At 65.1% G+C, this 44765-nt stretch carries 37 protein-coding genes, 3 tRNA genes and 2 pseudogenes; 26 read left to right on the top strand and 16 right to left on the bottom strand.

Annotation, left to right across the window (positions count from 1 at the left end; all coding sequences use genetic code 11):
* The 7 genes and pseudogenes from NL2_RS21470 to NL2_RS18785 all read left to right on the top strand — a co-directional run.
* Positions 1–399 (top strand): annotated as a pseudogene (locus tag NL2_RS21470) (DNA primase); the annotation flags it as partial.
* A gap of 47 nt (positions 400–446) precedes the next feature.
* Positions 447–2444, top strand: coding sequence for an RNA polymerase sigma factor RpoD (rpoD, locus tag NL2_RS18810; protein WP_068077635.1), 1998 nt, complete (start codon positions 447–449; stop codon positions 2442–2444).
* A gap of 254 nt (positions 2445–2698) precedes the next feature.
* Positions 2699–3151, top strand: a complete 453-nt coding sequence (rpiB, locus tag NL2_RS18805) for a ribose 5-phosphate isomerase B (RefSeq protein WP_068077633.1) — start codon at positions 2699–2701, stop codon at positions 3149–3151.
* A complete protein-coding gene (gene glyA / locus NL2_RS18800; protein ID WP_068077631.1) occupies positions 3148–4455 on the top strand; it encodes a serine hydroxymethyltransferase in 1308 nt (435 codons plus the stop codon). The genes rpiB and glyA overlap by 4 nt, the downstream gene beginning before the upstream one ends.
* Before the next feature lie 4 nt (positions 4456–4459).
* Positions 4460–4666: a hypothetical protein gene (locus NL2_RS18795; protein WP_068077628.1), complete on the top strand. Its 207-nt coding sequence runs from the start codon at positions 4460–4462 to the stop codon at positions 4664–4666.
* Between the two features lie 3 nt (positions 4667–4669).
* Complete coding sequence (gene nrdR / locus NL2_RS18790; RefSeq protein ID WP_068077626.1) at positions 4670–5131, top strand: transcriptional regulator NrdR; 462 nt, start codon at positions 4670–4672, stop codon at positions 5129–5131.
* A complete protein-coding gene (locus NL2_RS18785; RefSeq protein ID WP_068077624.1) occupies positions 5128–5889 on the top strand; it encodes an RNA methyltransferase in 762 nt (253 codons plus the stop codon). The genes nrdR and NL2_RS18785 overlap by 4 nt, the downstream gene beginning before the upstream one ends.
* Positions 5890–5917: 28 nt before the next feature.
* Here NL2_RS18785 and NL2_RS18780 read toward each other — a convergent pair whose 3' ends face one another.
* Entirely contained in the window at positions 5918–6235 is a 318-nt protein-coding gene (locus NL2_RS18780; RefSeq protein ID WP_068077622.1) for a chorismate mutase, read from the bottom strand.
* 231 nt (positions 6236–6466) lie between these two features.
* On the opposite strand from NL2_RS18780, the gene rpsD reads away from it, so the two are divergent.
* Both rpsD and NL2_RS18770 read left to right on the top strand, forming a co-directional pair.
* A complete protein-coding gene (gene rpsD, locus NL2_RS18775) occupies positions 6467–7081 on the top strand; it encodes a 30S ribosomal protein S4 (RefSeq protein ID WP_068077620.1) in 615 nt (204 codons plus the stop codon).
* 184 nt (positions 7082–7265) lie between these two features.
* Positions 7266–7475, top strand: coding sequence for a hypothetical protein (locus NL2_RS18770; protein WP_068077658.1), 210 nt, complete (start codon positions 7266–7268; stop codon positions 7473–7475).
* Between the two features lie 20 nt (positions 7476–7495).
* Here NL2_RS18770 and NL2_RS18765 read toward each other — a convergent pair whose 3' ends face one another.
* Both NL2_RS18765 and tgt read right to left on the bottom strand, forming a co-directional pair.
* On the bottom strand, positions 7496–9487 hold the full coding sequence (locus NL2_RS18765) for an alpha/beta hydrolase family protein (protein WP_157083259.1): 1992 nt from the start codon (positions 9485–9487) through the stop codon (positions 7496–7498).
* A 91-nt stretch (positions 9488–9578) separates the two neighbouring features.
* Positions 9579–10703 (bottom strand): tRNA guanosine(34) transglycosylase Tgt, encoded by a 1125-nt coding sequence (tgt, locus tag NL2_RS18760; protein WP_068077617.1) that lies wholly within the window; start codon positions 10701–10703, stop codon positions 9579–9581.
* 68 nt (positions 10704–10771) lie between these two features.
* Here tgt and NL2_RS18755 point away from each other — a divergent pair, with 68 nt between their 5' ends.
* Both NL2_RS18755 and NL2_RS18750 read left to right on the top strand, forming a co-directional pair.
* Positions 10772–11578, top strand: coding sequence for a TSUP family transporter (locus tag NL2_RS18755; RefSeq protein WP_245647761.1), 807 nt, complete (start codon positions 10772–10774; stop codon positions 11576–11578).
* A 97-nt stretch (positions 11579–11675) separates the two neighbouring features.
* Positions 11676–12134, top strand: coding sequence for a hypothetical protein (locus tag NL2_RS18750; protein ID WP_068077615.1), 459 nt, complete (start codon positions 11676–11678; stop codon positions 12132–12134).
* Here the strand turns inward: NL2_RS18750 and queA are convergent.
* From queA to NL2_RS18725, 5 genes are all read right to left on the bottom strand, one after another.
* On the bottom strand, positions 12131–13168 hold the full coding sequence (queA, locus tag NL2_RS18745; protein WP_068077613.1) for a tRNA preQ1(34) S-adenosylmethionine ribosyltransferase-isomerase QueA: 1038 nt from the start codon (positions 13166–13168) through the stop codon (positions 12131–12133). The genes NL2_RS18750 and queA overlap by 4 nt on opposite strands.
* Before the next feature lie 27 nt (positions 13169–13195).
* The gene (locus NL2_RS18740; protein ID WP_369405477.1) at positions 13196–14062 is read right to left on the bottom strand and encodes a peptidylprolyl isomerase; all 867 of its coding nucleotides are present in this window, start codon (positions 14060–14062) and stop codon (positions 13196–13198) included.
* 116 nt (positions 14063–14178) lie between these two features.
* The gene (gene coaD, locus NL2_RS18735) at positions 14179–14691 is read right to left on the bottom strand and encodes a pantetheine-phosphate adenylyltransferase (RefSeq protein ID WP_068077611.1); all 513 of its coding nucleotides are present in this window, start codon (positions 14689–14691) and stop codon (positions 14179–14181) included.
* A 30-nt stretch (positions 14692–14721) separates the two neighbouring features.
* Positions 14722–15615 carry a polyprenyl synthetase family protein gene (locus tag NL2_RS18730; protein ID WP_439646910.1) on the bottom strand — a complete coding sequence of 298 codons (894 nt, stop codon included), beginning with the start codon at positions 15613–15615 and terminating at the stop codon, positions 14722–14724.
* A gap of 50 nt (positions 15616–15665) precedes the next feature.
* Positions 15666–15923, bottom strand: a complete 258-nt coding sequence (locus tag NL2_RS18725) for an exodeoxyribonuclease VII small subunit (protein WP_068077648.1) — start codon at positions 15921–15923, stop codon at positions 15666–15668.
* Positions 15924–15996: 73 nt separating this feature from the next.
* Here NL2_RS18725 and NL2_RS18720 point away from each other — a divergent pair, with 73 nt between their 5' ends.
* The 3 genes from NL2_RS18720 to NL2_RS18710 are packed head-to-tail and all read left to right on the top strand — an operon-like array spanning position 15997 to position 19101.
* Complete coding sequence (locus tag NL2_RS18720) at positions 15997–16395, top strand: DUF2177 family protein (RefSeq protein ID WP_068077646.1); 399 nt, start codon at positions 15997–15999, stop codon at positions 16393–16395.
* A gap of 32 nt (positions 16396–16427) precedes the next feature.
* Positions 16428–18677: a phosphoribosylformylglycinamidine synthase subunit PurL gene (gene purL / locus NL2_RS18715; RefSeq protein ID WP_068077609.1), complete on the top strand. Its 2250-nt coding sequence runs from the start codon at positions 16428–16430 to the stop codon at positions 18675–18677.
* Positions 18670–19101 (top strand): DUF3052 domain-containing protein, encoded by a 432-nt coding sequence (locus tag NL2_RS18710; RefSeq protein WP_245647760.1) that lies wholly within the window; start codon positions 18670–18672, stop codon positions 19099–19101. The genes purL and NL2_RS18710 overlap by 8 nt, the downstream gene beginning before the upstream one ends.
* A gap of 15 nt (positions 19102–19116) precedes the next feature.
* Here NL2_RS18710 and NL2_RS18705 read toward each other — a convergent pair whose 3' ends face one another.
* Together NL2_RS18705 and serB are read right to left on the bottom strand one after the other, a co-directional pair.
* Positions 19117–19962, bottom strand: coding sequence for a Coq4 family protein (locus tag NL2_RS18705; protein ID WP_084356213.1), 846 nt, complete (start codon positions 19960–19962; stop codon positions 19117–19119).
* A 42-nt stretch (positions 19963–20004) separates the two neighbouring features.
* Entirely contained in the window at positions 20005–20889 is an 885-nt protein-coding gene (serB, locus tag NL2_RS18700) for a phosphoserine phosphatase SerB (protein ID WP_068077642.1), read from the bottom strand.
* Between serB and miaA the strand changes: the two genes are divergently transcribed.
* The 5 genes from miaA (at position 20882) to NL2_RS18675 (ending at position 25968) form a co-directional block, all read left to right on the top strand.
* Complete coding sequence (miaA, locus tag NL2_RS18695; RefSeq protein ID WP_068077639.1) at positions 20882–21856, top strand: tRNA (adenosine(37)-N6)-dimethylallyltransferase MiaA; 975 nt, start codon at positions 20882–20884, stop codon at positions 21854–21856. The two genes, serB and miaA, sit on opposite strands and share 8 nt — an antisense overlap.
* 211 nt (positions 21857–22067) lie before the next feature.
* Positions 22068–23816, top strand: coding sequence for an acetolactate synthase 3 large subunit (locus NL2_RS18690; protein ID WP_068077637.1), 1749 nt, complete (start codon positions 22068–22070; stop codon positions 23814–23816).
* Positions 23817–23858: 42 nt separating this feature from the next.
* Positions 23859–24374: an acetolactate synthase small subunit gene (gene ilvN / locus NL2_RS18685; RefSeq protein WP_068077605.1), complete on the top strand. Its 516-nt coding sequence runs from the start codon at positions 23859–23861 to the stop codon at positions 24372–24374.
* 59 nt (positions 24375–24433) lie between these two features.
* Positions 24434–25453, top strand: a complete 1020-nt coding sequence (ilvC, locus tag NL2_RS18680; protein WP_068077603.1) for a ketol-acid reductoisomerase — start codon at positions 24434–24436, stop codon at positions 25451–25453.
* A 242-nt stretch (positions 25454–25695) separates the two neighbouring features.
* The gene (locus NL2_RS18675; RefSeq protein WP_068077601.1) at positions 25696–25968 is read left to right on the top strand and encodes an I78 family peptidase inhibitor; all 273 of its coding nucleotides are present in this window, start codon (positions 25696–25698) and stop codon (positions 25966–25968) included.
* A gap of 16 nt (positions 25969–25984) precedes the next feature.
* Here the strand turns inward: NL2_RS18675 and NL2_RS18670 are convergent, their stop codons facing one another.
* Entirely contained in the window at positions 25985–27124 is a 1140-nt protein-coding gene (locus tag NL2_RS18670; RefSeq protein WP_068077599.1) for an epoxide hydrolase family protein, read from the bottom strand.
* 277 nt (positions 27125–27401) lie between these two features.
* Here NL2_RS18670 and leuA point away from each other — a divergent pair, with 277 nt between their 5' ends.
* From leuA to NL2_RS18655, 3 genes are all read left to right on the top strand, one after another.
* Positions 27402–29075: a 2-isopropylmalate synthase gene (leuA, locus tag NL2_RS18665; protein WP_068077597.1), complete on the top strand. Its 1674-nt coding sequence runs from the start codon at positions 27402–27404 to the stop codon at positions 29073–29075.
* A gap of 122 nt (positions 29076–29197) precedes the next feature.
* Entirely contained in the window at positions 29198–30247 is a 1050-nt protein-coding gene (locus tag NL2_RS18660) for an amidohydrolase family protein (RefSeq protein WP_068077595.1), read from the top strand.
* Between the two features lie 60 nt (positions 30248–30307).
* On the top strand, positions 30308–31288 hold the full coding sequence (locus tag NL2_RS18655) for an NAD(P)H-dependent flavin oxidoreductase (RefSeq protein ID WP_068077593.1): 981 nt from the start codon (positions 30308–30310) through the stop codon (positions 31286–31288).
* A gap of 206 nt (positions 31289–31494) precedes the next feature.
* Here NL2_RS18655 and NL2_RS21685 read toward each other — a convergent pair.
* The 3 genes and pseudogenes from NL2_RS21685 to NL2_RS18645 all read right to left on the bottom strand — a co-directional run.
* Positions 31495–31809, bottom strand: a pseudogene (locus NL2_RS21685) (AHH domain-containing protein); the annotation flags it as partial.
* A complete protein-coding gene (locus NL2_RS21295) occupies positions 31800–32558 on the bottom strand; it encodes a hypothetical protein (protein WP_068077591.1) in 759 nt (252 codons plus the stop codon). The pseudogene NL2_RS21685 and the gene NL2_RS21295, both read right to left, overlap by 10 nt.
* 86 nt (positions 32559–32644) lie before the next feature.
* Complete coding sequence (locus NL2_RS18645; protein WP_068077589.1) at positions 32645–33124, bottom strand: flavodoxin family protein; 480 nt, start codon at positions 33122–33124, stop codon at positions 32645–32647.
* Positions 33125–33290: 166 nt separating this feature from the next.
* On the opposite strand from NL2_RS18645, the gene recJ reads away from it, so the two are divergent.
* The 4 genes from recJ (at position 33291) to NL2_RS21290 (ending at position 35579) form a co-directional block, all read left to right on the top strand.
* Positions 33291–35075, top strand: coding sequence for a single-stranded-DNA-specific exonuclease RecJ (gene recJ / locus NL2_RS18640; RefSeq protein ID WP_068077587.1), 1785 nt, complete (start codon positions 33291–33293; stop codon positions 35073–35075).
* Between the two features lie 71 nt (positions 35076–35146).
* Positions 35147–35221 (top strand) — tRNA-Glu (locus tag NL2_RS18635).
* Between the two features lie 50 nt (positions 35222–35271).
* Positions 35272–35346 (top strand) — tRNA-Glu (locus NL2_RS18630).
* Between the two features lie 91 nt (positions 35347–35437).
* Positions 35438–35579 (top strand) — tRNA-OTHER (locus NL2_RS21290).
* A 102-nt stretch (positions 35580–35681) separates the two neighbouring features.
* Here the strand turns inward: NL2_RS21290 and NL2_RS18625 are convergent.
* Both NL2_RS18625 and NL2_RS18620 read right to left on the bottom strand, forming a co-directional pair.
* Complete coding sequence (locus NL2_RS18625) at positions 35682–38864, bottom strand: hypothetical protein (protein WP_068077585.1); 3183 nt, start codon at positions 38862–38864, stop codon at positions 35682–35684.
* A gap of 8 nt (positions 38865–38872) precedes the next feature.
* Complete coding sequence (locus NL2_RS18620; protein ID WP_157083258.1) at positions 38873–44581, bottom strand: hypothetical protein; 5709 nt, start codon at positions 44579–44581, stop codon at positions 38873–38875.
* Between the last annotated feature and the right edge of the window lie 184 nt (positions 44582–44765).

Below are 44765 nucleotides of genomic sequence, written 5' to 3'. Positions count from 1 at the left end.
CTGGTGCCCGCCGATCCGATGCTGGGCGCGACGATCGACGTGCTGGTCGAACTGGCCGATCGCACCGACGCGCTTGAAAGTGCGAGCGTGCGTACCATATTGGCTGAACGGCGACTGCGACAGCCGGCGGCGGCGGACTATGCCGGGATGCGATTCGCGTTCCTGCCCGGTCCGGACAGTGCAGAAGGCCTCACCAGTGCGGCCGACGACCTGGCCGAAGCGGTGTCGTTGCTGGTCGAGCGACCGGCCATCGAGGCCGCGCTGGGCGAGGCGACGCGCCGCTTCGAGAAGGAACTGTCGGACGATGCTTTTGCCCATCAGCAAAGGCTTCGCGAACGAAAGCTGGCCTTCGAGGCCCGCTTGAGGCAAATGGCGAGCGCCAGGTCCGGGATGGATTAACTCCGGGCCGAATCTGGGCGCGCTTGGAACAGGTGATACAAGGTTAAATGACCGACAAGACGGACGGCGATGCGCCACTGATCGATCTGAACGATGCTTCCGTCAAGAAGCTCATCGCGCGCGCCAAGCGTCGCGGGATCATCACCTATGACGAATTGAACGAGGCGCTGCCGCAGGACCAGATGTCGTCCGAGCAGATCGAGGACATCATGGCCGCGATCTCGGAGATGGGCGTCAACATCGTCGAAAGCGATGAAGACGCGGGCGAGCAGGAAGAGCCGCAGCCCGACGAGGCGGATGAAGCCGATCCGGTCGATGAGCGTCCCGACCTCGTCAAGAAGAAGGAAACCATCGAGCGCACCGACGATCCGGTGCGGATGTACTTGCGTGAGATGGGCGCGGTCGAACTGCTCAGCCGCGAGGGCGAAATCGCCATCGCCAAGCGGATCGAAGCCGGGCGCGACACGATGATCATGGGCCTGTGCGAAAGTCCGATCACGTTCCACGCCATCATCCAGTGGTCGCAGGCGCTCAACGCCGGCGAGATGCAGCTGCGCGAGATCCTCGATCTCGACGCGATGCTGTCGAAGGAACCCGCGCCCGAGGCTTTGTCCGAGGACGGCGAGGAAGCCGACGGCGAAATCACCGAAGCCACCGCCGGCCCTTCGTTCAAGGAAGAGGAAGAGCCCGAGGAAGAATCCGCCGATGCCGAGGACGAGGATGAGGACGGCGTCGAACGCCGCGCCCGCCGTCCTGCCGAGGAAGAGGAAGAGGACAACACCCTCAGCCTGGCACAGATGGAAGCCCAGCTGAAGCCGGGTGCGCTCGAAAAGTTCGCGCTGATCACCGACCTGTTCCGCAAGTTCGAGAAGATCCAGGGCGATCGGCTCAACGCGCTGGGGCTCGGCAACGATTTTCCCAACGCCAAGGAAAAGCAGTATCACGCGCTGCGCGAGGAACTGACCGCGCAAGTCGAAAGCGTGCAGTTCCACGCGACCAAGATCGAATACCTGGTCGACAACCTGTACGCCTTCAACCGCCGCCTGACCGCGCTGGGCGGCCAGATCCTGCGTCTGGCAGAGCGTCACAAGGTGCCGCGCAAGGATTTCCTCGACCACTACGTCGGGCACGAGATGGACGATGCGTGGCTGGCCGAAATGGCCGGGCGCGACAAGAAATGGGCCGCGTTCGCCACCGTCGAAGCCGCGCCAGTCGAGCGGATCCGCGCCGAAATCGCCGACATCGCGGCGGCCACCGGCATGTCGCTGGGTGAGTTCCGCCGCCTCGTCAACATGGTCCAGAAGGGTGAGCGCGAGGCGCGCATCGCCAAGAAGGAAATGGTCGAGGCGAACCTGCGTCTGGTGATCTCGATCGCCAAGAAATACACCAACCGCGGCCTGCAGTTCCTGGACCTCATCCAGGAAGGCAACATTGGCTTGATGAAGGCGGTCGACAAGTTCGAGTACCGCCGCGGCTACAAGTTCAGCACTTACGCCACGTGGTGGATCCGGCAGGCGATCACCCGCAGCATCGCCGATCAGGCGCGCACCATCCGCATCCCGGTGCACATGATCGAGACGATCAACAAGCTGGTGCGGACCAGCCGCCAGTTCCTGCACGAGCAGGGCCGCGAGCCCACGCCCGAGGAAATGGCCGAGCGGCTGTCGATGCCGCTCGAAAAGGTCCGCAAGGTGATGAAGATCGCCAAGGAGCCGATCAGCCTCGAAACGCCGATCGGCGACGAGGAGGATTCGCACTTGGGCGATTTCATCGAGGACAAGAACGCGATCATCCCGGTCGACGCGGCGATCCAGGCCAACCTCAAGGAAACGGTCACCCGCGTCCTCGCCAGCCTGACCCCGCGCGAGGAACGCGTGCTGCGCATGCGCTTCGGCATCGGCATGAACACCGATCACACGCTGGAAGAAGTCGGCCAGCAGTTCTCAGTCACCCGCGAACGCATCCGCCAGATCGAAGCCAAGGCGCTGCGCAAGCTCAAGCACCCGAGCCGGTCACGCAAGATGCGGTCGTTTCTGGATCAGTAATTGCTTGCCCTCTCCCCGAACGGGGAGAGGATACGAAGGCTTGGCGCAACGCGCCTAGCCGGAGTTGGAGAGGGGCATGCGCCCCCCTCGACGGCAAAATCCCCTCTCCAAGCTTCGCTAGCTCCTGACGGAGCAAGCTTTCGCTATCCTCTCCCCGAGCGGGGAGAGGGCTGTGGATGGTCCGGATTTGCGGTGGCTTCGGCCCGCACCAGCTTCTATGGGGGCGGTCAACCGAGTCCTCTGCCGAGTACGCCATGCGCATCGCCATCGCTTCCGACCATGCCGCCTTCGATCTGAAGGGCGAACTTGCCCTGTGGCTGGGCCAGCTGGGGCACACCGTGTCCGACCTCGGCCCGCACAGCGCCGACCGGGTCGATTATCCCGATTTCGGCTACAAGCTGGCCGACGCCGTCGCGTCCGGCGATGCGGAGCGCGGGATCGCGCTGTGCGGATCGGGCATCGGCATCTCGATCGCGGTCAACCGCAACCCCGCGCTGCGCTGCGCGCTGGTGTCCGAACCGCTGTCCGCCGCATTGGCGCGCGAACACAACGATGCCAACGCCATCGCGATGGGCGCGCGGCTGACCGGCATCGACATGGCCAAGGCCTGCGTCGAGGCGTTCCTGGCCACCCCTTTCGGCGGCGGGCGCCATGCCGGCCGCGTGGACAAGCTATCCCATCCCCCCATCGTCGAGGTAACCCGATGACCACTGCCGTTGCTCCGGAAATCCGCTCGTCGGGCTTCTTCACCGCCCACCTCGCGCAGACCGATCCCGCCATCGCCAAGGCGATCCGCGACGAACTGCATCGCCAGCAGACCAAGATCGAGCTGATCGCGAGCGAAAACATCACGTCGCTGGCCGTGCTGGAGGCCACCGGATCGGTGTTCACCAACAAGTACGCCGAAGGCTATCCGGGCAAGCGCTATTACGGCGGCTGCGAATATGCCGACGTGGTCGAGACGCTGGCGATCGAGCGGGCCAAGCAGCTGTTCGGCTGCGGCTTTGCCAACGTACAGCCCAATTCGGGCAGCCAGATGAACCAGGCGGTGTTCCTGGCGCTGCTCAACCCCGGCGACAGCTTCATGGGGCTCGATCTCAATTCGGGCGGGCACCTGACCCACGGATCGCCGGTCAACATGAGCGGCAAGTGGTTCAAGCCGATCCCGTATGGCGTGCGGCCCGATGACCACCTGATCGATATGGACGAGGTCGCCCGGCTGGCGCGCGAGCACAAGCCCAAGCTGATCATCGCGGGCGGCACCGCGTATTCGCGCATCTGGGACTTCCCCCGCTTCCGCGAGATCGCCGACGAGATCGGCGCGTGGCTGATGGTCGATATGTCGCACTTTTCCGGCCTCGTCGCGGGCGGCGCGCACCCCAGCCCGTTCCCGCATGCCCACGTGGTCACCACCACCACGCACAAAAGCCTGCGCGGCCCCCGCTCGGGCGTGATCCTCACCGATGACGAGGCACTGGCCAAGAAGTTCAACACCGCCGTGTTCCCCGGGATGCAGGGCGGCCCGCTGGTCCACGTGATCGCCGCCAAGGCGGTCGCGTTCGGCGAGGCACTGCAGCCCGAATTCAAGGCCTATGCCCGCCAGATCGTGGACAATGCCCGCGCGCTGGCCGCCAGCCTGCAGGAATCGGGGCTGTCGATCGTGTCGGGCGGCACCGACAACCACCTGATGCTGGTCGATCTCACCGCCAGGGATGTCACCGGCAAGGCCGCCGAAAAGGGCCTCGATCGCGCCTGGCTGACCTGCAACAAGAACGGCATTCCGTTCGACAAGCGTTCGCCGTTCGTCACCTCGGGCGTGCGGCTGGGGACGCCGGCGGGCACCACGCGCGGCTTCGGCGTGGCCGAATTCCGCAAGATCGGCCAGCTGATCGCCGAAGTGGTCGACGGCCTGTCCCGCAACGGCGATGAAGGCGACGGCCAGGCCGAACAGCGCGTGCGCGACCGCGTCGAGGAACTGTGCAGCCGCTTCCCGATTTACCCGGAGATGTGATTCCATGAACGACAACAACGATCTCGCCACCCGCGCGAAGGACGAAATTTCGGGCATGGCCAAGCAGGGCATGGATCATCCTTCAACCAAGCCGGTGCTGATCGGCACCGCCGTCGGCGCGGTCGCGGGCGCACTGCTGCCGGTCGTCTCGATCCCGCTGGGCATGCTCGCGGGCGCGGGCATCGCGTTCTACAACCGCCTGAAGCGGTGAACGATGCGCTGCCCGTTCTGTGCGCACGACGATAGCCAGGTAAAGGACAGCCGGCCGAGCGAGGACAACACCTCGATCCGGCGGCGGCGCCAGTGCGAAAGCTGTGGCGCACGTTTCACCACGTTCGAACGCGTGCAGCTGCGCGAGATCACCGTGGTCAAGAAGGACGAGAAGCGCGAAAGCTTCGACCGGTCCAAGATCGAGGCCAGCGTCGCCATCGCCTGCCGCAAGCGCGGGATCGCGCAGGAACGGCTCGACCAGCTGGTGTCGGGCATCCAGCGCCAGGTGGAAACCATGGGCGAACCCGAAGTGCCCGCGCAGGCGATCGGCGAGATGGTCATGGAAGGCCTGCGCCAGCTCGACAGCGTCGCCTACATCCGCTTTGCCAGCGTCTATCGCGATTTCACCGAAGCCCGCGATTTCGAGGAATTCGCCAGCTCGGTCCGCGACGTGGGGGTGAGTTGAGCCTGCCATCTGAAACCAAAGCCCCCGTCATCGTGCTCGTCCGCCCGCAACTGGGCGAGAATATCGGCAAGGCGGCGCGGGCGATGCTCAACTTCGGGCTGACCGAGCTGCGGCTGGTGTCCCCGCGTGACGGGTGGCCCAATCCTTCGGCTGGCCCCGCGGCGGCGGGGGCAGACGCGGTGCTCCAGCACGCACAGGTGTTCGAGACGGTGGCGGACGCGGTGGCCGATTGCGCGCATGTCCACGCCACCACGGTGCGCAAGCGCGATGTGGTCAAGCCGGTGCTCACGCCCGAGCAGGCCGCCGTTGCCATCGTGCAGGCCAGCGGCCGCAGCGCGATCCTGTTCGGGCCGGAGCGATCGGGGCTGGAGACGGACGACGTGGCGCTGGCGCGCACGATCATCACGGTGCCGGTCAACCCGGACTTCGCCTCAATCAACCTGGCGCAGGCGGTGATCCTGTGCGCTTACGAATGGTCCAAGCATCAGGCCGCGTCCGGCGACACGTCGCTCAGGCTGGCGCAGCCGACGGTGGAGGACCACCTCCCGCCTGCCCCGCAGGAGGAGTTCGAGGGCATGTTCGCGCAGCTGACCGCGATGCTGGAGCCGCGCGGGTATTTCGAGCCTTACAGCCGGGCGGTGGCCACGCGGCGCACCTTGCGCACGATGCTGACCAAGCCGGGCTGGAACCATCTGGAAGTGCGCACGATGCGCGGCGTGCTCACCACGCTGGGGCGCACCCCGCGCCCGAAGGATTGATGAAGCCGGGCCGGTTGCGGCCTGCGGTTCAGTTCGTCTGGTGGATCCGCGCGCGCGCCTGGCGCTCATAGGCGACCGAGGCGTCGAACAGACGGTCCCAGAAATCGCCGACCAGCCCCACAGGCACGCCGCGATCGAATGCCTGCTGGCGCGCGGTGGCGATGGTCGACTTGCGGCGCAGTTCTTCGGCCTGTTCGGCACGGTCCTGCTCGATGCGGGCGGCGGCGCGGGTATAGGCAAAACGACGCGACAGGTTCTCGATCAGCGCGCGATCGATGGCATCGACGGCTGCGAAAACTTCCGCAAGCGTCGTGCAGGCATCGGGGTCGGGCGTCATGTCGTTCATGAGTCAGGTCTATGTGCGCAGAATCACTGCTTGTCTGTGCGGTGTGTCACTTATCCCGAATAGCACGCCCGGCCTTGACAAAGCGTTACGGGTCTGGTCTTGGCCCCCCTTCGCAATTGGCCCCGCACCCCGGTGAAGCGGCGGCCGCGTCAGACAACAGGTCTGGCGGTGCGGTTCCGGGTTAAATGAGCGGGCGATGGTCGCCTGCTACAGCCAGGTTGGAGAAGCGCCTTGTCGAAGCGCAAAGCATCTAAGTACAAAATCGATCGCCGTCTTGGCGAAAACATCTGGGGCCGGCCCAAGAGCTCGGTCAACCGCCGCTCGTACGGCCCCGGCCAGCACGGCCAGCGTCGCAAGAGCAAGGTGTCGGACTTCGGCATCCAGCTGCGCGCCAAGCAGAAGCTGCGCGGCTATTACGGCGATGTGACCGAAAAGCAGTTCAAGCGCACCTACATGGAAGCCGCCAAGATGAAGGGTGATACCGGTCAGAACCTGATCGGCCTGCTCGAACAGCGGCTGGACATGGTGGTTTATCGCGCCAAGTTCTCGCCGACCATCTTCTCGGCGCGCCAGATCGTTTCGCACGGCCACATCCGGGTGAACGGCGTGAAGTGCAACATCGCCTCGCGCCGCATCCGCCCCGGTGACATCGTCAGCCTTGGCACCAAGGCCAAGGACATGGCCCTGATCGCCGAAGCGCAGACGCTGCCCGAGCGCGAGATTCCCGATTACGTCGCGCCCGACGGCAACGACAAGATCACCTTCGTGCGCGTGCCCACGCTCGACGAAGTGCCTTATCCGGTGAAGATGGAACCGAACCTGGTCGTCGAATTCTATTCGCGCTGATCGGTTTTTCCGAACGCCGTACAAATTGAGCAGAAATTGGAAAAGGCGGGACGAAAATCCCGCCTTTTTCGTGTTTTACCGCGCCATGCTGCAATCGGCCGCACGCCGGGCCCGGTCCGGCAAAATATTTCGGCCAGTGACGTCGCGCACGGGAACGCAAGCGCATCGGTGCGATTATCCGGTCATGCAGATGTTCCGCTTTGTCACCGCGCATCGCCGCGGCAAATGGTACCCCGAACTGCTGTTGGCACAGCGGCAGGCAACCGCCATCGGCGCCGGGTTTTTCGAGGCGCGCAGCGGCGCGTTCTACCAGTATCCCGGCACGCGGCTGGAAACCCGGGCCGACGAGGACTTCCCCCATCCCCACGCCCCGCAGCAGGAAATCGCGGCCTGAACTAACCTGGAGTCAGTTCCCTACATCCCCAGCGCCTTGCGCAGAAACGCATCGGTCGCGGCCAGCAGGCGGGCGCGCGCGGCGGCATTGTCCAGCTGGTGATTCAACCCCGGAAACTCCACCAGTTCGACCGACTTTCCGGCGGACCGCAGCTTGTCCGCCATCGATCGTGACTGCCCGATGTTCACGTTGGTGTCGCGATCGCCGTGGAACATCAGCACCGGCGCAACGAACGCAGCGGCATGGCGCGCCGGAGACCCTTCGGCGATGTGCGGACCGGTGCCGACGAACCCGCTCACGAAATTGTAGTCGGTATATTCGTGATGGTCGGTGCGCAGCTGTTCCAGGTCGGTCACCGGCGCGATGGCGACGATGCCCTTGAACAGCCCCGGGTCGAGCACGCCCGATTGCAGCGCGGCATAGCCGCCGTACGACCAGCCGACGATCGCGAGCTTGCCCGGAGCGGCAATGCCCTGTGCCTGCAGCCACCGGCCCGCCGCATCGACATCACCCACCGCCGTGCGCCACGACTGGAAGCCGTTCTTCTGGAACCAGTCGTTGCCATAGCCGGCCGACCCCCGGAAATTGGGCTGGAGCACGGCAAACCCGCGCGCCACGAAATACTGCGACAGCCAGTCGAAGCCCCACTCGTCACGCGCGCCGGGCCCGCCGTGCGGCATGACGATGGCCGGCAGGTTCTTGCCCGTGCTGCCGGGCGGCAGCGTCAGGTAGCCCGGGACCATCGTTCCGTCGGCGGCCGGATAGCTGATCGCGTGCATTTCGCCCAGCGCCTGCCCGACCAGCTGCGGTCGTTCCGGCAGTACCGCCTCAAGGTGGTGGCTCGCCTTGTCGTAAATATAGTACTGGCCGGGCTGCACGTCGCTCGATGCGCGCAGCAGCAAGCGCGCCTCATCCGCGCTGGCATCGACGATGCCCACCGCCGGCTTGCCGGGCAGCGCGGCCTGCAGCGCGCGCGACAGCGACTTGAGTTCCGGATCGAAGAATTCGACCTGCCGGAACTCGGTGGCATAGCTGGCACCGACGACACGCCGACTGCGGCCAATGGTGACCAGATCGTCCACATCGACATCGGGGCGGGACAGCACCAGCTCGCGTGCGTTCGTTCCGTCGAGCTTGACCCGATACAGCGCAGCACGGCCCTCCAGCGGCTCAAACCCATAGACCGCGTCGATCCGGCTATCGACCGCCACGGGATTGAAGCCCATGGTCGTCCCGCCGGGATTGAAGGCCAGCCGGCCCAGCGGCTGCCAATCGCGCGAGGCGGGCTTGCGATACGAATAGTCGATGAATGTGCGGTCGTATCCGTTCCCGTTGCTGGGCATCGTGCCCATGATCCGCACGTTGCCCTGACCATCGCTGATGTATTCGGCGGCGTCGCGGCGCGCCAGTTCCACTGTATGCCGCGACAATGTCGCAACATCGACCGACTCCACGCCGAGCCCCGCATCCTTCTGGTAGATCAGCTTGCCCATTTCCGCTTCGGGAACGAATTCGCGGGTCATCAACACCGTACCCGGCTTGCCGGTGCCGCTGAAATCGATCACCGACCCGCCGTTCCAGTTGAACCCCAACGCCTGGCTTCCGGCGTTTTTCGACATCAGCTTCATGTCGCTGCCATCGCTGTTGACGCTGAACAGGCGGGTATAGACGGTGTTGTCGCCCGCGATCTGCTGCGCGATGCTGACCCTGCAAACCAGCCTGGTGTCGGTGGACCAGCCGCAATCGTGCAGGTTCTCGCCTTCGCCGGTGATACCCAGCACAGGCTTGGGCGCACCGCCTGCAACCAGATCGGCAATGACCAAGGCTTCGCCCCGCGGGCTGGCCGGCGCGATGATCGCGATATGGCTGCCGTCGGGCGACAGGCTGATGCCGAGGATGGCTTCGCGCGCGCCGAACTTTTCGGCCAGGGTTTGCGCATCGTCGGCGCGGGCAACCGTTGTCAAAGTCAGCGCAGCCGTCGCGACACCCAATACCAAACTTGCTTTCAACATGCCCATCCCCACTGCTATTACATTGAAGGGTAACCTCTTTTTTCGCTCATGGCGAGAGGCCGAGGGTTATGCAGCCGCAATGGATAGAATGTTACGGTGCAAGATAATCGCGCCGGAAATCGCGCGCGAACGTGGCGAAGCGGTCTTCGGCGATCGCGTCGCGCATCGCCGCCATCAGTTGCTGGTAGAACCACAGGTTGTGCTCGGTCAGCAGCATCGCGCCGAGCATTTCCTTCGACTTGGTCAGGTGATGCAGATAGGCGCGCGAATAGTGACCGCACGCCGGGCAGCCGCAGCGATCGTCGAGCGGGGCGGTGTCTTCGGCGAACCGCGCGTTGCGCAAGTTCAGCGGGCCGTGCCAGGTGAACGCCTGCCCGTTGCGGCCCGACCGGGTGGGCAGCACGCAATCGAACATGTCGACCCCGCGCTCCACCGCGCCGACCAGATCATCCGGCTTGCCCACGCCCATCAGATAGCGCGGCGCACTGGCGGGTAGCTGGTCGGGTGCGAAATCGAGCGTCGCGAACATCGCCTCCTGCCCCTCGCCCACCGCCAGCCCGCCGATCGCGTAGCCATCGAAGCCGATGGCGGAGAGGGCATCGGCGCTTTCGCGGCGCAGTCCTTCGTCGAGTGCGCCTTGCTGGATGCCGAACAGCGCGGCGGCGGCGGCATGGTCGCCTCCGGCATCGAACGCATGGCGGCTGCGCTGGGCCCAGCGCATGCTCATCGCCATCGACTTGGCGATGGCATCGCGCGGCTGGTCGGCGCGCGGGCATTCGTCGAACGCCATGACGATGTCGGAGCCGAGCAACCGCTGGATTTCCATCGAGCGTTCGGGGCTGAGCAGGTGGCGCGATCCGTCGAGATGGCTGGCGAAGGTCACCCCGTCCTCGGTGATCTTGCGCAAGCTCGACAGGCTCATCACCTGGTAGCCGCCGCTGTCGGTCAGGATCGGGCGGTCCCAGTTCATGAAGCGGTGCAGCCCGCCGAGCCGGGCGACGCGTTCGGCCCCCGGGCGCAGCATCAGGTGATAGGTGTTGCCCAGGATGATGTCGGCCCCGGTCGCGCGCACGCTTTCGGGCTTCATCGCCTTGACCGTGGCGGCGGTGCCCACCGGCATGAACGCGGGCGTGCGGATGGTGCCGCGCTGCATGGCGATGGTGCCGGTGCGCGCCTTGCCGCTGGTGGCGTGGATCGAAAAGGCGAAGCGTGTCATGGCCGCGCTGCGCCTAGGCGCAAACCGGGCGGCGCGCAAATGCTGCTGCGGGGCAGCGGGCAAGGGGGTTGAAGATCGCGCTTGCCGTGGCCGGGGCGGAACGGCAGGGCGATCCCCGCATGATCGAACCCTGGCTCTACCCGGCGTTGACCGCCACTGCGGTGCTGACCGGGTTCGTCGATGCCATCGCCGGTGGTGGCGGGCTGATCATGCTGCCCGCGCTGTTGTATGCCGGGTTGCCGCCGCATGTCGTGCTGGGCACCAACAAGGTCCAGTCGGCCTGCGGCACCGCCGTGGCGGCGTGGAACTATCGCCGCAAGGGTCTGGTGGACATCAGGCCCAACCTGACCACCGTGGCCGTGGTGTTTGCCGGGGCGACGATCGGCGCCATGGTGATCTCGCGCGTCGATGCGGGTGCGCTACGACTGGTGGTGCCGCTGCTGCTGATGTCGGTGGCGCTCTACACGATCCTGTCGCCGCGCATGGAAGACCACGCCAGCGACCCGCACCTGTCGCCGCGCGGCTATGCCCCCGTCGGCGGCGCGATCGGGTTCTACGACGGGTTCTTCGGCCCCGGCACCGGCCAGTTCTTCGTCGCCTCGCTGGTCGGTCTGCGCGGCCTGGGGCTGACCCGCGCGACGGGCCTCACCAAGCTGTTCAACGTGACCAGCAACATCGCCAGCGTGATCGTGTTCGCGGCGGGCGGAAAGATCCTGTGGCTGCTCGGCCTGTGCATGGCCGCTGGCGCGATGCTGGGCGGTTGGCTCGGTTCGCACAGCGCCGCGCGGTTCGGCGCCAGGCTGATCCGGCCGCTGCTGGTGAGCGCCAGTCTCGCGCTGACCGCGCGATTGGTCTGGGGCTGGTTCGCGGGGTGAGGAGGATCGCCGGGTTGGACAGCATGTCTGTGCCCGGATAACGTCATGCGGTGGGCGGCGTGATCGTATCGTCGCCCCTGCCGAAAGGAAACGGCCCTTGAATCGCCTTCGTGCTGCCTTCGCAACGCTTGCCGCGCTGTTCGCGAGTGCTTCCCCCGCCTTCGCAGCCAAGCCTGCGGGACCGGCGCCGGTGGCCTATCCCGACGCGCTGCGCTGCGCGACATTCGACGGGTTCATGGCGGTGATGCTGGCGGGCGAGCATGAGGAGCACCTCAAGGAGCCTGCCACGGTCTATTATTCCACCGCCGGAGACTTGTGGCTGACCCAGGCGAGCAAGGCCAATCCGGGCGGCGAAAAGGCCACGAACAAGGACTTCCAGACCGCCACCGACGTGCTGGTGAAGGCGTTCGCCGCCGCTGCCAAGACCGATGGCGACAAGGCGTTCAAGGCGATCTACGCGCAATACGCCCCCGCCTGCGACGCGCTGGAGCAAGTGGCCTGGGGCGGACCCGAGGGCCTCTCGGCCAAGTCGTCTGCCGCGAATGGCGAGAATTAATCGCTGTCGGGGAACAGCAGGCTGGTGTCGCCATAGCTGTAGAAGCGGTATTTGTTGAGGATGGCATGGGCATACGCGCCCTGCATCCGCTCGATCCCCATCAGCGAGCAGACCAGCATGAACAGCGTCGAACGCGGCAGGTGAAAGTTGGTCAGCAGCCCGTCGATCGCCCGGAAATGATAGCCGGGCGTGATGAAGATCGAGGTGTCGCCCTCGAACGGCAGGATCCGCCCGCGCGCGTCCGCCGCGCTTTCGAGCAGGCGCAGCGAGGTCGTGCCCACCGCGATGATCCGCCCGCCCCGTTCGCGCACGGCGTTGAGCCGCGCGGCAGCCGCCGGCCCGATGCGCCCCCATTCGGCGTGCATCTTGTGCTGGGCGGTATCCTCGACCTTGACCGGCAGGAACGTGCCCGCCCCGACATGCAGCGTCAGCGCCTCGAACCCGATCCCGGCCTTCTCCAGCGCGCCGAGCATGGCCGGGGTGAAATGCAGCGCCGCAGTCGGCGCCGCGACCGCGCCGTCGCGCGTGGCGAAGATCGTCTGGTAATCGATCTGGTCGGCCGCATCCGCTGATCGCTTCGAAGCGATGTACGGCGGAAGCGGCATCTTGCCGGCGCGATCGAGCAGAATCTCGACCGGCTCGTCGCCCAGAAAACACAGCGTCCAGCTGCCGTCCTCGTGCCGCGCCTCGGCCGTGGCGGTCACGCCTGCGCCGAAATCGACCGTGTCGCCCTCGTGCAGCCGCTTGCCGTTGCGCACGAACGCCTGCCAGCGCCGCAAGTCGATCCGCTTGTGCAGCGTGGCGCCGATCCGCGCCCAGCCGCGCCGGCCTTCCAGCTGTGCAGGGATGACGCGGGTGTCGTTGAACACCAGTACATCGCCCTTGCGCAGCAGTTGCGGAAGATCGCGGACGGTGAAGTCGTGGAACCCGCCAGTGCCGGGCACGACCAGCATCCGTGCCGAATCGCGCGGCCGCACCGGACGCAGCGCGATGCGTTTCGGCGGCAGCTCGAAATCGAAAAGTTCGACCTGCATCGCGGCGGCCCTAGTCCCTGTCCGCGATCAGCTGGATGGCGAATTGGACAAGTCGGCCGCTGTGACCGGTGCGGTGGCGGGCATCGGCGCGGCGATCGCACCGGGTGCCGGGCGCGGCTTGTTGTCGCTGGCGATGGAGGCCTGGGCGATCTTGGTCGGGTCCTGCGGCGGCTCGCCGCGATGGATCGCATCGACATAGTCCATCCCGGCGATCACGCGGCCGAACACGGTGTATTTGTGATCGAGCGCGAACCGCGGGTAGAACACGATGAAGAACTGGCTGTTGGCCGAATCCGGCGCTTCGGTGCGCGCCATCGACACAGTGCCGCGCAAATGCGGAACCGAATTGAATTCGGCCTGCAGGTCGGGCAGCTTGGACCCGCCCTGCCCGGTGCCGGTGGGATCGCCGGTCTGCGCCATGAAGCCGTCGATCACGCGGTGGAAGATGACGCCGTCATAAAAACCCTGGCGGGCCAGCAGCTTGATCCGTTCGACATGGTGCGGCGCCCATTGCGGCATCAGCCGGATGGCGACGCGGCCACCGTTGGACAGGTCGAGCACCAGGATATTGTCGGGATCTTCGGCCAGCGAAGCGTTCACGGCATACTGGATCGGCGCGGAGGGTGCGGCGGGCTTCACATCGGCCTCCGCTTCGGCTTTCGCCTTCTTGCCGTGCTTGGGCTTTTCAGGCTTGGGCGCAGGCGCAGCTTCGGTTGCCGCTTCAGCCGCAGGCGAGGGAGCCGCTTCAGGCGCGGGCAATGGCGTCGCTTCGGGCGGAACCGGGGCGGGCGAAACGGGCGCTGGCGGTGCGCCGGCCGCGCTCTGCGCAACGGCCGGGACGGCGGCGATCAGCGAGAGGCCGAGCGAGAGCGAGACGAAAAGGCGCAAAACCATGGAAATGACTGTCTCCGACTGTACTGCGCGCCGATAGGGCCCGGTCGCTGTCCATGCAATGAACGATTGGGAATGATGGGGCGCAGGCGCTCCCCATCGGCCCGCTCGCCAGGCGTTCAGTAATCCCCGAGCCGGCCGCGCAGTTCGACCCGCGCGACGACGTCGTCGCGCACCGCCGGGGTGACGAAATCGCCGATCTCGCCACCGAACAGCGCGATTTCCTTGACCAGCCGCGATGCGATCGGCTGCAGGCAGACGTCGGCCATCAGGAAGATCGTTTCGATCCTGGCGTTCAGCTGCTGGTTCATGCCGGCCATCTGGTATTCGTATTCGAAATCGGCGACCGCCCGCAGCCCGCGCACAATGACCGTCGCGCCCTGTTTTTCGGCAAAGTGCATCAGCAGCGCGTTGAAGCCGACGACCGAGACATTGGCGATGCCCTGGCTGGCCATCTCGCGCTCCACCATCGCCATGCGTTCGTCCGGCGTGAACATCGGGTCTTTCGACGGGTTGGTGGTGACGCCGATGATCAGCTGGTCGACCAGCTTCGATCCGCGACGGATGATGTCGAGATGGCCCAGCGTGATCGGATCGAACGTGCCGGGATAGACTCCGATGCGTGCCGCCATCTCGAAAATACTCCCCCTTGGTGCGCGACTCTAGTGGTCGCGTGCCACGATAAACCGGGCCAGTGCCCGGAGCAGATCCGCTTCCGGGCCATAGCTTGCCAGATGGCCGACCGCCTGTTCGACCAGCATCCGCGCCTGATCGCGGGCGCGATCGGCGCCGAGCAGCGACAGGAACGTTTCCTTGCCCGCATCGGCATCCTTGCGCAAAGCCTTGCCCGCCGCTTCCTCGCTGCCTTCGGCGTCGAGCAGGTCGTCGGCAATCTGGAACGCGAGACCGATGTCGCGCGCATATCCGCGCAACGGGATGCGCATTTCGACCGGCAGGTGGGCCAGGATCCCGCCCATCTCGACCGCCGCCGCGAGGAGTGCGCCGGTTTTCAGTTGCTGCAGCCGGGTCACCGTGGGAAGGTCGAAGCTGGATGTTTCGGCGACGATGTCCATCATCTGGCCGCCGGCCATGCCTTGCGCGCCCGCCGCCGTCGCCAGCGTGCGCAGCAGTTCGACGCGCACGAACGGATCGCCGCTGGTTTCCGGATCGGCCAGCACTTCGAACGCGAACGCATGCAGCGCATCGCCCGCCAGCACCGCCGTCGCCTCGTCCCACTGGCAGTGGACCGTGGGCTTGCCATGGCGCAGCGCATCGTCGTCCATGCACGGCAGATCATCGTGGATCAGCGAATAGACGTGGATCGCCTCGATCGCGGTCGCGGCGCGGATCGCCGCCTCGCGATCGACGCCGTGCATCCCCGCCGTGGCGGTGAGCAACAAGGGCCGCACCCGCTTGCCGCCGCCGATCGCGGCATAGCGCATCGCCGCGTACAGCTTGTCGCGCGGATCGCCCGGCAGCGGCAGCAGCCGGTCGAAGCTCTCGTCGATTTCGGCGGCGATGTCGGCCAGTGCGGATTTGAGCAGCGTATCGGCCACGGGCACTCCGGTCTCGGTCGTCACATTCTCACCCGTCACGTCGTCACCAGTCACGAGAGCGCCCCGCTGTCATCGAATGGCCGTACGCCGGTGGGCCGCCCTTCGCGATCGGTCACGATCGCCTCGATCCGGGCTTGCGCCGCGTCGAGCCGGGCCTGGCAGTGCTTCCGCAACTCGTCACCCTGCGAATAGAGCTGGATCGATTCGTCGAGCGGCGTCTCGCCGCTTTCCAGCCGGCGAACGACGTCCTCAAGTGCTTTGAGCGCCTCTTCGAAGCTGAGCGCGGCTATGTCTGTCTGGGTGGCCATGGCCTGCCAGCATTGACCCGCCGTGTCGCGGGGGTCAAGCATGGACCGCAGGCGCTGGTGCAAGGAACGGTCGATGCGGATGGTTTGGGCGTTTATTTCGGCAGCCGTGGTGTTCGGCGGGCTCGATATGCTGTGGCTGCGCTGGGCCGGACCCAACCTCTACCGACCTGCATTGGGCGACTTGCTCGCGCCCGCATTTCGCGGCGGGCCGGCCATCGTGTTCTACGTTGCCTACCTGTGCGGGATGGTGTGGTTCGCGATCCGCCCGGGACTGGCCGCAGGGCCAGGCGCAGCGGCGCTCAACGGCGCGATCCTCGGCGCGCTGTGTTACGCGACCTACGACCTGACCAATCAGGCGACGATGGTCCGCTGGCCATTGCAGGTGACGCTGATCGACATTGCCTGGGGAGCATTCGCCACGATGATCGCCAGCACCGCCCCCACGTGGCTGGTTCTACGCTTCACCGACTAGCGCAGCCGGCGCTCGCTCGCTAAGGCGCGGCCATGCCCGGAATCACCCCAGACAGCATCACCCCCGACGTCGTGGCTGCCCACGGCCTGTCAGACGACGAGTACGCCCGCGTGCTCAAGGCGCTGGGTCGCGAGCCCAACCTTGTCGAACTCGGCATCTTCTCGGTCATGTGGTCCGAACACTGTTCGTACAAGTCGAGCCGCATCCATCTGAAAAAGCTGCCGACCGAAGCGCCGTGGGTCATCTGCGGACCGGGCGAGAACGCCGGGATCATCGACATCGGCGATGGCCCGAACGGCACCAAACTGGCCTGCATCTTCAAGATGGAGAGCCACAACCACCCCAGCTACATCGAACCGTTCCAGGGGGCCGCCACCGGCGTCGGCGGCATCCTGCGCGACGTGTTCACGATGGGCGCGCGCCCGGTGGCCAACCTCAACGCGCTGCGATTCGGGCGGCCCGACCACCCCAAGATGAAGCACCTGGTGCAAGGCGTGGTCGCGGGCATCGGCGGCTACGGCAACTGCGTGGGCGTGCCGACGGTCGGCGGCGAGACCAACTTCCACAAGGCCTACGACGGCAACATCCTGGTCAACGCGATGACCGTGGGCGTGGCCGATCAGTCCAAGATCTTTTACTCGGCCGCCACCGGTATCGGCAATCCGATCGTCTATGTCGGCTCCAAGACCGGGCGCGATGGCATCCACGGCGCGACCATGGCCAGCGCCGATTTCGGCGAGGATTCGGAAGCCAAGCGCCCGACCGTGCAAGTCGGCGATCCGTTCACCGAAAAGCTGCTGATCGAGGCCTGCCTCGAACTGATGGACACCGACGCCATCGTCGCGATCCAGGACATGGGTGCGGCGGGCCTGACCTCGTCCAGCGTCGAGATGGCGTCGAAGGGCGGCGCAGGCATCCGGCTCAACATGAACATGGTGCCGGTGCGCGAAGAGCACATGACCCCGTACGAGATGATGCTGTCGGAAAGCCAGGAACGGATGCTCATGGTGCTCAAGCCCGGCAAGGAAGCCATGGCCGAGGCGATCTTCCGCAAGTGGGAGCTCGATTTCGCGATCATCGGCGAAGTGACGGAAGCCCTTGCCGATGGGGGCCACATGGTGCTGGAATTCGATGGCGAGGTCGTGTGCGACATCCCGCTCGCGCCGCTGGCCGACGATGCCCCGCTGTATGACCGGCCGCACGTGCCGACGCCCAAGCCCGCGCCGCTGGGCGAGGTGCCCGAAACCGTCGATCTGGCGAGCGACCTCAAGACCCTGATGGCCTGCCCCGACCTCGCCTCGCGGCGGTGGATCTGGGAACAGTACGACAGCCAGGTCGGTGCCGACACCATGCAGAAATCGGGCGGCGACGCGGCCGTCGTGCGCATCCACGGCACCAAAAAAGCGCTGGCGATGAGCACCGACTGCACGCCGCGCTACTGCTTTGCCGACCCCTACGAAGGCGGCAAGCAGGCGGTCGCGGAAACCTACCGCAACATCTGCGCGGTGGGCGCGGTCCCGCTGGCGATCACCAACTGCCTCAACTTCGCCAACCCGCAACGACCCGAGATCATGGGCCAGATCGTCGGCGCGCTCGAGGGCATGGGCGACGCCTGCCGCGCGCTCGACTATCCGATCGTCAGCGGTAACGTCAGCCTCTACAACGAAAGCAAGGCGACAGGTGGCGGCTCGGCCATCCTGCCCACGCCCGCGATCGGCGGGGTCGGGCTGATGGCCGATCACGAGAAGATGGCGACGATCGCGTTCAAGGCCGAAGGCGAGACGATCGTCCTGCTGTGCCATTCGCAAGGCCACCTTGGCCAGACGCTGTGGCTGCGCGAAATTCATGGCCGCGAGGAAGGTCCGCCGCCTGCCGTCGACCTCGCGATGGAGCGCAAGACCGGCGAACTGGTGCGCGGCCTCATCAACGACGGGCTGGTCAGCGCGGTGCACGATTGTTCCGACGGCGGTGCCGCCGTCGCCATGGCCGAGATGGCGCTGGCGTCCGACATCGGCTTCCTCAGCGGCATCGCTCCCAACCTGCCCCACCTCGCCGGGCTGTATTTCGGCGAGGACCAGGGCCGCTACGTGGTGACCGCCGCCGACGTCGGCCCGATCATCGAGCGCGCCAAGGCCGCCGGCATCGCCGCAGTGCCGATCGGCATGACCGGCGGCCGGGACTGCGCGTTCCGCTGGGTCGAGGGTGGCCGCGAAAGCAAAGTGTCGCTCGCCGATTTGCGCGAAGCCAACGAGGCGTTCTTCCGCGACTGGATGGATGACTGACGCGATGGCGGAAACGGGGGCCAGCGCCGGTTATTCGGGCACGCCGCTGGCCAAGAAGCTGTCACTCAAACCCGGCCTCACCGCATGGTTCCACGCCATGCCCGCCAGCGTTCGCGCCGAAATCGGCGAGGTCGGGCTGTCCGAGCTGGCGTCTCCCGCTGCCGGCCTCGACGCCGCGCACATCTTCGTCACCGAACGCGCGGAGATGGAGCGGTTGCCGGGCACCTTGCGCCATACGATCGCCCCCACAGGTTTCGTCTGGGTAAGCTGGCCCAAGAAAGCCGCGAAAGTGCCGACCGACATCACCGAGGATGCGATCCGCGCGGTGTGCCTACCAGCAGGCTGGGTCGACGTGAAGGTCTGCGCGGTGGACGCGGTCTGGTCGGGCCTGAAACTGATGATCCGCAAGGAATTGCGGGGCTAGCTCCCCGATCCGGGCTCAGGCGGCAACCGGCAGCAGTTCGTAGGGATTGCGGCCCTCGGCAGCAAAGCATGCATGCGCCTGCGCATAGACTTGCGGCGACGTGACCCCCAGCTGGCGCCGCGCGTCGTCGAGCGGAAGCGGCAGAAGGTCGGTAATCGTCAGCTCGGCAATGCGCGGGCAAGCCCGGCCCAACCTCTGTGCTTCGCGGATGGCACCGAACACCGGAGCCTGCGTGCGGGTTTTCTTGCGGATGTTCCCGCCTGCCAGATAGGCGATGAACAAGTGCGCCGGGCTGGGATCCTGGCCATAGGTGAAGGCCAGCACACACGCCTCGCCCAGCGCATCACGGCCATATCCGGTCAGGATATGCAGCAGATCGTGCGTGTCGCGCTGGCGTTCGCTGTACCATTTCAGCAGATCGTGATGAACCGGCCGGTCGCCCAGGAACTTGTCGAATTCGGAAACCAGCCCGGCTGCCGTCAGGCCTTCGCGTTCCATGAAGTCGCAATAGGCGTGCGCCAGCGAACCGGCGGGCGTGCGGCGCAAGGCGGCGTGATCGTCGAGGATGGCGGGCAGGAACGGCTCGCGTTCGCGCAAGGCACGGCCACGCTCGCTCAGCGTGAACGCGCGCGCTGCCGGGATGAAATCCTTGCGCGGCAGCGATTCGAAGATGTGGAACACCTCTTCGGTCGCTTCCTTGTTGCGGATCAGGTTGCGAAAATGGCCCAGCGCCTTGATCGGCCGCCATTTCGCACGGACGCGTCCCGGTGCCTCGAACGGCAGATCGGGAAGCGAATGCGGCTCGGCCCAGTCTTCATCGAGGCTGGATTCGGCTGCGAATGAGGCTGATGCGTTGTCCATTTCTTCGCGATACTGCCGACTACTTACATAAGTGTCAATATTCTACGCGATCACCCACGCTTGCCGCGGAATACCCAGCAGATCGAGCACGCTGGTCAGGTCGCCACGATCGATCCAGCCATCCGCCGCCGCGCGTGCCTTGGGCTTGGCGTGATAGGCGATGCCCCAGTCGGCCGCTTCGATCATCGGGATGTCGTTGGCGCCGTCACCGGTGGCCAAGCTGGGCGCCCCTGCCCCGATCCGCGCGCTTTCCTCCATCAGCACCTTGCGTTTCACGCCGCTGTCGGTGATCCCGCCGACCAACCCGCCGGTCAACTTGCCGTCTGCGACACCGAGCCGGTTGGCCACCACCCGCTCGAACCCGAGCTGCGCCGCGACCGGATCGGCAAAGCTGTGGAAACCGCCGGTGACCAGCACGGTGTGGCACCCCCTGGCCTTGAGCGTCGAGACCAGTTCGCGCGCGCCCGGCATCGGCGCGATGCGGGTCGCCAGACATTGCGCGATCGCGGTTTCGGGCATGCCCGCGAGCAGGCCCACCCGCTCACGCAATGCGCTCTCGAAATCGAGTTCGCCCTGCATCGCGCGTTCGGTGATCGCGGCGATCTGCGGCTTCAGCCCGGCGAAGTCGGCCAGTTCGTCGATGCATTCGGCCGAGATCATCGTCGAATCCATGTCGGACACGAACAGGCGCGGTGCCTTGATCGGCCGGGTCGAGATCAGCCCGTCGCTGCCGGCAAAGCAGGCGTCGAGCACGTCGCGCAGCAAGGCCTTGTCATCGCCCGGCAGTTCCAGTTCCAGCACGTGCGATGCAAATTCGAGCATGCCCGCGCCGGCAATCGGCATGCCGCGATCGGCCAGCATGCGCGTTGCCGCAGCGAGACTGTCTGCAACCGTGGCGGGCTCTGCTATCAGCCTGGCAATGAGCACTGTGGATTCCCCTCGATCGACCGGCAGCGCATCGGGTAACGGGCGGCCAAGGCTGGCGCTCATTGCAGGGCCGACCGCCAGCGGCAAGAGCGATCTCGCGGTGCGGGTGGCGCTCGCCAGCGCGGCGCGGGGCTGCCCGGCGGTGGTCATCAACGCGGACAGCGCGCAAGTCTACCGCGATTTGCGCGTGCTGTCGGCCCGGCCTTCCGATGAAGAGATGCAGGGGGTTCCGCACCGGCTGTTCGGCACGTGGGATGCAGCGCAAGCCTGTTCGGCGGCGGACTGGGCGGCGGCGGCGAAAGTTGAGATCGAGGCCGCACAGGCCGCCGGGGCGTTGCCGATCCTGGTCGGCGGAACGGGCCTGTATATCCGCACGCTGCTGGACGGGATCGCGCCCGTGCCGCCGATCGACCCTGAGGTTCGCGCCGCTGTCCGGGCGATGCCGGTGGCCGAAGCCTACCTCGCGTTGCAACGCGAAGACCCCGAACGTGCCGCACGCCTTGCCCCTGCCGACACCACGCGCGTCGCGCGCGCGCTGGAAGTGGTGCGGTCCACCGGGCGGTCGCTGTCCCACTGGCAGTTGCAGCGCCACGGCGGCATGGGCGACAATCACCATCTGCTGCCGCTGGTGCTGCTACCCCCGCGCGAGACACTGTTCGCCCGCTGCGACGCGCGCTTTGCGGCAATGCTGGACAGCGGCGCGATCGCAGAAGTCGAGACGTTGCTCGCGCGCCACCTCGACCCCGCCCTGCCCGCGATGCGCGCCATCGGCGTGCGCGAGATCGCGGCGCTGCTGGGCGGGCAACTGGATCGGGATGGAGCTTTGGCAACCGGGCAGTTGGCCACCCGCCAGTACGCCAAGCGCCAATATACCTGGATGCGCCATCAGCCGCCAAGCGATTGGCCGCGACATTCATCCGAAAATTCCATCACAGAGGGTGATTTTGTTTCTTTATTTCAACTTTAGCTCTTGACATGCCATAATCTGTCTATTAGCGAGCTGACAACCGCCCGGTACGCCGGGTGCCCGGAAAGGGAGAGAAGGCCCGGCGGCAGCCAACCCTGCGCCGGGCCCCGTTTTTTTCGGGTTCAAGCCTGCCCACCAGCGGTTTTTCGCCCGGCAATCCAGGCCCGGTATTCAGATGGCGCCAGCGAGCGCGGAACGAAGGATGAGCAACGTGACCACCGAGCGCAGCGGCGCCGAAATCCTGGTCGAAAGCCTGGTCGCCAAGGGCGTCGAATTCGTGTTCGGCTACCCCGGCGGTGCGGTTCTGCCGATCTACGATGCCCTGTTCGGCGAAGAACGCATCCGCCACATCCTGGTGCGCCACGAAGCCGGCGCGGCCCATGCGGCGGAAGGCTATGCCCGCGCCACCGGCAAGCCCGGTGTCGTGCTGGTCACATCCGGCCCCGGCGCGACGAACGCGGTCACCGGCATTGCCGACGCCTTCATGGATTCGATTCCGCTGGTCATCATCACCGGACAGGTCGCCACCGCGCTGATCGGCACCGATGCGTTCCAGGAAGCCGACACCATCGGCATCACCCGCCACTGCACCAAGCACAACTATCTGGTGAAAGACCCGGCCGAACTCGCCGCCACGATCGACGAGGCGTTCCGCATCGCGACCGAAGGCCGCCCCGGCCCGGTGCTGGTCGACATTCCCAAGGACGTCCAGGTCGCCTCGGCGACGTGGGATGGCCGCGCGCCGCAGCGCGAGAGCCGCTACAATCCCCAGCTGGAAGGTTCGCGCAAGGACGTTGCCGATGCCGTGGCGATGATCGCGGCGGCGCAGGCACCCGTGTTGTATACCGGCGGCGGCGTGATCAATTCAGGTCCGGAGGCAACCCGCCTGCTGCGCCAACTGCAGGAGATGACCGGCGCGCCGGTGACGTCCACGCTGATGGGTCTGGGCGCGTTCCCCGCCGATCATCCGGCGTGGCTGGGCATGCTGGGCATGCACGGCACCTACGAAGCCAACCTGACGATGAACAAGGCCGACCTGGTCATCTGCGTCGGCGCACGGTTCGATGATCGCGTCACCGGTCGGCTCGATGCGTTCTCGCCCGACAGCCGCAAGATCCACATCGACATCGACCGCGCCTCGATCAACAAGACCGTGGCGGTCGACCTGCCGATCATCGGCGATTGCGCGCATGTGCTGGCGCAGCTGATCGCCGCATGGAACGCCGCCGGGCATGACAAGAACGACCTGACCGAATGGTACGCGCGGATCGACGGCTGGCGCGCGCGCGACAGTCTGTTCTATCCCAAGAGCTCGACCGAGATCATGCCGCAGCTGGCGGTCGAACGGCTCTATGCCCTGACCAAGGACAAGGACCCGATCATCACGACCGAGGTCGGCCAGCACCAGATGTGGGCGGCGCAGCACTTCCACTTCATGGGCCCCAACAAGTGGCTGACCAGCGGCGGTCTGGGCACGATGGGCTATGGCCTGCCCGCCGCGATCGGCGCGCAGCTGGGCTTTCCCGATGCGCTGGTGATCGATATCGCCGGCGAAGCCTCGATCCAGATGAACATCCAGGAACTCGGCACAGCGAGCCAGTATCGCCTGCCGGTCAAGATCTTCATCCTCAACAACGAATACATGGGCATGGTCCGCCAGTGGCAGGAACTGACCTACGAAAGCCGCTACTCCAACTCGTATTCGGACAGCCTGCCCGATTTCGTGAAGCTGGCCGAAGCCTATGGCTGGAAGGGCATCCGCATCACGCAGGAAGCCGATCTCGATGCGGGCATCCAGGCGATGATCGACCATGACGGGCCGGTGATCGTCGATTGCCTGGTGTCGAAGGAAGCCAACTGCTTCCCGATGATCCCGTCGGGCGCGGCGCACACCGAAATGATCCTGCACGGCGATGTCGTGGCGGGAACGCTCGACGACGAAGCCAAGGCGCTGGTCTGACGCCGCTTCTCGATCCAGCAAGACTCCGGGAAACCTATTGTGATGAAGATCAAGGAACAGGCGTCCGAACGCCACGTGCTGACCGTGATGGTCGATAACGAGGCGGGCATCCTCGCCCGGATCGCGGGCATGTTCACCGCGCGCGGCTACAACATCGACAGCCTGACCGTGGCGGACATCACCGAGAACCACCAGGTCAGCCGGATCACCATCGTCACCCACGGCCCGCCCGCGGTGATCGACCAGATCCGCGCGCAGCTCGAACGGCTGGTGCCGGTGCACAAGGTTACAGACCTGACCGAGGTCGGCCCGTACGTCGAACGCGAGCTGGCGCTGATCAAGGTTTCGGGCAAGGGCGACAACCGGGTCGAGGCGCTGCGCCTGGCCGATGTGTTCCGCGCCAAGGTGGTGGACACGACGACCTCCAGCTTCGTGTTCGAACTGACCGGCGCGCCCGACAAGATCAACAGCTTCGTCGCGCTGATGCGCGAACTGGGGTTGGTCGAAGTGGGACGGACCGGCATCGTCGGAATGATACGGGGCGCCGAGGCGGCCTAGAACTTACCCGTCGTCCCCAGGCTCGACCCGGGACGACGCATTGAGCAAGGACTGAACAAATGAAGGTATATTACGACGCCGACTGCGATCTGAACCTGATCACCGGCAAGAAGATCGCGATCGTCGGCTATGGCAGCCAGGGCCATGCCCATGCCCAGAACTTGCGCGATTCGGGCGTGAAGGACGTCGCCATCGCACTGCGCGCCGGATCGGCCACCGCCAAGAAGGCTGAGGAAGCCGGCTTCAAGGTGATGACCAATGCCGAAGCGGCCAAGTGGGCCGACATCCTGATGATCCTGGCGCCGGATGAACACCAGGCCGCGATCTGGGACAACGACATCAAGGACAACATCCGTCCCGGTGCCGCCCTTGCCTTTGCACATGGCCTGAACATCCACTTCGGCCTGATCGAAGTGCCCGCCGAGATCGACGTGATCATGATCGCGCCGAAGGGCCCGGGTCACACCGTGCGTTCGGAATACGTGCGCGGCGGTGGCGTGCCCTGCCTGATCGCGATCAGCCAGGACGCGACCGGCAACGCGCATGACGTTGCGCTGGCGTATGCCTCGGGTGTCGGTGGCGGCCGTTCGGGCATCATCGAGACCAACTTCAAGGAAGAGTGCGAAACCGATCTGTTCGGCGAGCAGGCCGTGCTGTGCGGCGGCATCACCCACCTGATCCAGGCCGGGTTCGAAACGCTGGTCGAGGCCGGATATGCGCCCGAGATGGCCTATTTCGAGTGTCTCCACGAAACCAAGCTGATCGTCGACCTGCTCTATGAAGGCGGCATCGCCAACATGCGCTACTCGATCTCGAACACCGCCGAATATGGCGACATCACGGTCGGCCCGCGCATCATCACCGCCGAGACCAAGGCCGAGATGAAGCGCGTTCTGGCCGATGTTCAGTCAGGCCGGTTCGTGAAGAACTTCGTGCTCGACAACCGCGCCGGGCAGCCCGAACTGAAGGCCGCGCGCAAGGCCGCCGCCGCGCATCCAATCGAGAAGACCGGCGCACAACTGCGCGCGATGATGCCGTGGATCGGCGCCAACAAGCTGGTCGACAAGGCCCGCAACTGAGCGAAAAAACCGTCCAGCGACGGTACACCACCGACGAAGGCAATGGACCGTAAACGGGCTTTCGGATATAGCTCCGATCTGGAGAGAATATATCTGGGGCTCGGTTCATGGTCACTCGCCTTTCGGCACGTGGCGCGATAGCTGTGTGCCTGCTCGGTCTGGCATCGGCGTGCCAAAGACACGAACAGCATGACGATGCCGTTCGCGTGGTGCCCCTTTCATCGTCGATGGCGCCATCTTCCATGGCGGCATCGACGGCGCCACCGACCGAAGCTCCATCGTCGGACGGGGCCATCGCCGACAACACCATGGATAAATGCCACAGCGCTGCGGCCGCCCGCTTTGTTTCGGCAACCGACAGCGCAGCAACGCGCGATGCCTTGCGCAAGGCCGTCGGCAACGTCCGCATCCGCTGGGTCCATCCCGGCGAGGTCGTGACGCAGGACTACTCCGAAGCCCGGCTCAACATCATGATCGACGAAACCAGCAAGATCGCGTCCGCCCGCTGCGGCTGAGCCGAACCTCGCGCGATCAATCCATCAGCGCAAACGCCGTGCGCAGTTCCCTGACGAACGCCTCGGGCTGTTCCCAGGCGGCGAAGTGGCCGCCCCGCTCCGGAGTGCCCCAGTACACGATCTGCTTGAAGAACCGTTCGGCCCATTTGCGCGGGGTGGCCAGAATTTCCCTGGGAAATACACTGACCGCCACCGGCATGGTGACCGGCATGCCGACGAAACTGTTGAAGCTTTCCCAGTACAGCCGCGCGGATGATGCCCCGGCTGCGGTCAGCCAGTACAGCATGATATTGTCGAGCATCGCATCGCGCGTCAGCGCATCCTCGGGCATGCCGTGGTTGTCGGTCCACGCCCACATCTTTTCGTAGATCCAGCCGGCCAGCCCCACCGGCGAATCGACCAACGAATACCCGACGGTCTGCGGCCGCGTGGCCTGCTGCTTGGAGTATCCCGAATCCCAGTCCTGATAGTGCTTCATCGCCGCCAGAGAGCGCATTTCCGCTTCGGTCGGGTTGACCAGATCGCCGGGTTCGGGCCGCGCGACCGGCATGTTAAGATGGATGCCCGCGCAACCCGGCACGTTCTGCGTCGCGATCTGGGTGGTCACCGCCGAGCCCCAGTCGCCGCCTTGCGCGTACCACTTGGCGTAACCCAGCCTGCGCATCAGTTCACCCCATGTCCGCGCGATCTTTTCGACGCCCCAGCCGGTGGCGGCCGGTTTGCCGGAAAACCCGAAGCCCGGCAGCGCGGGAATGACGAGATGGAAGGCCTCCCCAGCGTTGCCGCCATGCGCGACCGGATCGGTCAGCGGCGCGACGCATGCCCTGAATTCGAGGATCGAGCCCGGCCAGCCGTGCGTCATCACCAGCGGGCGGGCGCCGGGTTCCTTCGAGCGGATGTGGAGGAAGCGGATGTCCAGCCCGTCGATCGTCGTCTCGAAATGGCCGATCTGGTTGAGCCAGGTCTCGCAGCGGCGCCAGTCGTAGCCATCGCGCCAATAGCCAACCAGATCGCGCAAGGCGGACAGCGGCACGCCCTGCGACCAGTCATCCACCGCCTCTTTTTCGGGCCAGCGCGTCGCATCGATCCGCCGGCGCAGATCGTCGAGCTGGTCCTGTCCGATCGCCACGGTAAAGGGCCTGATCGCCTCGCTCATGCTCGATTCCTCTCCACGGTTGAGCTTGCAACCTAGACAGTAAGTAGGCGTACCAACAACCCCCGCCCGCAACTTTTCGCCAGCGCCTGTGCGGGCGCATAGTTCTGGACAAATCGCCGCATTTTGCCCATAGGCTCGCGACCATGATAATCCGGCCGGGCCTTCTCCTGCGACTTATCCGCCCTTGGGCGTGAGCTGACGCGTCGACCATCGGCGTGTGCGGCGCCCAGGGGTTCACCACCAGCAGCCAGACACCCGAACAGCCGAGACGCACACCATGACCATGCTCCGTGATCCTTCGGTCAAATACCGACCGTTCCCGCAAATCAACCTGCCCGACCGGCAATGGCCCGGTCGCACCATCACCCAGCCGCCGCGCTGGCTGTCCACCGACATGCGCGACGGCAACCAGTCGCTGATCGATCCGATGGATGCGGAAAAGAAGAACCGCTTCTTCGATCTGCTGGTGCGCATCGGCCTCAAGGAAATCGAGGTCGGCTTCCCCAGCGCAGGCGCGACAGAGTTCGATTTCATCAGCAGCCTCGTGCGCAACGATCGCATCCCCGCCGACGTGCTGGTGCAAGTGCTGACGCAATCGCGCGAAGATCTGATCAAAACCTCGTTCGAAAGCCTCGAAGGCGCGCGCGCGGCGATCGTTCACCTCTACAACGCGGTGTCCCCGCTGTGGCGGCAGGTGGTGTTCGGGCTGGAACAGCCGCAGATCAAGGCGATTGCCGCCGACGGTGCCAAAGTGCTGCGCGATCAGGCCGCGCGGTTCCCCGCCACCGAGTGGCACTTCGAATACAGCCCCGAAACGTTCTCGACCGCCGAACTCGATTTCAGCATCGAATGCTGCGAGGCGGTGATGCAGGTGCTGCAGCCCACGCCCGAACGCCCGATCATCCTCAACCTGCCCGCCACGGTTGAGGCGGCATCGCCCAACATCTACGCCGACCAGATCGAGTATTTCTGCCGCAACCTGCCCAACCGCGATGCGGCGGTGATCAGCCTGCACACGCACAACGATCGCGGCACCGGCGTGGCGGCGGCGGAGCTTGGCCTGATGGCGGGCGCCGACCGGGTCGAGGGCTGCCTGTTCGGCAATGGCGAGCGCACCGGCAACTGCTGCTTGGTGACCGTGGCGCTCAACATGTACACGCAAGGGATCGACCCGGGGCTCGATTTTTCCGACATCGACCAGGTGATCCAGACGGTCGAATACTGCAACCAGCTGCCCGTCCCGGCGCGACACCCGTATGGCGGCGAGCTGGTGTTCACCGCGTTTTCCGGTTCGCATCAGGATGCGATCAAGAAGGGCTTTGCCGCGCAGGAACAGCGCAACGACGATCTGTGGCAGGTGCCGTACCTGCCGATCGACCCGGCGGATCTCGGCCGCAGCTACGAAGCGGTGATCCGCGTCAATTCGCAAAGCGGCAAGGGCGGTTTCGCCTGGGTGCTCGAACAGGATCAGGGCCTCAAGCTGCCCAAGCGGATGCAGGCGCACTTCTCGCGCCATGTGCAGGACCTGGCCGACCAGGTCGGGCGCGAACTCCACGCGCAGGACATCTGGGACGTGTTCCAGCAGACCTACCGCCTCAACACGCCGCAGCATTTCCAGCTCATCGACTACGAGGAAACGCGCGGCACCGATGGTACGCGGATGTTCGCGGGCAAGATCGCGGTCGACGGTCAGGTGCAGTCGGTCAGCGGTCGCGGCAACGGGCTGCTCTCGTCGGTCGTGGCGACGCTAGCCGACAGTTTCGGCGTGACGCTCGACGTACGCGATTATTCCGAACACGCGATGGCCAAGGGCAGCGACGCGCGCGCCGCTGCCTTTGTCGAATGCGGCTTGCCCGACGGCAGCGTGATCTGGGGCGTCGGCATCGACGAGGATGTCGCCACCGCCAGCGTGCGCGCGGTGCTCAGCGCGGCCAACACCGTCAGGCCCTGAACGGTCCGGGCACTGCAATCGTCTTGGCGATTGCGGTATCCCTCGGCGATCGAACGCAATAGCCTGCGCCCATCGAGGCCGGTCGCCAACCACGGCGGACCGGCCCGTTGGGAGCGGCGGCCATGCGCGAAGACATTCTCGAGCCGGATCTGGCGATCATCGATCCGCACCACCACTTGTGGGACTTGCGGCCGCTGCTGGGCGCGTTTCCCGAGCCGGTCCATCCGTTCATCGCCTCGATCGCGACGGCGCCCTACTACACCTTCGACCACCTGCTGGCCGATGCGCAGAGCGGCCATCGCATCATCGGTACCGTGTTCATGGAATGCGGCGCGTTTTATCGCGCCGGTGCGCCCGATGCGATGAAGCCGGTCGGCGAGGTCGAGTTCGTCAACGGCGTCGCGGCGCAAAGCGCGTCGGGGCTGTACGGCGATTTTCGTGCCTGTGCGGCGATCATCGGTCACGCCGACCTGACACTGGGCGACAACACCGCGCCGGTGCTGGAGGCGCTGGTCGCGGCGGGCAACGGCCGCTTCAGGGGCATTCGCCACTCGGGCGCGTGGGACGCCGATGCCAGCGTGCTCGGCCCGCCGTTCCATGCGCCCGCCGGCCTGTTCGCCAGCGCAGCGTTCCGCGAGGGCTTTTGCCACCTCGGCACCAACGGGCTGACGTTCGACGCCTGGGTGCTCGAACCGCAACTGGCCGATGTCATCGCGCTGGCGCGCGCCTTTCCTGATACGCAGATCGTGCTCGATCACTGCGGCACCCCGCTCAACATCGCCAGCTACAAAGGCCGCCTCACCGAACGGTTCGCGCCATGGTGCGACGCCATCCGCGAACTCGCGCGATGCCCCAACGTGGCGGTCAAGCTGGGCGGGCTGGCGATGGCGTTCTGCGGCATGCCCGCACAGGGGCCCGGCGCGGGCACCTCGTCCGAACAGCTGGCTGCATTGTGGCGCCCGTATCTCGAAACCTGCATCGAGGCGTTCGGACCCGCGCGTGCGATGTTCGAAAGCAACTTCCCGGTCGATCGCTGGGGCGCGGATTACGCCACTTTGTGGAACGCCTTCAAGCGGGTTACCGCTGCGTATTCCGAACCCGACAAGCGATCACTCTATGCAGGAACCGCAGCAGGCATCTATGGGCTGGAAAGCTTGCTGCCCCCGGTTTGACAGCGCCGCAGCGCCCGGTTAAGCGGCGTTTAATCGATCGATTAAGCCGGAGCACGCTGCATGTCCCTGCCCGCCATTTTCAACCGGCTTCGCCTTCCGGTCATCGCTTCGCCGCTGTTCATCGTGTCATGTCCCGAACTGGTCATTGCGCAGTGCAAGGCCGGGATCGTCGGCAGTTTTCCCTCGCTCAACGCCCGGCCGATCAGCCAGCTGGATGAATGGCTGCACCAGATCACCGAAGCGCTGAGCGACCACAATCGCGGCAACCCGGACCGTCCGGCCGCGCCGTTCGCGGTCAACCAGATCGTGCACAAGAGCAACAACCGGCTCGACGAGGATATCGCGCTTTGCGAAAAATGGCAGGTGCCGCTGATGATCACCTCGCTGGGCGCGCGCGAGGATATCAACGCCGCCGCGCACCGCTGGGGCGGCATCGTGCTGCATGACGTCATCAACGATCGGTTCGCGCGCAAGGCGATCGAAAAGGGTGCGGACGGGCTCGTCCCGGTTGCGGCGGGCGCCGGCGGACACGCGGGCACGATTTCGCCGTTCGCGCTGATGCAGGAAATCCGCAGCTGGTTCGATGGCCCGGTCGCGCTGTCGGGCGCCATCGCCCATGGCCGTTCAGTGCTGGCGGCGCAGGCACTCGGCGCGGATTTCGCCTATATCGGCTCGGCCTGGATCGCCACCGAGGAAGCCAACGCGATGCAGGCCTACAAGCAGGCGATCGTCGACGGGCATGCCAGCGACATCGTCTATTCCAACCTGTTCACCGGCGTCCACGGCAACTATCTGCGCGGTTCGATCGCCAATGCCGGTCTCGATCCGGACAACCTGCCGGAAAGCGACGTATCCAAAATGAACTTCGGTTCGGGCGGGAACGCCGAAGCGAAGGCGTGGAAGGACATCTGGGGCTCGGGCCAGGGCATCGGCGCGGTCGTGGCAGTGGAACCCGTCGCCGCGCGGGTCGACAGGCTGGAGCGGGAGTATCGCGACGCGGTATCGGCGCTGGCTGAAAGCACCGCGCGCTTTTCGGGATAAGTGGCGCCCCACAGCGCTTCGGCCATCCTGTCGAGGTGGCTGAAATCGAGCGCCGGATCGGGGCGGCCCGGATCGTGGCGGCACAGCACCGCCCGCTGGCCGCGCCCGGGGTCGAGCAACCGGCGGCGCAAGGCGCGCTGAAGCAGGTCCAGCCGGAACAGCGCCTCCCGATCGGCCGCACAACCCGCGCTGGGTCGCTGGCGGCTCCAGCTCGCCTCGATCTGCCCCGCCCGGTCGAGCACCACTTCGTTGTACTGGCGGTGCGGGCCGCGATGCAGCGGCAGGCCGATGCGTTTGGCCTGCTCCTCCAGCGACGGCAGCAGCAGGCCGTTGCGGCGGAAATCGTGAAATCCGATGCGGCCCGCGCCCAGCGAGCCGATCATCTTTTCGAGCGGGCGATGGTTCAGGATCTGCAGCGGCAGCAAATGGTGCCGCTGCAACCCCTTGATGTGCCCCGGCCGATCGCGCCGGTTGATGCCGCGAAACGACAGTCCGGGGCGGGCCGGACCGCTCAACGGCATTGCGCGGCGATCATGCCGTCGGCCCCCGGTGCCAACCACACCGACCCGGCCCCCACCAGCACGATCTCGCGCGCGGTATCGACCCGCCCATGCGCAACCAGCCAGTCCGTCAGCCGCAAGGCGACTTTCGCATTCCTTGCCGGATCGGAATTTCGATCCGCCGCAAGGCGAAACTCCTGACCGATCAGAAACCGCAGGCCTTCGCTGTGCAAGGCGCCATCCGCCTCCCGCTCCAGGCCACAGAGCGCCAGCGCCGCGAACGGCCCGCCCGCCAGCCAGCGGTCGACCGCCTCGCAGAACCACGCCGGATCGACCAGGTTGCGCGCCGGCAGCCAGCCGATGCCGAGCAACCCCGGCAGCGCCGCAAGACCGGTAACGAGGGCTGCCGTCACCCTCACCACGGGCAGCAGATGCTCTGCCCCGGCAAGGTGCGGACCCGGCGCAAGGACGATCGCCTCGCCCGCTGCCAGATCTGCCGGGAGGTCGTGCGACGTGGCGGGAGTGGAGGGAACGGCCGGCTTCCCCGGCGCCAGCCCCACCAGATCGAAGGTCAGGCCATCGCGCAGCAGTTCAAGCCAGTCGGCCGCGCCTTCGGGCCGGTGTGATACCTGGAATGGCGCGGCGGCGGCGGCCAGGGCTTCCAGCGCGTCGGCATCGGGACGCATGCCCGGCGCGAACAGCAGCATCGCCAGCGGCCGCGTGCCGCCCGCCTTGCGTCCGTTCCCCGCCACGTAGCCCCGTTTGGTCATCGACCCTCTGTGTCAGGTTCGAGGGGAAGCTGTCGAGTCGTGGCGAAAACGATTGGTCCGATTGGGATGCACAAGCTCCGAAGAACCTAGAACACGCCCAGTGACAATCCGGTCGCCATGGCCTGTCCCAATTCGCGACAGCCAGCAAGGTCCGCTGGCGGAACGATTTTCTGGGCAAGGATGGCCTCTGCTGTCTGCGCTTGCAGGTTGACGATCAACGGCGGCACCACCCGGCGCAGGCGCCAGCCCGTCACGATCCGGTCGATCTGGGCCTGCGCGCCGCTGCCATCCGAACCCGCGGCAATCAGCGTGCCATAAGGCCGCCCTGCGATCGCGCCGAGCAGCGGATAATAGGTCCGGTCGAAAAACTCCTTCATCGCGCCGCTCATCGTGCCAAGGTTTTCGGGGCAGGCGAACAGGTAGCCGCTGGCGGCGAGCAGCGCGTCGGCATCCGCTTGGTCCGCCCACAAGCTGCGCGCCGGCCCGCCCTCGCATGCGCCGGCCAGCGCGGCTTCGGCCATGGCGCGGGCGGCGCCGGTGCGACTGTGCCACACGATCAGCAGCATCCACGGCTCCAATGCTCTGGCTTCAATACCGTGCTGTCCATGCCCGCACTCCGCCTCGGTCGCCGCCAGCCAACAACGCGGACAGGGACAAGTCAACGCGCCCGTCGCGATAGGTCGCACGCGCAGGGTTCCAAGAACAGCGTCGATGGGTTAGCGCCATCGCAGCATGATACCGGTTACCGCCATCACCCGTTCGATCACCGGCCAGGCGTGGCGCTGGCGCGGCGGCAACATGGCAATGGACGGCGAAGCCGCCGGCATGTCCTCGCTCGGCGACGATCTGGTCAACCAGTTGTTGCTCGCCCGCGGCGTGGCGCGTGACGATCTGGAGCGGCACCGTCGCCCGACCTTGCGCGAATTCCTGCCCGATCCGTCGATCTTCCGCGACATGGACGCCGCCGCCGATCGCATCGCCCAGGCCGTGATCGGCGGTGAGACGATCACCGTCTATGGCGACTACGATGTCGACGGCGCCACCAGCGCCGCGCTGCTGATCCTGCTGCTGCGCGGGTTGGGGGTGGAGGCGCAGGCCTATATCCCCGACCGCCTGCTTGAAGGCTACGGCCCGTCGGGCGAAGCGCTGGTGCGGATCGCGCAAGGCGGGTCGAGCCTGATCGTGACGGTCGATTGCGGCGCCATGGCGCACCAGGCGCTTGCTGCGGCACATGCAGCCGGCGTGGATGTGATCGTGGTCGATCACCACAAGTGCTCGCCAGAGCTTCCCATCGCCGCCGCGCTGGTCAACCCCAACCGGCTCGACGAAAGCAACGAGGCCGCCTCCTACGGCCATCTGGCGGCGGTCGGTGTCGCCTTCCTGCTATCCATCGCGACGGTGCGCACTTTGCGCGGGCGTGACTATTTCGCCGATCGCCCCGCGCCCGATCTGATGGCGCTGCTCGATCTGGTCGCGCTGGGCACGGTGGCCGATGTTGCCGCGCTCCATGGGCTCAACCGCGCGATGGTGTCGCAAGGGCTCAAGGTCATGGCGCGGCGCGAGAACATCGGCCTGTCCGCGCTGATCGACGCCAGCCGCCTGACGCGCGCGCCGACCTGCAGCGACCTGGGCTTCGCGCTCGGCCCCCGCATCAATGCCGGCGGGCGCGTGGGCGAGGCGACGCTGGGCGTGCGCCTGCTGACCACGCGCGACCCGGACGAGGCGCGCGCCATTTCCGCGCAGCTGTCCACGCTCAACGATGAGCGGCGCGCGATCGAGCAGGAAGTGCAGGAAGCCGCCGAAGCGCAAGTCGAGGCGCAGCACAACCGCTCGGTCCTGCTGCTGGCGGGGCGCGGCTGGCATCCCGGCGTGATCGGCATCGTCGCCGGGCGGATCAAGGAGAAGTCGGGCAAGCCCACGTTGGTGATCGCGCTCGATGCCGACGAGGCCGGCCATGGCAAGGGATCGGGGCGCTCGATCTCGGGCGTGGATCTGGGCGCCGCGATCATCGCCGCGCGCGAGGCCGGGCTGCTGGTGGCGGGTGGCGGTCACGCCATGGCCGCCGGGCTGACGATGGATCCGGACCAGCTCCCCGCGCTGGCGGACTGGCTCGACGACCGCCTGTCGCGCGAAATATCGGCGGCACAAGGCAGCAAGGCGCTGCTGCTCGACCTGTCGCTGACGCCCGGTGGTCTGACCCCTGCCCTGGTCGAGGCGCTGGAAGCCGCCGGGCCGTTCGGCGTGGGCTGGCCGGGCCCGCGCGTGGCGGTCGGGCCGGTGCGGCTGGTCAAGTGCGACCTTGTCGGCACCGATCACGTGCGCATGATCGCGGCGGGCGCGGACGGCCGATCGTTCAAGGGAATCGCGTTTCGCGCCGCCCAGACCGAGCTGGGACAGGCGCTGCTGCACGGGTCGCGCGGCCGCATGGTGTGGCTGGCGGGCCGCGCGAAAATCGACGACTGGGGCAGCCGTCCGGCGGCGGAACTCCATGTCGAGGATGCCGCCTGGGCCGACTGACGCATTTGCATGCTTGACCCCCTGCCCCTGCTCGCTTAGAGGCGCGGCCTTGCCAGCGGCGCCAGCCCTATGGCCCCTTCGTCTAGCGGTTAGGACGCGGCCCTTTCACGGCTGAAACACGGGTTCGATTCCCGTAGGGGTCACCACTTCCGGCCATGCGGGTCCGGAAGCGAAAACGGACAACGGCGCGGCATTAGGCCCCTTCGTCTAGCGGTTAGGACGCGGCCCTCTCACGGCTGAAACACGGGTTCGATTCCCGTAGGGGTCACCATAAAATCAATGACTTAGAGGCCTGACGAGTACCTTTTGTCGAATATTCATCAAATATATCTATGCGGACCCTGGCGGATGCATCTATGAGCGGATGCATCGCTCAAAGGCCGACGCAGGGATTTACATGGCTGAGATGATCAGGAGTTGGCGAGCAATGAAGTGCTTCGTCGATCGAATCGATTTCCCCTCTTAATCAGCGGGTCCTTGGTTCGAGCCCAAGTGCGTCCACCATATTTCCCATATCTTACAGAGCATTAGAAGATCAACTGGCTGCGCCGGAATTCGAACCTTCGTGGCCGCGGCGGCGAAGATGATTGTTCCGCAGGCGCTGTCTCAGACCTCGATGTGCCCAACTTCGAACCGCCCGGCAGGATCAGATGCCACTATTCGCAGAAATTTGCCTACACGGGGCGGACCCGAAATCTCGATCCGATTGGAATTAGGTTTCATCGAGGCTTCGAAACGCGCGACACCATCCTCAACCGTCGCGCCGCTCGCCACGAATTCCGCGATCGGCATGGGGGACGTGACTGTATCGTCTGCTGGATCGTCGACAAGGGAAAATTGAATTTGGCAAGGAGCAAAGCCCGGTAGCAGGGTTTCAAACAGCCCCTCTGCGCGGAGCACTAGATGACGCGTGTTCCCACTTTCCTTGTCATCTTCGATCTCGATTTTCGGGCCCGCAGGTGGCGCTATTGTCAGGTTCTGGGCAACGGCTCGTGGACTCGCGATTGCTTCTGATGGATTGCGTGGCCGTACCGCGCATAGGTCGGCACTGAACATATGCGTCGACCAGCTTGGCCGAGGACGAACAGCGAACAGGCGCCAAGCCGGTACATGCATTCGATCTAGAACCGCTTGTGCGCCAGGCATGAACAGCTCCAATTGGCCAGCCGATAACTCGGCGACAGGACCGAGTTGGTGAAGCAACTCATCTTCGCCAGCGACACCCGCCTGGTCGTCCCAGAAAAGCCGAATGTCTGTTGGGGAGACCGGTTCGGTTGTGCCAACCGCGAGCGCGACCAGTCCGGCGCGCGCATAAGGGCCGTCGCCCATAGCGCGAAACGCTCGTAGCACGGGCCGATCGCGCTTCACTTCGTAAGGCACCGCGATTGCCCGCAAATCGGCGAGATCGATCTTGGCACTCTCGATGTTAGCAACGGAGACCGCAGTTACCATCAGGAACTCCAGTCCGCCTTGCGCACCCGAAATCTGCACTTCTCCAGGCCCCTCGAGCAGTACCGCCTCGTTGGCTTCGAATGCATCGACAAACGCGCGTTTGAATGTCGCTCGGTGAAGGTGAGGCTCGATCAAGCCTTGGATCATGACCAGTCGCAAGGCCGGATCGCGTTCGTTGCGCAATACCTCGGCGTAGGCAGCCGCTGTATTTTCATCCGCGAAGGTAGCGCGCAGACCGAGGTCGCTCAGCGCGGATTCGTGGGCGCGCCATATGTACCAGCCTTTGGCCGGTCCTGCGGTCAATTGCGTCGGATCGACATAAGCGAGCGCACGGCCGCTACCGTTCGCCCGGCTCGCCCATTCCAAGCGCCAGAGCGAGCCCGAGAGCGCAGGCGGCCGCGGATCGGATACCACGCTTTGGATGTGGTCCGGCGCCGATCGGCGCTCGGGACTATGGCCACTAACCCGTTCAAGCGCGTCGGCTGCCAGTGCCACCCGAACGCTTGCTGCAGCGGCGAAAAAGCGGCCTACTAAACCGAGATTTAACCGCAGCGCGTAGTGCCGATATTCGGTGGGCATTGCTGGCTCCGAGGGATCGGGAGCCGCGTAAGCAGGGAGCGCCGAGATGCTCCATGTCGAGGGCGCCCCGCTACCAACGGATGGCGTGTCACCGTTGAAAACGATTTCGAGCGGAACCGGCGATTCGCCGGGCAGGACAACTCCGTCGCCAGGATCCGCTTTCAAGGCAGTTTCCTGATGAGGAGCCACGCCGAGGCCGATCCGGAATCGGTCCGGCGAGCGCACGGTCCAATCCCAGCCCAGAACCGCCCGCAGTCCGATGGTCCCGTCGCCATGATACTCGATATCGATCGACTCCCATTGAGGCTTCTGAACCGGTATCGGGTCTAGCGTTCCGGAGGCGCCTATGGGTGGGCACCAGCGTCCGAATATATCGCGCCCAAACAGCCGCACGGCTTTGACGACGAGCGCTTCGAGGGGAAGGGCAACCCGCCCAAGCGGCCGGACCGGAAGTCCGCTCTCGGTCTGGTCGTCAGGCGAGCCATCGCCCCATAGGTTGGCGGGCTCATTCCATTCATCGAGTTTGAAGTCGTCGGTGCCGTCGCCGAGATCGGCGAACGCAGCCAGACCGCCCGATGCCGAATCGAGCCGCACTTGAAGATCGGCCGATGCGGGTAGGTCGCGACCCTCGGGAGGATAACTGCGCGCGGTTTGAAGCATCGCCGTCGGCGCTGGCGCGGCGAATGCCAGGCAAGTTAGGCACTCGCTGACGACCTTTTGGCCCATCATGAGATGGTGACTGCGAACCCGCGCGATCGGGTAGGGAAGCGCCTGCATCTTGGCGGTGCTGTTGAACAGATCCTCGGGGGAGGTGACGAGACGGAATGGGTGGAAGATCGGCACCGTAACGGCGTGTCCGGCGGTGGTGGCAGCAACCGGCCCTGTCATTGCCATCGCCTGTAGCATCTGAGCGGGTCGGACCTCAGAATCCAGGCCGGGTTGAACGGTTTCGGTATAGGCCCAATCGGGATCGTTCAGGATCGACGAGAATTTCGCGCCGATTTCCGTCGCGAAGCGTTCCGATAGAAACCGGCCGGCAAGTGTGTTTGGATCACCCCGGTGGACAACCTTTTCCAGCAAGGCTGAGGCCGGCGGGTTGGTTCCCCAGCGCGCATAGGCGTCCACCGCGAGCCGTATGTCGAGAGCTTGGTCCCACGAATATCGACCGCCGCGGTAAAAAAGATCGCCGTAGTTCGGAACATCGATGGCCGCGGCGACGGTGGCGACGAGTTCGAACTGCGTGTCACCTGTCGGCGGCAAGGCAAACGCGCGAAGGCTACGCAGCCGGGACGCGCCCGTCGCGCGTAGGCCGCAGATGCCAGGGCCAATCCAGGCCGTGCCTCGCGCCGGCCGCGCTTCGCGGCGACTTTGCGGGATTTCCCGACCCTCGGCGTCAATCGCGTAGACCTCGGTCTCGGCGTCGCCGTCCAGCATCGCTAGGACGCACAGGGCATCGGCGCGCCCGAGCGGTGCCAACAGTTTGAACAACCCATATTCGGGGCTCATGAGGTCGAGATCGATATCGCTGTCGAGTGCGCGGCTGCATGTTTCCGCAGGCAAAGGATCGACCAGAAGCTCGACGTCGAACGGGTATTCCGGGATGCCCAGGCCTTCGTCGACACTCCATTGAACGGTCGCGAAATGATCCGCTCCATTGGAATTCAGGCCAGCCGCCGCACACGTCTTCTCGGCCACGTCCCAATCTTCGGAACTTGCAATCGGGAATTGTGCCAGCCGGGCGTAAAGGAGAAAGGACATGTCTGGCCTCAGCTGCCTGGATCGGGACGCGGCGCGAAGAGCGACGCTGAAAGGGCGATGGTGGCCCGGTCGGGGTTGGCGGCCGGCACGCGATCGATGGCGTAGCGAACGAGATCTATCGCAAGATCGGCATGGCTTTGATCTTCGAATCGGACGAGCGCCGCGAATCCGCTGCTCGAGAACTGGATCCTCGCAACACGGTTGGCGGCGTCACCTTCCAACGATTGCAGGACCATGTCGCGTTTTTCCGCCACGGGGGAATCGCCGGCTTGGCGCTCGATGGCGACTCCTGGCGTGACCCGCCGAATCGGCTCGCGGCTTTCGATAAGGAGCGCGGTCGCTATCAAATGCTTGGACTGTTCGTCGCGGCGCCAGAGAAGCGTCATGCGTGCTTCGCCGCCGCGATCCGGGCGCCCGCCGATCGCCTCGGCAATGGCGTCCTCGAAAAGCTTTTCGGCGACGATGGGCGCAGGGTCATCGGGCGCCAAGGGGCCCTTCAATTCTGAAAGCAATCGCTTGTGGCGGAGCGGCGTTGCCTGGAGTTGATCGACCAACGCTTGCGGTTCGGCATGGAGGCCGGTGGAGAAGCGCCATTCGAGGAACGGCGCTTGATCGTCGGTCCACCAGGAGGAGCCGTCCGACCGGGCGAGTTCGATCACGATGCGGTAGCCCGACAACGGTTCGAGCAGCGCCTTGAAGCCGACCCAGATGCCGCTGGCCGGGAGAGTGATGTCGCCGAGACAGCCGAGCGTTCCGTTCTTTATGCTTTCGCGGATGGCTTCGCGAAGCGCCGAAGGAAGCGAAACAATGGTCTCGGCGGCAAATCCTTCCGGGACCGTGACCGGATCGAGCAGGGCTGCGGGATCGACCAAGACGCCTTGATCCCAGCGCAGCGTTCCACTTGCATCGTTAACGGCGCTGCCGCCGTCTCGGGTGATGCGGACCCGGAGCTGCAGGTCGGCAAACTGTGCGAGCACGCGCAGCCCGTCGGTCGAGCCCAAGCTGAAGCCCGGCACGTCACGTGGACAATGGAAGCGTTCGCCCCCGGCAGGGAAGGTCGTGAGCAGATAGGGAATGGCCGAGACGGGCGGCGAAGAGGTCGTCTTGAAGCGGAAGCGCGCGGTCTGCGCAGTAGCGGGCGCACCATCGATCACCGCATCCCAGTCGGCCGCGATCTCATAGACGGTGCCTGGCTCGAGCAGCGGTATGGGCTTGCCATCGAGATAGGCTCTAAGGTCATCGAGCGTCCGTTGTTTGCGATCTCGGTCGTTCTGCGCTCGCGCCCGTTCGGCGAGGGGAACAAGTCGGAGACCGCCGAGCAAAGCTTCGGCCACGGCATCCCGTGGGATGTCGGCATTGAACGCGAGCCGGATACCGGTCACGAATTGACCTGGCTCCAGATCGACGGCGGCGAGGTCGATCCGGATGCGCCGGAATTCGAACGCAGCGTAGCGGGGCAAGCGCGATAGCCGGGCGAATGCTTCGGTCGGTGGCATCCAACGCTCTGCGTGCTCATGAAAGTCGGACTGGACTTGGGGATCGGCGAGATCGGTGACATCGCCCTGGCCGATCAGCTTCTCATAGGGGAGATATAGTTGACCGCCGTCGTTCAGGCGAAGTGAGAATTGAAGATACCAGGGTTCGTCCAGGGGCGTGTGTGCGACCAGCAGATCGATAACCGTTCCGTCGAGAACATCGGCCTCGATGAAGCCTTCGCTGACGGCCCGGGCATAAGGCTGGGACGAGACCGGGCGCACATAGAGACTGAGGACAGCTACGGGATCGCGCGTCTCCGGGTCCGGTTCGACGATACATGCACCTGGATAGCGCGGAAAGCCGGGTATCGGGTCCTGGGGCGTGCCCCAATCACTTCGCTCGACAAGCCCGATAATCGACTGGGACGCGCCCGCCCGTCCTATCGCCTGCTCGACTGCACTACTGCGAAGCCGCGCTGCGCACGGCCAGCGGCCATCGAGGGTAACGCCGGCGTCGCTTTGCACGAGCCCATAGAAACAGGGCTGTGGGGGAAACGCCGGATCGCACAGTCCGCCCAGAATCGCGTCGATCCACGACTTGAGTTGTTCGGGCGATACGATAGCGTTTTGAGCGCTTAGCGGGTTGCGCGTCATCAAGGCGAGTGTCTTGGGAGTGTCGAGGCTGCTCGGCGACGAAGGGCTACCCTCCCACCAGCGCGCCGGACAATAACGATAGTCGACTTCTCGCGGCGCCCCGGCCCCAAGCGCCGCCAGCGTGACGCCTTTCAGGACGTACTTGGCTTGGCGCCCACCGATGCGAAACCAGACATGGTTCTGGTTTGGCGGCGTTGCTGCCGCAAAGCCAACCGGATGGGCGATCGTTGCCGGTCCATGCCCGGCCGAAAGCGCTATCACCGTATCGAGCGGCAATCCATCCGGAACAGGGATCTTGCCATCCTCGACAGCCTTATCGACGAATACCGCGTCGGCCAGGGTTCCGTCGATGGTGCCGAGTTGTCCTTGCCCGCGCAAGGCGACGTTGGCGCCCGCGTGGAGGCTGCCACCGCCGAAGAGGGGCGGTAATTCGACTGGATCTTTAGGCCGAGTTCCCCCTCGTATCCGCAAGCATGCGGAGATCCTGATGAAATGGCTTCTATACCTCCCGCAGATTTCGCCGTCGAAGTAAGTGCTCGAGTTCGAGCCCGTATCGGCGTACTCGATCGATGCGGCTCCGCTTGCCGACACAGTGACGATGAAAAGTCGGAGTTCACCGTCGAGCGACGCGCCGCCTCGCGCATAGAGACCATTGGCAAAAGATAACAGGAGATAGGTTCGGAGCTGGCCGCGCAAATAGAGGGATCCCCCACCGATCTTGATGTCGGCACCGGTGCCGATGGCGAGCGCGAAGCCTGGGATGTCTCGATGTTGGCCGGGAGCGACTGGAAAGTTTGGGATGACGTCGCCAGCCGCCATGAAAAATGCAGTCGCAGAAAATTTGATGAAATCGAGCAGATTGAGGTCCGCGCTGATGGGGACTTGGTGCGTGCCCAAATAGACGTGCCACTCGCGCAAGCGCTCCGTGCTGAACTGGAGTTGCACAGGCGCCAGCAGACGGAATAAGCCGGAAAACTTCAGATCGGCTAGCGCGGTTAGCGTGATCTGATGCCGGTCGAGATCGATGTCGAGAACGCCGATGATGCCCTTGTCGAGATCCTTGGCAGCCTCCTGGTTCGTCGCAGGCGGCTTCATCAGGCGCGCATTGGCAAAAATCAAGAGTCGTTCGCCCGGGGGCTCAATCAGGAACATCCCATTGATATTGGCGAGATTGTCTCCGACTGCCGTGGAAAGTGTAACGCCGATACCAATCGCGCGGCGGTCCTTATCGACCTTCCACGCTTCCTTGTGGTCTTTAACCGACCGGACGACGTCGCCTTCTACGTTTTTAAGCCATTCGAGCGCCGGCGGCATCATTGGCCCGCCCGCACCTTCGTTTCGCGTCATGTTCGTCGAGACGACGGCGTCAACTCCGGTCCAGTTGAAGCCGCTGCCGAAGACCGGGACTGGCACAGCGAAGGTCACGCGGCCCCCGAAGAGCACGACCTTGGCATTGCCCGGGTCGTTAGGAACGCGCTCGACACGCACTGCACCGAAGAGGCGCAAGCCGCTTGGAAAGATGAGGTCGAGGCTTCCAACGATCTGCCGACCGTCGGCGTTTTTCGAGATCTCGAGCGTCCCAGTGCCCTTGACCAAGCCCGGAATTTCGATCGTGAGTTCGGATGGAAAGGCTTCGATGCTCGGCTGTTCATCGCCTTCCAGCGGTACTACGAACACGAAGTCGCCCGCAGTCAGGATATCGGTGTTGCCCATCAGCCGCAGGCGGATCACGAGCTCCTTTGCAGGCGACCGGCGGATCGAAAGATCGACTATCTTCAGGAAGTTGCCAAGATCACCAAGCTTCCAGAGCGATGGATCGGCGATCGCTAGCTCGCGGATGCCGGCGGGCACTTGCACCCAGCTGAAGTCGTCTCCGTCGATCGTGAATCCCGTGCCATCGACGCGGGCGGTGAGTGGCCTGACGGTCTCGATCTCGGCATCGCCGAGCGCGATCCGGTAGTCTGCTTCGTAGTCGAACAGCAGCGCGGTCCGGTATGTGTCTGCATTTGCGGCCGGGTCGGTCAGGACGGCAGGTTGGCGCTGGATGCCGATACCGATGACTCGCAATTCGTCGATCGACACCGCCTTGGCAAAGAACCAGCCGAGCGCGACGCCCGCATAGAGCTGCGCCAGCTGTTGTTTTTCGCGCACGGTGACGAAATACCCGCGCGTGCGGTCGTCTCCGGGATGGGCGCCGGCGGGCGCGTCGACAGGATTGGTCGCAATCACGATCGGCGCGAGCGTCATGGCCACTGCGATCGTGTTGAACAGTTCCTCGCCGATTGGGACGGGTTCGTCCTTGGTCAATCGCGCGAACACCGCCCCGTCGCCGCGTTCGAGGCTCAAACTGAGCGCGGCATCGGTTTGTTCATTGCCGTTCGCGCTGCGCCGTGTCTCGTAGTGCGACGACAAGACTGCACGGCGGCTCGCCAGCCAGGCGAACGGCGTTTCGAGGTCTTCCTTGAACAGCCCTGAGATCGAGAAGCGGCTGATGCCGTCGTCGGTAATACTGGCGGTCAGGTTCGCATCGCTGAGCAGCTTCAGATAGCCGTCCGCCGATTTGGGAAGAGCCGCTTCGAAGCTCGCGTACCATTTGGAATAATTGTGGGCCTTGGCAGGCTTATCGAAGCAAAGCGCGGAGAGGCTCACCCCGATCGAGGGAATATTCTCGTGTCCACGCAGTTCGTCGTCGAGCCAATGCGCCGTGATGCCCTCGAAAAGAATCCCGCGAAAATCGGGCGCGAGATTGAACTCGGCAGTGGCTCGGGCAAGAATCTCCTGGCTTTTGGCGCTGGCCGGCTTTCCCATGATGAACTCAAGTCCGGAGGTGACTTCATGGGCAAGTTCCAGGCCAAGCGTTCGCGTCGTATCGACCAGTGCGCCAATCGGAGCCGCCAAGACGGGGCTAAAAAGGCGTACGGTGGAGATTGCCAGCTTTTCTGGTAACGATGCGTCAGGAGTGCCGATCGCATGTCCAAAATGGTCCTGTGTCCATTTTGCCAGCCCATCGGTTTCCCACTCGATCCAAATATCGAACCGGCCAACAAGACTTTCCGGACTATAGACACGCGAATCGGCTGGAACATCGCCGAATGTGGCCTCGGGGAGCCCATCCTTGATCGCATCCCAGCGTTCGCCGACATCGAGGTGTGGGTCTGCAAGCAACAGTATTCCGCATTCGACCGCGTCTGCGTTCAACAGTTCGAACGTGCCGGCAATTCGTTGCGCCGGAATGAAGAGCGAGCGGCTCAGCAGCATGCGCGGGTTCAAAAGAAACAGGGTCAACTTGACGCTCTCGAGGACGTCGTTGTCCCCGAACGCGAGCGAGAGCCGGAAGGGCGCAGCACCGCTTAGGTCGTCAGCGATCCCAGGTGCGTTCTCCGGAAGATGGCCGAAACGGATGGGGCGTTCATAGCCCACGCCGACGACACCTTCGGCAGTGACGTCTTTGTCCGTCGTGGCATCGATGCCAGGTAGTAGCTGAGCTATGCCAGTGTCATAGGCTTGCTTGAACAGTTCGGGCGTCCAGCCGAAGCCCACACTGACAAAGCTCGGCTTGAAGGCTGTCAGAGCGTCGCTTCTCGACATCCTGTCCTCCCCGGAAACCATCGTGGCCGATTCGCAACTTGCCTAACGATGCACTTGGAATGAAGGTCGATTCAATGACTGATTTGGATCTCGCGCAAATAGGGGATACCGGACTCGGATAGGGCGTATTTTTGCTAAACCAATTCGTAGTGTTGTGGGTTAGATAGGCTGAAAGCTTCGTCCG

The organism is Novosphingobium lentum NBRC 107847 (assembly GCF_001590965.1).
Classification (GTDB): Bacteria; Pseudomonadota; Alphaproteobacteria; order Sphingomonadales; family Sphingomonadaceae; genus Novosphingobium; species Novosphingobium lentum.
This window is presented reverse-complemented; position numbering and strand designations above follow the sequence as displayed.

Bases quoted from the DNA above. Each gene is read 5' to 3' on its own strand.
- rpoD (WP_068077635.1), top strand. From the start codon at position 447: ATGACCGACAAGACGGACGGCGATGCGCCACTGATCGATCTGAACGAT.
- rpiB (WP_068077633.1), top strand. From the start codon at position 2,699: ATGCGCATCGCCATCGCTTCCGACCATGCCGCCTTCGATCTGAAGGGC.
- glyA (WP_068077631.1), top strand. From the start codon at position 3,148: ATGACCACTGCCGTTGCTCCGGAAATCCGCTCGTCGGGCTTCTTCACC.
- NL2_RS18795 (WP_068077628.1), top strand. From the start codon at position 4,460: ATGAACGACAACAACGATCTCGCCACCCGCGCGAAGGACGAAATTTCG.
- nrdR (WP_068077626.1), top strand. From the start codon at position 4,670: ATGCGCTGCCCGTTCTGTGCGCACGACGATAGCCAGGTAAAGGACAGC.
- NL2_RS18780 (WP_068077622.1), bottom strand. From the start codon at position 6,235: ATGAACGACATGACGCCCGACCCCGATGCCTGCACGACGCTTGCGGAA.
- NL2_RS18770 (WP_068077658.1), top strand. From the start codon at position 7,266: ATGCAGATGTTCCGCTTTGTCACCGCGCATCGCCGCGGCAAATGGTAC.
- NL2_RS18765 (WP_157083259.1), bottom strand. From the start codon at position 9,487: ATGTTGAAAGCAAGTTTGGTATTGGGTGTCGCGACGGCTGCGCTGACT.
- tgt (WP_068077617.1), bottom strand. From the start codon at position 10,703: ATGACACGCTTCGCCTTTTCGATCCACGCCACCAGCGGCAAGGCGCGC.
- queA (WP_068077613.1), bottom strand. From the start codon at position 13,168: ATGCAGGTCGAACTTTTCGATTTCGAGCTGCCGCCGAAACGCATCGCG.
- NL2_RS18740 (WP_369405477.1), bottom strand. From the start codon at position 14,062: ATGGTTTTGCGCCTTTTCGTCTCGCTCTCGCTCGGCCTCTCGCTGATC.
- coaD (WP_068077611.1), bottom strand. From the start codon at position 14,691: ATGGCGGCACGCATCGGAGTCTATCCCGGCACGTTCGATCCGATCACG.
- NL2_RS18725 (WP_068077648.1), bottom strand. From the start codon at position 15,923: ATGGCCACCCAGACAGACATAGCCGCGCTCAGCTTCGAAGAGGCGCTC.
- NL2_RS18720 (WP_068077646.1), top strand. From the start codon at position 15,997: ATGCGGATGGTTTGGGCGTTTATTTCGGCAGCCGTGGTGTTCGGCGGG.
- purL (WP_068077609.1), top strand. From the start codon at position 16,428: ATGCCCGGAATCACCCCAGACAGCATCACCCCCGACGTCGTGGCTGCC.
- NL2_RS18710 (WP_245647760.1), top strand. From the start codon at position 18,670: ATGACTGACGCGATGGCGGAAACGGGGGCCAGCGCCGGTTATTCGGGC.
- NL2_RS18705 (WP_084356213.1), bottom strand. From the start codon at position 19,962: ATGGACAACGCATCAGCCTCATTCGCAGCCGAATCCAGCCTCGATGAA.
- miaA (WP_068077639.1), top strand. From the start codon at position 20,882: ATGAGCACTGTGGATTCCCCTCGATCGACCGGCAGCGCATCGGGTAAC.
- ilvN (WP_068077605.1), top strand. From the start codon at position 23,859: ATGAAGATCAAGGAACAGGCGTCCGAACGCCACGTGCTGACCGTGATG.
- ilvC (WP_068077603.1), top strand. From the start codon at position 24,434: ATGAAGGTATATTACGACGCCGACTGCGATCTGAACCTGATCACCGGC.
- NL2_RS18675 (WP_068077601.1), top strand. From the start codon at position 25,696: ATGGCGGCATCGACGGCGCCACCGACCGAAGCTCCATCGTCGGACGGG.
- NL2_RS18670 (WP_068077599.1), bottom strand. From the start codon at position 27,124: ATGAGCGAGGCGATCAGGCCCTTTACCGTGGCGATCGGACAGGACCAG.
- leuA (WP_068077597.1), top strand. From the start codon at position 27,402: ATGACCATGCTCCGTGATCCTTCGGTCAAATACCGACCGTTCCCGCAA.
- NL2_RS18660 (WP_068077595.1), top strand. From the start codon at position 29,198: ATGCGCGAAGACATTCTCGAGCCGGATCTGGCGATCATCGATCCGCAC.
- NL2_RS18655 (WP_068077593.1), top strand. From the start codon at position 30,308: ATGTCCCTGCCCGCCATTTTCAACCGGCTTCGCCTTCCGGTCATCGCT.
- NL2_RS21295 (WP_068077591.1), bottom strand. From the start codon at position 32,558: ATGACCAAACGGGGCTACGTGGCGGGGAACGGACGCAAGGCGGGCGGC.
- NL2_RS18645 (WP_068077589.1), bottom strand. From the start codon at position 33,124: ATGCTGCTGATCGTGTGGCACAGTCGCACCGGCGCCGCCCGCGCCATG.
- recJ (WP_068077587.1), top strand. From the start codon at position 33,291: ATGATACCGGTTACCGCCATCACCCGTTCGATCACCGGCCAGGCGTGG.
- NL2_RS18625 (WP_068077585.1), bottom strand. From the start codon at position 38,864: ATGTCCTTTCTCCTTTACGCCCGGCTGGCACAATTCCCGATTGCAAGT.
- NL2_RS18620 (WP_157083258.1), bottom strand. From the start codon at position 44,581: ATGTCGAGAAGCGACGCTCTGACAGCCTTCAAGCCGAGCTTTGTCAGT.